Source organism: uncultured Martelella sp. (assembly GCF_963677965.2).
GTDB lineage: Bacteria > Pseudomonadota > Alphaproteobacteria > Rhizobiales > Rhizobiaceae > Martelella > Martelella mangrovi.
Genome location: NZ_CAXXFM010000001.1, coordinates 1261300 through 1317660, shown reverse-complemented (window position 1 = coordinate 1317660; position 56361 = coordinate 1261300). Strand labels below are relative to the sequence as shown.

53 protein-coding genes and 3 tRNA genes (2 of these 56 cut by a window edge) are annotated in these 56361 nt (G+C 57.7%); 33 read left to right on the top strand and 23 right to left on the bottom strand.

The features are described 5' to 3' along the window. From ACHZCU_RS06315 to ACHZCU_RS06240, 16 genes are all read left to right on the top strand, one after another. Positions 1–430 carry the 3' end of an acyltransferase family protein gene (locus ACHZCU_RS06315; protein ID WP_319518095.1) on the top strand. The gene continues 539 nt to the left of window position 1, outside the view, so 430 of the gene's 969 nt are visible here — the last part of the coding sequence; its start codon lies beyond the left edge, outside the window; its stop codon occupies positions 428–430. 7 nt (positions 431–437) lie between these two features. Next, complete coding sequence (locus ACHZCU_RS06310) at positions 438–1373, top strand: GDP-L-fucose synthase (RefSeq protein ID WP_319518094.1); 936 nt, start codon at positions 438–440, stop codon at positions 1371–1373. A gap of 19 nt (positions 1374–1392) precedes the next feature. Continuing rightward, positions 1393–2697: a glycosyltransferase family 4 protein gene (locus tag ACHZCU_RS06305; RefSeq protein ID WP_319518093.1), complete on the top strand. Its 1305-nt coding sequence runs from the start codon at positions 1393–1395 to the stop codon at positions 2695–2697. A gap of 17 nt (positions 2698–2714) precedes the next feature. Beyond that, positions 2715–3425 (top strand): CatB-related O-acetyltransferase, encoded by a 711-nt coding sequence (locus tag ACHZCU_RS06300; RefSeq protein ID WP_319518092.1) that lies wholly within the window; start codon positions 2715–2717, stop codon positions 3423–3425. A gap of 20 nt (positions 3426–3445) precedes the next feature. Next, complete coding sequence (locus ACHZCU_RS06295) at positions 3446–4303, top strand: sulfotransferase domain-containing protein (RefSeq protein ID WP_319518091.1); 858 nt, start codon at positions 3446–3448, stop codon at positions 4301–4303. Between the two features lie 45 nt (positions 4304–4348). Then, positions 4349–5227 (top strand): sulfotransferase, encoded by an 879-nt coding sequence (locus tag ACHZCU_RS06290; RefSeq protein WP_319518090.1) that lies wholly within the window; start codon positions 4349–4351, stop codon positions 5225–5227. A gap of 11 nt (positions 5228–5238) precedes the next feature. Then, the gene (locus ACHZCU_RS06285) at positions 5239–6615 is read left to right on the top strand and encodes a hypothetical protein (RefSeq protein WP_319518089.1); all 1377 of its coding nucleotides are present in this window, start codon (positions 5239–5241) and stop codon (positions 6613–6615) included. Continuing rightward, positions 6615–7919: a hypothetical protein gene (locus tag ACHZCU_RS06280; RefSeq protein WP_319518088.1), complete on the top strand. Its 1305-nt coding sequence runs from the start codon at positions 6615–6617 to the stop codon at positions 7917–7919. Before ACHZCU_RS06285 ends, ACHZCU_RS06280 begins: the two co-directional genes overlap by 1 nt. 10 nt (positions 7920–7929) lie before the next feature. Beyond that, positions 7930–10047 carry a glycosyltransferase family 2 protein gene (locus ACHZCU_RS06275; RefSeq protein ID WP_319518087.1) on the top strand — a complete coding sequence of 706 codons (2118 nt, stop codon included), beginning with the start codon at positions 7930–7932 and terminating at the stop codon, positions 10045–10047. Continuing rightward, positions 10047–11234: a glycosyltransferase family 4 protein gene (locus ACHZCU_RS06270; protein ID WP_319518086.1), complete on the top strand. Its 1188-nt coding sequence runs from the start codon at positions 10047–10049 to the stop codon at positions 11232–11234. The genes ACHZCU_RS06275 and ACHZCU_RS06270 overlap by 1 nt, the downstream gene beginning before the upstream one ends. Next, a complete protein-coding gene (locus ACHZCU_RS06265) occupies positions 11221–11880 on the top strand; it encodes a hypothetical protein (protein WP_319518085.1) in 660 nt (219 codons plus the stop codon). Before ACHZCU_RS06270 ends, ACHZCU_RS06265 begins: the two co-directional genes overlap by 14 nt. Then, positions 11877–13076, top strand: a complete 1200-nt coding sequence (locus ACHZCU_RS06260; RefSeq protein WP_319518084.1) for a glycosyltransferase — start codon at positions 11877–11879, stop codon at positions 13074–13076. Before ACHZCU_RS06265 ends, ACHZCU_RS06260 begins: the two co-directional genes overlap by 4 nt. A gap of 12 nt (positions 13077–13088) precedes the next feature. Then, entirely contained in the window at positions 13089–13949 is an 861-nt protein-coding gene (locus ACHZCU_RS06255; protein WP_319518083.1) for a sulfotransferase, read from the top strand. A 10-nt stretch (positions 13950–13959) separates the two neighbouring features. After that, on the top strand, positions 13960–14538 hold the full coding sequence (locus ACHZCU_RS06250) for a putative colanic acid biosynthesis acetyltransferase (RefSeq protein WP_319518082.1): 579 nt from the start codon (positions 13960–13962) through the stop codon (positions 14536–14538). A 61-nt stretch (positions 14539–14599) separates the two neighbouring features. Next, positions 14600–15514, top strand: coding sequence for a glycosyltransferase family 2 protein (locus tag ACHZCU_RS06245; protein ID WP_319518081.1), 915 nt, complete (start codon positions 14600–14602; stop codon positions 15512–15514). Between the two features lie 139 nt (positions 15515–15653). Continuing rightward, on the top strand, positions 15654–17798 hold the full coding sequence (locus ACHZCU_RS06240) for a polysaccharide biosynthesis tyrosine autokinase (protein ID WP_319518080.1): 2145 nt from the start codon (positions 15654–15656) through the stop codon (positions 17796–17798). 394 nt (positions 17799–18192) lie between these two features. Here the strand turns inward: ACHZCU_RS06240 and ACHZCU_RS06235 are convergent, their stop codons facing one another. The 3 genes from ACHZCU_RS06235 to cpdR all read right to left on the bottom strand — a co-directional run bounded on the left by ACHZCU_RS06235 (position 18193) and on the right by cpdR (position 20395). Further along, positions 18193–19359 (bottom strand): nucleotide sugar dehydrogenase, encoded by a 1167-nt coding sequence (locus tag ACHZCU_RS06235; protein WP_319518079.1) that lies wholly within the window; start codon positions 19357–19359, stop codon positions 18193–18195. A 503-nt stretch (positions 19360–19862) separates the two neighbouring features. Further along, positions 19863–19937: transfer RNA gene (locus tag ACHZCU_RS06230), tRNA-Val, on the bottom strand. A gap of 95 nt (positions 19938–20032) precedes the next feature. Then, the gene (gene cpdR / locus ACHZCU_RS06225; protein ID WP_106307987.1) at positions 20033–20395 is read right to left on the bottom strand and encodes a cell cycle two-component system response regulator CpdR; all 363 of its coding nucleotides are present in this window, start codon (positions 20393–20395) and stop codon (positions 20033–20035) included. Between the two features lie 163 nt (positions 20396–20558). Between cpdR and ACHZCU_RS06220 the strand changes: the two genes are divergently transcribed. Both ACHZCU_RS06220 and hisN read left to right on the top strand, forming a co-directional pair. Next, positions 20559–21464, top strand: a complete 906-nt coding sequence (locus ACHZCU_RS06220; RefSeq protein ID WP_319518078.1) for an N-formylglutamate amidohydrolase — start codon at positions 20559–20561, stop codon at positions 21462–21464. Positions 21465–21777: 313 nt separating this feature from the next. After that, positions 21778–22554 (top strand): histidinol-phosphatase, encoded by a 777-nt coding sequence (gene hisN, locus ACHZCU_RS06215; protein ID WP_106307700.1) that lies wholly within the window; start codon positions 21778–21780, stop codon positions 22552–22554. 348 nt (positions 22555–22902) lie between these two features. On the opposite strand, the gene ACHZCU_RS06210 is transcribed toward hisN, so the two are convergent. Then, positions 22903–23802 carry an alpha/beta hydrolase gene (locus ACHZCU_RS06210; protein ID WP_319518077.1) on the bottom strand — a complete coding sequence of 300 codons (900 nt, stop codon included), beginning with the start codon at positions 23800–23802 and terminating at the stop codon, positions 22903–22905. A 539-nt stretch (positions 23803–24341) separates the two neighbouring features. Between ACHZCU_RS06210 and ACHZCU_RS06205 the strand changes: the two genes are divergently transcribed. Beyond that, positions 24342–24824 carry an Hsp20 family protein gene (locus tag ACHZCU_RS06205; RefSeq protein WP_106307694.1) on the top strand — a complete coding sequence of 161 codons (483 nt, stop codon included), beginning with the start codon at positions 24342–24344 and terminating at the stop codon, positions 24822–24824. Positions 24825–24883: 59 nt separating this feature from the next. Here the strand turns inward: ACHZCU_RS06205 and ACHZCU_RS06200 are convergent, their stop codons facing one another. The 5 genes from ACHZCU_RS06200 to ACHZCU_RS06180 all read right to left on the bottom strand — a co-directional run bounded on the left by ACHZCU_RS06200 (position 24884) and on the right by ACHZCU_RS06180 (position 28731). Beyond that, positions 24884–25456 carry a DoxX family membrane protein gene (locus tag ACHZCU_RS06200; RefSeq protein ID WP_319518076.1) on the bottom strand — a complete coding sequence of 191 codons (573 nt, stop codon included), beginning with the start codon at positions 25454–25456 and terminating at the stop codon, positions 24884–24886. 6 nt (positions 25457–25462) lie between these two features. Beyond that, positions 25463–26248 carry a DNA-binding domain-containing protein gene (locus tag ACHZCU_RS06195; protein WP_319518075.1) on the bottom strand — a complete coding sequence of 262 codons (786 nt, stop codon included), beginning with the start codon at positions 26246–26248 and terminating at the stop codon, positions 25463–25465. Next, positions 26241–27134, bottom strand: a complete 894-nt coding sequence (locus tag ACHZCU_RS06190) for a DUF692 domain-containing protein (RefSeq protein WP_319518074.1) — start codon at positions 27132–27134, stop codon at positions 26241–26243. The genes ACHZCU_RS06195 and ACHZCU_RS06190 overlap by 8 nt, the downstream gene beginning before the upstream one ends. A gap of 79 nt (positions 27135–27213) precedes the next feature. Beyond that, positions 27214–27513: a DUF2282 domain-containing protein gene (locus ACHZCU_RS06185; RefSeq protein ID WP_106307685.1), complete on the bottom strand. Its 300-nt coding sequence runs from the start codon at positions 27511–27513 to the stop codon at positions 27214–27216. Positions 27514–27660: 147 nt separating this feature from the next. Beyond that, a complete protein-coding gene (locus ACHZCU_RS06180) occupies positions 27661–28731 on the bottom strand; it encodes a low specificity L-threonine aldolase (RefSeq protein ID WP_319518073.1) in 1071 nt (356 codons plus the stop codon). A 636-nt stretch (positions 28732–29367) separates the two neighbouring features. Here ACHZCU_RS06180 and gltB point away from each other — a divergent pair. The 5 genes from gltB to ACHZCU_RS06155 all read left to right on the top strand — a co-directional run bounded on the left by gltB (position 29368) and on the right by ACHZCU_RS06155 (position 38774). Beyond that, positions 29368–34044, top strand: coding sequence for a glutamate synthase large subunit (gene gltB / locus ACHZCU_RS06175; protein WP_319519754.1), 4677 nt, complete (start codon positions 29368–29370; stop codon positions 34042–34044). Between the two features lie 104 nt (positions 34045–34148). Next, positions 34149–35603 (top strand): glutamate synthase subunit beta, encoded by a 1455-nt coding sequence (locus ACHZCU_RS06170; protein ID WP_106307676.1) that lies wholly within the window; start codon positions 34149–34151, stop codon positions 35601–35603. A 272-nt stretch (positions 35604–35875) separates the two neighbouring features. Then, a complete protein-coding gene (gene galU / locus ACHZCU_RS06165) occupies positions 35876–36763 on the top strand; it encodes a UTP--glucose-1-phosphate uridylyltransferase GalU (RefSeq protein ID WP_106307981.1) in 888 nt (295 codons plus the stop codon). A gap of 98 nt (positions 36764–36861) precedes the next feature. Further along, entirely contained in the window at positions 36862–37707 is an 846-nt protein-coding gene (locus ACHZCU_RS06160; RefSeq protein WP_319518072.1) for an alpha/beta hydrolase, read from the top strand. A 71-nt stretch (positions 37708–37778) separates the two neighbouring features. Next, positions 37779–38774, top strand: coding sequence for a KpsF/GutQ family sugar-phosphate isomerase (locus ACHZCU_RS06155; RefSeq protein WP_319518071.1), 996 nt, complete (start codon positions 37779–37781; stop codon positions 38772–38774). A gap of 11 nt (positions 38775–38785) precedes the next feature. On the opposite strand, the gene ACHZCU_RS06150 is transcribed toward ACHZCU_RS06155, so the two are convergent. The 6 genes from ACHZCU_RS06150 to ACHZCU_RS06125 form a co-directional block, all read right to left on the bottom strand. Next, positions 38786–39259, bottom strand: coding sequence for an NfeD family protein (locus ACHZCU_RS06150; protein WP_319518070.1), 474 nt, complete (start codon positions 39257–39259; stop codon positions 38786–38788). 6 nt (positions 39260–39265) lie between these two features. After that, entirely contained in the window at positions 39266–40258 is a 993-nt protein-coding gene (locus tag ACHZCU_RS06145; protein WP_319518069.1) for an SPFH domain-containing protein, read from the bottom strand. 107 nt (positions 40259–40365) lie between these two features. Next, complete coding sequence (gene hemH, locus ACHZCU_RS06140) at positions 40366–41403, bottom strand: ferrochelatase (RefSeq protein WP_319518068.1); 1038 nt, start codon at positions 41401–41403, stop codon at positions 40366–40368. Positions 41404–41577: 174 nt separating this feature from the next. Continuing rightward, entirely contained in the window at positions 41578–43197 is a 1620-nt protein-coding gene (locus ACHZCU_RS06135) for a bifunctional UDP-sugar hydrolase/5'-nucleotidase (RefSeq protein WP_106307664.1), read from the bottom strand. A 186-nt stretch (positions 43198–43383) separates the two neighbouring features. After that, on the bottom strand, positions 43384–43998 hold the full coding sequence (locus ACHZCU_RS06130; protein WP_319518067.1) for a hypothetical protein: 615 nt from the start codon (positions 43996–43998) through the stop codon (positions 43384–43386). 88 nt (positions 43999–44086) lie between these two features. Continuing rightward, positions 44087–44587 (bottom strand): GFA family protein, encoded by a 501-nt coding sequence (locus ACHZCU_RS06125; RefSeq protein ID WP_319518066.1) that lies wholly within the window; start codon positions 44585–44587, stop codon positions 44087–44089. A gap of 141 nt (positions 44588–44728) precedes the next feature. On the opposite strand from ACHZCU_RS06125, the gene ACHZCU_RS06120 reads away from it, so the two are divergent. The 3 genes from ACHZCU_RS06120 (at position 44729) to ACHZCU_RS06110 (ending at position 46562) form a co-directional block, all read left to right on the top strand. Then, entirely contained in the window at positions 44729–45031 is a 303-nt protein-coding gene (locus ACHZCU_RS06120; RefSeq protein ID WP_319518065.1) for a SelT/SelW/SelH family protein, read from the top strand. A 105-nt stretch (positions 45032–45136) separates the two neighbouring features. Next, positions 45137–45223 (top strand) — tRNA-Leu (locus ACHZCU_RS06115). Positions 45224–45419: 196 nt separating this feature from the next. Next, entirely contained in the window at positions 45420–46562 is a 1143-nt protein-coding gene (locus ACHZCU_RS06110; RefSeq protein WP_319518064.1) for a lytic murein transglycosylase, read from the top strand. A gap of 79 nt (positions 46563–46641) precedes the next feature. Here ACHZCU_RS06110 and ACHZCU_RS06105 read toward each other — a convergent pair whose 3' ends face one another. The 3 genes from ACHZCU_RS06105 to ACHZCU_RS06095 are packed head-to-tail and all read right to left on the bottom strand — an operon-like array spanning position 46642 to position 49191. Further along, positions 46642–47817 (bottom strand): acetyl-CoA C-acetyltransferase, encoded by a 1176-nt coding sequence (locus ACHZCU_RS06105; protein ID WP_319518063.1) that lies wholly within the window; start codon positions 47815–47817, stop codon positions 46642–46644. Then, entirely contained in the window at positions 47814–48476 is a 663-nt protein-coding gene (locus ACHZCU_RS06100) for a 3-oxoacid CoA-transferase subunit B (RefSeq protein WP_319518062.1), read from the bottom strand. The genes ACHZCU_RS06105 and ACHZCU_RS06100 overlap by 4 nt, the downstream gene beginning before the upstream one ends. Before the next feature lies 1 nt (position 48477). Next, positions 48478–49191, bottom strand: a complete 714-nt coding sequence (locus ACHZCU_RS06095; protein WP_319518061.1) for a CoA transferase subunit A — start codon at positions 49189–49191, stop codon at positions 48478–48480. An 81-nt stretch (positions 49192–49272) separates the two neighbouring features. Between ACHZCU_RS06095 and ACHZCU_RS06090 the strand changes: the two genes are divergently transcribed. Further along, positions 49273–49869 (top strand): PAS and helix-turn-helix domain-containing protein, encoded by a 597-nt coding sequence (locus tag ACHZCU_RS06090; protein ID WP_319518060.1) that lies wholly within the window; start codon positions 49273–49275, stop codon positions 49867–49869. Between the two features lie 101 nt (positions 49870–49970). After that, positions 49971–50126 carry a hypothetical protein gene (locus ACHZCU_RS06085; RefSeq protein ID WP_181190776.1) on the top strand — a complete coding sequence of 52 codons (156 nt, stop codon included), beginning with the start codon at positions 49971–49973 and terminating at the stop codon, positions 50124–50126. A gap of 45 nt (positions 50127–50171) precedes the next feature. Here ACHZCU_RS06085 and ACHZCU_RS06080 read toward each other — a convergent pair whose 3' ends face one another. From ACHZCU_RS06080 to ACHZCU_RS06065, 4 genes are all read right to left on the bottom strand, one after another. Beyond that, positions 50172–50549: a DUF2255 family protein gene (locus ACHZCU_RS06080; RefSeq protein WP_319518059.1), complete on the bottom strand. Its 378-nt coding sequence runs from the start codon at positions 50547–50549 to the stop codon at positions 50172–50174. A 210-nt stretch (positions 50550–50759) separates the two neighbouring features. Then, the gene (locus ACHZCU_RS06075; RefSeq protein WP_106307611.1) at positions 50760–51464 is read right to left on the bottom strand and encodes an RlmE family RNA methyltransferase; all 705 of its coding nucleotides are present in this window, start codon (positions 51462–51464) and stop codon (positions 50760–50762) included. Positions 51465–51471: 7 nt separating this feature from the next. Then, positions 51472–52929, bottom strand: a complete 1458-nt coding sequence (locus ACHZCU_RS06070; RefSeq protein ID WP_394706102.1) for a Ppx/GppA phosphatase family protein — start codon at positions 52927–52929, stop codon at positions 51472–51474. A gap of 38 nt (positions 52930–52967) precedes the next feature. Next, on the bottom strand, positions 52968–53339 hold the full coding sequence (locus ACHZCU_RS06065; RefSeq protein ID WP_319519819.1) for a hypothetical protein: 372 nt from the start codon (positions 53337–53339) through the stop codon (positions 52968–52970). A 24-nt stretch (positions 53340–53363) separates the two neighbouring features. Here ACHZCU_RS06065 and ACHZCU_RS06060 point away from each other — a divergent pair. Further along, positions 53364–53437 (top strand) — tRNA-Gln (locus ACHZCU_RS06060). A gap of 40 nt (positions 53438–53477) precedes the next feature. On the opposite strand, the gene ACHZCU_RS06055 is transcribed toward ACHZCU_RS06060, so the two are convergent. Continuing rightward, positions 53478–54140 carry a TlpA disulfide reductase family protein gene (locus ACHZCU_RS06055; protein WP_319518058.1) on the bottom strand — a complete coding sequence of 221 codons (663 nt, stop codon included), beginning with the start codon at positions 54138–54140 and terminating at the stop codon, positions 53478–53480. Positions 54141–54163: 23 nt separating this feature from the next. On the opposite strand from ACHZCU_RS06055, the gene argH reads away from it, so the two are divergent. The 3 genes from argH to lysA form a co-directional block, all read left to right on the top strand. Beyond that, positions 54164–55561 carry an argininosuccinate lyase gene (gene argH, locus ACHZCU_RS06050; RefSeq protein WP_106307602.1) on the top strand — a complete coding sequence of 466 codons (1398 nt, stop codon included), beginning with the start codon at positions 54164–54166 and terminating at the stop codon, positions 55559–55561. A 90-nt stretch (positions 55562–55651) separates the two neighbouring features. Then, a complete protein-coding gene (locus ACHZCU_RS06045; RefSeq protein WP_319518057.1) occupies positions 55652–55945 on the top strand; it encodes a lipoprotein in 294 nt (97 codons plus the stop codon). A 15-nt stretch (positions 55946–55960) separates the two neighbouring features. Then, positions 55961–56361: the beginning of a diaminopimelate decarboxylase gene (lysA, locus tag ACHZCU_RS06040; RefSeq protein ID WP_319518056.1), read on the top strand. Its footprint extends 862 nt past the window's final position; 401 of the gene's 1263 nt are visible here — the first part of the coding sequence; the start codon lies at positions 55961–55963; its stop codon lies off the right edge, out of view.

Here is a 56361-nt window from a genome sequence, read left to right as displayed (position 1 = left end):
TCTTCTGCCGACCGCTTCTTCGACAGGTGCTAATCCTAAGCTGTTTCCTTATTATGGGGTTGCGTACCTTTTGGGTATGGCGATAGCCAGATACCCGAAGGCTGCAGGTTTAATTTTCTTTATTCTATTTCTAGTTGTCGGGTTTTTATACGATCCTAGGTTTCTCGATGCTGCTCTAATGGTTTTTTTGTTTGCTGTATTTTTGAATGCATTCAAATTCCTAAAACTAAGAATACCAGGGAGTGGTGCCGTATATATTTTGCACACGCCATTTTTAAATTTTTCTGTATCTTTTCTTCTTATGTATTTTGGAATAAATAATTGGTATAATTTGATTTTTACCATAATTTCCACATATGTATTATGCATTTTTTTATTTTTAGTTTTTGTCTATGCTTTTCCGAAACAGCGTAAATTAATTCTTGAGTGAGTTCAAAATGGCCTACAATCTGGAAAAAAAACGTATTTGGGTAGCCGGTCATCGCGGGATGGTGGGCGGCGCCTTGGTTCGACGCCTGCAGAGCGAGGACTGTGAAATTATTACAGCAAGACGTGATGTTGTCGATCTTGTCGACCAGAAGGCTGTCCGTGCATTCATGCTGGAGACCAGACCCGATGCCCTGATCGTAGCCGCGGCCAAGGTTGGCGGCATTCTCGCCAATGATACACGTCCGGTAGATTTCCTGTACGACAACCTGATGATCGAGGCGAACCTTATTCATGCCGCCCATGAAGCCGATGTAGAGAGGATTCTCTTCCTAGGTTCGTCGTGTATCTATCCGAAGATGGCTCCGCAGCCTATGAACGAAGATTCGTTGCTGACCGGTCCGCTTGAACCCACCAATGAGTGGTATGCCATCGCCAAGATCGCAGGTATTAAGCTATGTCAGGCTTATCGAAAGCAATATGATCGTGATTGGATCTCGGCTATGCCGACAAATCTCTATGGCCCTGGTGACAATTACGACCTGCAGTCCTCCCATGTACTTCCGGCGCTACTGCGCAAATTCCACGAAGCGAAAGTTTCTGGCCAAAAGGAAGTGGTTGTATGGGGGTCTGGAACACCCCTGCGTGAGTTTCTTCATTGTGACGATCTGGCAGACGCGCTCGTATTTTTGCTGAAGGAATATTCCGGCTACGAACACATCAACGTCGGTTCCGGCGTTGAGGTGACGATCCGGGAACTGGCGGAGACGATTGCAGACGTCGTGGGCTATGAGGCGACACTGACATTTGATAGCACCAAGCCTGATGGCACGCCGCGTAAATTGATGGACAGCGGAAGGCTAAACGCCATGGGGTGGAATAATGTCCGTTCACTGAAAGACGGTCTCAGGCAAACCTACGATCTCTTTCTGAGGGAAAGGGCCTAAATTCGTGGAGCGTTCGGCCATGGCAACGGATACTAGATCAGAACTCGATCGCGGCGGTGGCGTAGTCCGGGATGTGGTTATCTCATCCGGAAACAGGAACTTCCATCTGCTGTTTTCCGCGGCGGAAATGGCACGGCGCAATCGGCTCGCACTTCTGATCTGTGGGGGATATCCGACGCCGCTTGAACAGAAGCTTCTGAAAAGTCCCAAAATTCCCGGCGCGGCAAAGCTTTCGAGACTGCTCGGAAGAAAAGAAGAAATTCCGGATGATCTGATAAAGCAGAATCGGCTCAGCGAAGCGATAAGCGTAGCAGGCATTTCGCTTCGGGGTGTACCGAGAGCCAAATTCGCCGACATTGCTCTTCAGAAGAAGGCGTTTGAGATCTATGGACGTCATGCGGCCCGGCATCTACCTAAAGCAGAGAGAGTCGGCGCGCGCATCTACCATTATCGAGCCGGCTTCGGGCAATCATCGGTGAAGGTCGCTGCCGATGCCGGCATGATGACGATCTGCGATCATTCGATTGTGCACCCGGCGCTGCTGGATGTGCTGGTGGCCAATGGTGGACGCTTTCCCGAAGTCCGCCCGCCTCGCCCGGACGGTATTTGGGGCGTTATCCAGGACGATCTGGAGAGGGCTGACCTTGTGCTCGTGAATTCTGATTTCGTGGCCGAGACGTTTGCGTTCATGGGCTTTGACCAATCCCGGATTGCCGTCATCTATCAGGGCGTGGAAGACAAGTTTCTGACGCGCCTGCCCGCACAGCGGGAATATTATACGCAAGCGAGCACCCGACCAGTGCGGTTTCTGTTTGCAGGTGGAATCGGGTCCCGCAAAGGCGTGGACGAGATCGCAGCCGTGCTTTCTGCCGTACCAGATGCAAAGATTGAACTGCATGTTGCAGGGTCATTATCGGCAAGCGCACGCCAGAAATATGCCGGCTTGCTTTCGGATCCAAGGGTTATCTATCATGGGATACTGCCGCAGGGCGAACTCGCCAAGCTGATGTCCTGCTCGGATGTTTTCATATTTCCGTCTCGTGCAGAAGGCTCCGCCCGGGTGGTTTTCGAAGCGATGGCGGCGGGGTGCGCCGTGATAACGACTAAGAATGCCGGTTCAGCCCTGCGGGATGAGGAGGGCGGACGTATCATAGCGGTCAGCGACGTGGAGGCGTTGAGCATGGCAATTGATAACGTCTTGCTCGATCCATGTGGTTTTGCCGAGTTGGGCCAAGCAAATGCAACTCTCATCAGAGAACATTTCACGCAGAGACGTTATGGCGACCAGCTTGAGATTGTTTATCAACGTGCACGAAGCGGTTGAATAATAATGATAGGCAGATGGATATGCTCGCTACACTAAGGCGGAAATGGGACGGCCGGTTGGGGTGGTTTCTTGCTCGTCGTATTTTGACTGAGTGGCGGGTACCGGGCTTCAGAGCAACGCTGTCGTCGGATGTCGATATCAAGACGGTATTTGAAGACCACGTAAAACTCACGAAGAAAACGTTCGTGAGAAATTCTCGGTTTGGCCGTGGTTCTTACCTTGGCGAAGGAAGTCGTATCGTTAATACAGATATTGGAAGGTTCTGCAGTATTGGCCCTGATGTGTTGATTGGCGGCATGGGTCGGCATCCGACCGACTTCTTATCTACTAGTCCTTCCTTTTATTCAACAAAGGGTCAAACCGGTCTGACCTATCTGGGAGAAAGTTCGCCCTTCAAGGAAAGCCTTAGAACGACAATCGGCAACGACGTTTGGGTCGGAGCTCGTGTTGTGGTTCTTGATGGGGTCACGGTCCATGATGGCGCTATTCTAGCTGCCGGTGCAATCGTAGTGAGAGACGTACCCCCTTACGCGATTGTGGGAGGCGTACCTGCCAAGCCGATAAAACGTCGATTTGACGAGTCGACAGTGGAAAAACTGACTTCTATTTGTTGGTGGGATCAAGACGATAGAACCTTGAAAGAGATAGGTTCTCAGTTTGGTAATTCGCCACTACAAGAAGGTCATTTGGATAAAATCTTAGAATTGATTAACAGCAATCTTTAAACTTTTTGGTGTGATTATTCATGAGTAAGGTAGACTTTTTTATTATTGGGGCGCCAAAATGCGGAACTACTGCGCTGGCGAAAAACCTCGATAACAATCCCTCAATTGTAATATCAAACCCTAAAGAGCCACACTATTTTACAACTGATTTTATAGATTACAAAAAGGCGAAAGACCTGGAGGAATATCACTCGAGCTGCTTTCCCGCGGAAAAACACTCGGACGTCATTTGGGGGGATGCTTCAATCTGGACTATGTATTCCGAAGAAGGTCTTAATAATATAAAAAAATATAACCCTGACGCACGTATTGTGATAATGTTGCGAAATCCGGCAAAAGCTGCTTTCTCTCTCCACCAGCAGATGATTTTTCAAAAAAAGGAACCTGTGAGATCCTTTAGAGATGCTTGGCTTAGGAGTGATGAAAGGTTTAAAAGAAATATTGATACAAATAATAATATTGATTCGAAGTTAATTTCTTATAAACACGCTTTTAGTTTTCGAAGTCAACTGAAGAGGGTTTATGAAATATTCCCAAGTGAACAAATTTTTATTGGAACCCAAGAAGATTATATACGGGATGGCGTCCTTTATATAAATCGTGTTGAGGCTTTTTTAGGCGCTAGAATATTCAAGCATGCCATGAACGCGAAAACAAATGAAACTTTCTATATGAATAATAAGTTTGTCATGGACTTGCTCCGTCATCCCGTCACGGTCAAAGTGGCCGTAGGTGCAAAGCGCGTGTTAGGGATAAAGTCTTGGGGCCTGGGAAGGCCGGCTGCGCGCATTACGGCAGACGATATAAAGCTCGTTTACACTGATCTAGCAGACGACATCGCTGCCGTTGAAGCGGATTTCGGAATAAAGCTCACTTAAATGATCGGTCAAATAAATATAACTTATAATAATGAGTGTTGAATTATGAAGACTGTTGATTATTTCATTTTTGGGGCTCCAAAGTGCGGCACCACGGCGATCGCGTCCACTATCAGTCTGAATCCCTCCGTTGTTCTGTCGTCCCGCAAAGAGCCGCACCATTTTTCCACGGACTTTCTTTATCTTCGTCCTTCCTTGCCTTCAAATGAAGACTATCTGTCTACGTATTTCCCGCAAGAAAAAGCGCTTGGGGATGTCTGGGGGGATGCTTCAGTTTGGCACCTTTTCTCGACGGTGGCAGCCGCAAAGGTGCGAGCCTTTAATCCTAATGCGAGGATTATCGTAATCCTCCGGGATCCGGCGAAGGCCGCTTATTCACTTCACCAAATGCGCCGCGCGCAGCAACATGAACCTGTGCGCAATTTTGTCGAGGCGTGGAAGATGTCCCAAGTACGGTTTGACCGGGAAGGTTTTGATGGTTTTACCGATCAGGTGGGGCTTGATCCTAGGCTTATGGCATATCGTCACGCCTATACACTTCATCCGCAACTAACCAGGCTCTATGAGACGTTCCCTGCAGACCAGATTCTTGTCTTGCGCCATAAAGACCTTTTGCAGGACGGACCGGCCACACTTAAAATGGTGAATGAATTCATAGGTGGAGAGAAATTCGACTTCCCATCGCCGCAGAAAATTAATTCAAATCTTTATATGCGTGACAGTTTTCTTGTTGACTTGTTACAAACGAAATTTGTTCGAAACACCGTGCGTGATTTCAAAGCTCTTTTCAAGATCAAAAGCTTGGGAATCGGGAAGCCCACAGTGAAAATGACTGCCGCTGATATGGAGATCGTGCGTCGTGATCTGGCAAGCGATGTGCAGGCGGTAAAACGCGACTTTGGTATCTCGCTGCTGGATAGTTAGGATTTGACGAAGTGTCAGTATTCCGTCGTATCATCAAGGGTAGCGGAGCCAATGCCGTGACGCTAACGGCAAAAACCTCCGAGCAGCTGTTTCTCGTCCCCATCCTTCTTTCGGCGTGGTCCGTTGATCTATATGGAGAATGGTTGCTGATAAGCGCTATTCCTGTCTATTTTGCCATGTCGGATTTAGGCTTTCTTCAGGCTGGATCGAACGAGCTTGCACGTCGTGCCTCCCAGGAAAGCGAAGAGAATGTTGTAAGGTTTTTCCGAGAATTTACAGCAGCCTTCACTTCCTGGTCGCTTCTCCTCTTTCTCGTTTTTTGTTTGGCGGCTATATTGTTGCCACTCAGCCGCTGGCTTCACCTTTCTATTCTTTCGCCTCGTGAAGCGACCCTGACCTTTCTCGCCCTGGCCTTGGCTGCCCTGGTCTCGATGAACAACGCTGCCCTTGTTGCGGGACTGCGGGTGCGCAAGCTGTTTCATATAGGGCTGTTGATCAGGGCGGCCGGTGCATATGGTCGAATTATTGCAACTTTTTTTCTGGTATTTTTTTATTCGGCGACGCCTGTCGAGGTTGCTATGCTCAATTTGGCGGTACGCTGCATCGAATATGCAACATGCGTTGTGGTCCTTCAGACGCTTTCGCTCCCCCCGTCTTTTGCAATCCTGAAGCGAAGGCAAGAGAAGTTGTTCCCTTATATGCTGATCGGCTTGGAGTTTATGCTGATGCCGCTTGCTTATGCGCTTTCGCTCCAAGGCCTTACAGTTGTCGTCGGCACGATCGTTGGGGCTGCGGCTGTTGCCGTGTTCAGCACGCATCGAACTCTTGCACGAATGGTAACAACCGTTCTGCAGATGTTTGTCAGACCGTTGAGGGCTGAAGCGGGACTTCTGCAACGGGACGAAGATATTCCTGCTCTTGGAAGGTTATTGATGCGACTGTCCCGGATAACGTTCTGGATGTCCGTCACCATGGGCATTCCGCTCATGTTATTCGGAGGCATATTTTTTAGGTATTGGACGCATGGGCGGGTAGATTATGTCATGCCGCTTTTCCTGCTATTGCTATCCGCGTCATTTCTTGAAGGGTTATGGAGTATAGCAAGTTCGATTCGCTTGGGATCCAACAAACATAGGCCGATTGTCTGGGGCTTTTTTGTAATCTCGATTGTAGGTATAGCCTTGGCTGTGCTGCTTGGTAAAATCATTGGCAATCTTGGCGTAGCAAGTTCGGTTGTTCTATCCAATCTGGCGATGTGCGTTCTAACAATTCGGGCAACCACATCGCTCCTTAAACTTTCCACCAGGCAGTATCTGGGCAATCTCGTCACGCCGCCTGTTGATGAAATCAGAAAAATGGGCCGGTTTCTAAAAAGAAAGATAGCCTAATGGCAATCAGATATCGGCAAGTTGTGATGCCTTTCCATGAATTTCGTGTAAAAAAAAGTTACATTACATTTGAGATGTTATGTTGCTTTTTTTTGCCGTTATTGACTTTTATACGATTGCCTCTGATTGGTACGTTACTTGGTTCCGATGTCCTTCTTTTGATGTTGATACCAATTTTGATTTTTAATCCACATCGATTTAATTTGCAGAAACAGGCATATTTAGGAAAAATATTACTATTCGTGGGGATGTGGATTATTGCCGCAATCGTCTCCGATGTCCGTGCACACAGTAGCTTTATCGACATCATTCGCACTCAGGCGGCATTATGGACGCTGGCGGGTTATTTCTTCGTTTTCTTCGTTCTGGTCGACGGTAGGCTCGATAGAGCCACCGCAGCGCTTGTTGGGTCGTCTTTTGCTCTGATTATCAAAAATATTTTGAATATAGATGGTCTTGGCGGTAGTTTTTTTGGAATACAGTGGAAATTCGGCACTGGGATGTCGGTAATGATACTGACTCTGATTGTCCTAAAGAGGTGGTTACGGACGAGGAAAAGTCAGGGTATTTTTACCATGCTATTCAGCCTCGTGCACCTTGCTCTGAATGCGCGTTCCCTTTTTCTCATATGCTTTCTTTCTGGAGGCGCTTCTGTATTCAGTTTTGGTGGTTTAGGAAGATATGCCCGTATCGGAATCGCGTGCTTGATAGTGATAATGTCAATCCTGATCTATCCGATAGCTGAAAAAGTCTATGGATCGGCGGTGATTTCAGGCATGTTCGGGCAGGAAACAAAAGATAAATACATCATGCAAACTCAAGGCGACCTAGGCGTATTACTTGGCGGACGAAGCGAAATGTTGATTTCGCTCAAAGCCATTGCGGAGAAGCCGCTCTTGGGGTTCGGCTCTTATGCCAAGGATATGGATTTGCGTATGCAGTACTTCCAGCTTCGGGAGCTGGAAGGCGAAAATATTCGGTGGAACGCGAATTTTGTTAATAGAAGTGAACTCATTCCAACGCACTCATTTTTGTTCGGAGCTTGGGTCAATAACGGAATTTTAGGGGCATGGTTTTGGATTTATATTTTCTTTGTTGTCTTTCAGGGGATTATGGCAGGCGCGTTCGGCTATAAAACAGTTTCGCCGATATTTTTGGTGCCGATGATAGCGATTCTGTGGAATATATTGTTCTCGCCATTTGGTTTGACTCAACGTATCTTTGTTCCGATTTATGTTGTTATCGCCTGCACTATAATTGCGCAAAATATTCGGTCACCCTCTCGATTTAGAGAGAACCTATAAAAGAGTTTTCATGAAGATTTCTATTGTTACAAATGCATTGAATCAGGGTCGTTTTCTACGCCGTTGCATGGAAAGTGTACTCGAACAGTCCTATCGAAATATCGAATATATCGTGATCGATCCCGGCTCGACTGATGAGACGGCCGAGATTTTGGCCGAATACGAAGCCAAGGGCGATCCGCGGCTTATTGTTCTGAGGGAAAAGGACAACGGTCCCGCTGACGGGCTTAACAAGGGGTTCGAGCGGGCCACGGGGGATTGGTTCGCCTATATGAACGCGGACGACTTTTTCCTGGAAGGTGCCCTGGAGCAGGCAGCGGCGGCCATAGGACGCATGCCGGATGCGGATTGCATCTATGGCGATGGCTATATGACCGATGCACATGGAAAGGCCACCCGGCGTGTCATTTCAACGCCGTTCACGGCGAGGTCGTTTGTCAATGGTCGGGCGCTCGTCCTGCAGCAATCCACTTTCTGGAAGGCGGACAGTTTCCGGCGGATTGGCGGCTTCAACGTCGACAACCGCACCAGTTGGGACGCCGAGCTTCTGCTTGACATGTCGCTCTCAGGTATGTCGCTGCGGCATGTGCCGGGCGACTGGTCAGCCTTTGTGATACATCCCGAAAGCATCACCGGAAGTCAACGCCATGCTGCGCTCAGCAGGCAGAACCACGAGCGGATGTTTCGCAAGGTCATGGGGCGCGATCGCACGGATGCAGACATGAAGGCCCGCCGGCTTCGCCAGCGCCTGGATATGATCATCCATCCCGATGCGACCCTGAGCAGGATTAGAGACAAGATCAATCCGGGACACCTTCCGCAATTGCCGGATTGGGCGGGCGAGTCTTCTGGCAAAAAAAGGGGGGGCGGAGTTCGGGTGCTGGCCAAGGCGCCTGATGACGCTTCCTATTTTTTCGGATTCCATGATGTGTCGCCATGGAGCCCTGATGACACGCGGTTGCTCCTGCACAGAATAGATCCGGATATTCGCCGTATGCCGCGACCTGAAGATCGCGCCGAAATCCTTCTTTGGGATTACGCCAGCGGGTCTATCGATGTTGTCGGTGAAACAACCTGCTGGAACTTTCAGCAGGGAGCGCGCGCAATGTGGGTGCCCGGTCGGCAGATGACGCTTCTCTACAACAAGCGCGTGGGCGACAAGCCTGGCTGCGAGATCGTCGACCTGGTGACCGGTGAGCGCCGCCAACTCCCGCATGCGGTCGGATCAATAGCGCCGTGCGGCACCTATGCAATGGCGCCGAATTTCGGCCGGCTGGGTGCTCTTTGGAAAGCATATGGCTATTCGGGCTTTGAAAGCGCGGCTGACGATATCGCCCAGCCTGAGGACGACGGCCTCTGGCGGATCGACCTGGAGTCCGGGGAACGGCAGCTGCTCTTTTCGATCAGGGCGTTGGTTTCCGCCTCCGAAAATTCCGTATCTGCGGACACGAAGGTCTTCGTGACCCACGTTTCGTTCAATCGTGAAGGAACGCGCATTGTCTTCATGCTGCGTTTCTTCTCCAAGGATCACGCGCTTTACTCGCTGATCTATTCGGCCACCGCGGATGGCCGTGATCTGAAACTACTGGCTCAGGAGAAGATTAGCCACTTCGACTGGATCGACGAGGACAATATCGTCATTTGGATGCGCAAGGGCTCCAAGGGCCTCGCTGCGGCGCGCAAGTCCGGTCTTCTGGCGTCGCCATTCGTACGGCCACTCGTCAACATAGCCCGGAAATTCCGGGGAAGGCTCAAGGGCATGGTCCTGAACGAGAGCTATTTCCTGATGTCAACCAAAACCGGCGAGCGGACGCCGTTCATGGCCGGAACTCTGCCGCAGGATGGTCATCCTATGATCTCACCCGATCGGAAATGGATGATCGTGGACGAGTATCCGCATCCAGAGACAGGCGACACGCCCTTGATGCTCGTCGAGGTGGCGCGCCAAAGGCGTATTGACCTGCTAAACTTCAAACACGACGTTGGGTCCGGTGACAGCGATCTGAAATGCGACCTCCATCCGCGCTGGAATCGTGCCGGCACACTGGTGGGAGTCGATGCCTCCGAGCGCGGCAGACGCCGTTTTACGGTCGTTGATGTCGCGTCAGCCATGAACGAGGGGGGCTGATGGCCAAAACCAGAACCCTTGCGCTTTTGTGGGACAATTTCGGCCCTCTGCATCAGGACCGGCTTCGCGCGTTGACCGAGGTATTCGGTGCCAGCCGGCCGGTCGTGGGTATAGAGCTTTGCGGCAGAAGCGATACTTATGACTGGCGTGGTTTTGACGATCAGGGATTTGAAAAGCTCACGCTTTTTCAGAACAAGGACTTGAGTGCTCTCGGGACCGGGGAGCTGTTGTGGAAGCTGATCACAGCGGCGAGAAAACTCGGGCGTGGAGATTATATCCTTTGTCACTGGAATGTGACGGCGATCTTCCTGTTTGCGATCTGGCTTCGGCTGACAGGTTCGAAAGTCTACACGATGGGCTGCTCGAAGTTCGACGACAAGCCCCGTTCCGCACGCAAGGAGGCATTGAAAAGCTTGATGTTCCTTCCGTATCAGGGCGGTATCGCATCAGGTCGCCGGTCCATCGATTATTTCCGCTTTCTAGGGGTTCCTTCAGAAAAGCTGTCGGGTGAATACAATACTGTTTCGATAGAGCGGATCCGCACGCTCTCGGGACAGGATCCGGCGCCCGGCGGGACACCCTTTGACGAGCGCTGTTTCCTGTGTGTCGCACGCCTCGTGCCCAAGAAAAATCATGCAATGTTGCTGGAGGCTTACGCGCACTACAGAGCCTCGACCACCGAACCCGCGCGCGATCTCGTTCTGTGCGGTTCGGGTCCGGAGGAGCAGAGCCTGCGGGGGCTGGCCGAACGTCTCGGTATCGCTGATTATGTCCGCTTCACGGGTTTCGTTCAGACCGAAGAGGTCTCGCGTCATCTATCGCGCGCGCTCGCACTTCTTCTTCCCAGTCTGGAGGAGCAGTTCGGAAATGTCGTGCCCGAGGCCCAGGCTGCGGGCCTTCCGGTGATACTTTCCGATAATGCCGGGGCTCGCGACCTGCTCGTCAGATCCGCCGTGAATGGTTTTGTCGTCGAGCCCGATAATCCCGTGGGAATGAGTTTCTTCATGCGGGGGCTTTCGGAAAATCGTGCGCTTTGGGAGGGCATGGCGCGGGCGGCTTCGCAAGCGGCGATGGGAGGAGATGTTACCGAGCTCTGCCGCGCCGTGGCAAATATTACCGGAATGCCAGCGGACTTGCCGCAGCGCCCCTCTCTTCCCGGATCGGAGTATGTTCATGGCGCCGGATAAGCAGAGGCTCTTTTCCATGCCGGTCATCGTGACCGGCACGCATTATTCGATGAATACCCTCATGGGGCAGATTCTCAGCGAGGCTCCAGAGTGTCACGTGGTGCATGAGCCGCTCAATGCGCAGCCGGCGGTCGGTGCAGAGCAAGAGCATTGGTGCGTGTGTTATGATGACTGTTGCTATCGGGAAGTGCGTGATCGGCTGATCGGTTTCATGTTTGGTCGAAGATTGTTGACGGCGACGTTTAGCCGGATAGGCCGGTTTCAGTCACGGTCGGACAGCCTGCGGGCGGGCAAGTATGGACTGACCAACCTCACTCTGGCGTTGCAGCCATGGCGGGCGGTGTTCAAGTATCCGTTTCGCGCATTTTCCGGGTATTTCCTGCAAAAGCATCACGGGCTGGCAATCGTGCTTTGCCTGCGTCACCCATGTGCGTTTGCGCAAAGCCTGAAACGTCGTGATGGTGGGGGCGACGTCAAAGCAAAAAAACTGACTGACTTCTTACGAAAAGGCGGCTCCTCCGTTCACAAGAATGCGAAAGAGACAGTTGAAAAATGGCGCTTTCGGTTGTCTTTCGAGAAAAACTCCACGGCCCTGCAATTGTCGGGTGAGACAACCGATATTTTCGGGTACGGAGGGGCTTCATGAGGATAATGCACCTCATAGCGTCTGTGGACCCGGACGGGGGGGGGCCTGTCGAATATGCGCGCGTGATGGCAGCGGAACATGCCAAGCTTGGGCATGAGAGTGTGTTCGTGACGCTCGATCGGGAGAACGCGGCCTTTATTCGGCAATTCGGCTTTCCTGTTTTCGGCACAGGGCCTGGAAGCAGGATACCTGCCAGAGCCCTCGGCTTTTCCGAGAAAATCGCTGAGCTTGCGTCCAATTTTGATGTCGCGGTTGTCCACGGTCTCTGGAACCAGGCGACCATCTCAGGCCATGCCGCCCTCGTCTCCGCTGGTTTACCCTGGGTTATTTTTTCCCACGGCATGCTGGATCCATGGTTTCGGAAAGCCAAGCCGGTTAAGCATTGGATCAAGCAGGCATATTGGACGCTCTGGCAAGGCCGGATGCTCAGCGAAGCCAGCACAGTGTTGTTTACCTGCGAAGAAGAGTGTCGTTTGGCAAGGGGCGCTTTTGTCGGGCATTCCAAATATCGGGAACGCGTTGTGGCTTTCTGTGCCTCCGATCAAGGTCTCGGACCTGAAGAACTTGATGCGGGTCGCGCATCTTTCAAAAAGCAACTCCCGGCGCTCAGCGGGCGCGCGTATCTCCTGTTTTTGAGCCGTGTTCATCCCAAAAAAGCCTGCGATCAGCTGATTGAGGCCTTTTCGAGGATTGCGTGCGACTATCCTGCTGTCGATCTCGTCATTGCCGGACCTGACCAAACGGGCTGGCAGGTGGAGTTGGAGGCGATGTCTGCGCGGCTTGGCGTTGCCGGACGGGTTCACTGGCCGGGCCCGCTTAAGGGAGCGGCAAAGGCGGCGGCATTTGCCGATGCTCACGCCTTTGTCCTGCCCTCGCATCAGGAGAACTTCGGACTGGTCGTCGCCGAAGCGCTCTCGACCGGCACGCCGGTGCTGATCTCTACGAAAGTCAATATCTGGCGCGAAATCGTGAAGGCTGGCGCCGGACTGGCGGTGGACGACACCGTCGATGCAACGGAAGGCATGTTGCGCAGCTTTATGAAACTCGATCTCTCTACGGTCCAGGCCATGCGCGCGGCCACCAGACCCTGTTATGATGCGCATTTTTCCGTGCAACAGGCAGCAGAGGATTTGTTGGCGTGTCTTGAAATTGCGGTGCTGCAAAATAGTCATGCCGACCCAGCATCGGGTAGTTAGGAAGGGGTTCTCGTGAGCAAGCTGATACACCCACTTTTCGACCGTTACCTTTCTCATCCCGGCGAAATCTTGAAGAATTTCCGTCGGTGGAAGAATCCGGAAGTTTCAAATATTCCGGTTGCATTTGTTCTCGGTCCTCCCCGCAGTGGAACGACGCTGCTGAATCGGCTTTTGCTAAATCACCCGGCGACGAGGGGCTTTCCGATCCAGACCAACATTTTTTCGCCGCGGTCAATTTACGAGGTCGAAAGGTTCAAGCATTATGCAGAGCCGGCGCTCGTAAATCGCGCGCTTGCGGAAAGTCGCTCGCTGGCGGGGTTCTTTGCCAGACTGCATGAAATCTCCTTTCCTGATATGCCTGAAGAAGGATGGTATGTCGAAAAGACCCCTCAACATGCGCGATACTTAAGCTACATATTGAAGCATCTTCCAAATTCCAAGATCATACTGGCCGTTCGCGATGGACGGGACACGTTTTGCTCGGGACGCTCCGCGCAGAACATTCCCCAGGCTTCCAGCGTGAAAGCACATGCTCGCTACTTTAATTCCTGTATAGATCCCGTTCGCAAGCTGCTTGGTGAAAACGATCGTATTCTCGTTGTAAAATATGAGGAATTTACCAGCGATGCTGAAGCAGGGTTAACACGCATTATGAATTTCCTGGATTTACCCGTTGATCTGAAAAAACAACTGGTGCCCTCCAGCGCAGAAAAGGATTGGCGGGTCTCAGAAAAGGCATTTCAACGCCTTGCTCAGCCAATCACTCCAGCGACCGTTGGGCGTTGGAGAAAAGAGATGACCGGTTCAGAAATCGCCGAATACAACAGCATTGCTGGAAAAAATCTCCTTGTCTTTGATTACCCTCTAAGTTGACGGAGAAACCATGAAAGACATCAAGAATGCCGAAGTCGATGACCCTTTCAAAGGGGGCGCGACCTTCAGTCTCCAACATCGCCTAACCAGAATGGCCTGGGGGCTTGCCTGGTGTTTGCTGGCGTCGTGGACGCCTCCTCAGGCGAATGGAGTACGGGTGTGGCTTCTTCGGTTGTTCGGGGCGAAAATACATCCGACCGCCCGGGTCTATGGCTCGGCGAAAATATGGTATCCTGCCAACCTCGAAATGGATGCCTACGCGTCTTTAGGTCCGGGGGTGATCTGCTATTCGATGGACAAGGTCGTGATTGGCCACCACGTTGTCGTTTCGCAACGCGCGCATCTTTGCACGGGCACCCATGACATCAAGCATCCTTCGTTTCAGCTCTTCACCAAGCCGATTGTCATAGAGGACAATGCCTGGGTCTGTGCCGAAGCTTTTGTCGCACCGGGCGTCAAGCTGGGAGAGGGCGCTGTGCTTGCCGCCCGCGCGGCCGCTTTTCAGGAACTCGCACCCTGGACTGTTTATCGAGGCAATCCGGCCGAGCCGATCAAGGCGCGCCCTAGGTTCGAGCGCGAGGTTGCTTGATGCGTGGCTTTGCGAGGTATCCAGTTACTTTATCCGTTTTCTCAGAACCTGATCAGAGCCCATGACCTCATCTCTTGCCGTTCTTTTTCTCACGTACAATGAAGAAATGCACATTGGCCGGGCCATCGACAGCGTCGCCTCGTTTGCGAGCGAGGTGTTTGTTATCGATTCTTTTTCCAACGACAAAACAGTTGCGATCGCGAAGGAAAAAGGGGCGGTCGTACTATCGAATCCCTGGACGAATTATTCAGTTCAATTCCAATGGGGGCTGGATCATGCGCCGATCACCGCAGACTGGATCATGCGTATGGATGCAGATGAGGTCTTCGATCCCGAACTTGTCGATGAAATCAATATGAAGCTTCCTGAACTCGGCCCTGAAACGGTCGCAGTCAATCTGAAGCGCCGGCATATCTTCCTAGACCGTTTTATACGTCACGGAGGGCGATACCCACTCATCCTTACGCGGATCTGGCGACGTGGGCATGGCCGCATCGAAAACCGCTGGATGGACGAGCATATCATTGTCTGGGGCGGTCAGACAGTTACTTTTGACAATGCTTTTTCAGACCACAACCTCAACGATCTGACGTTCTTCACCGATAAGCACAACAAGTATGCCACCCGTGAGGCGGTAGATATTCTGAACCAACGCTATGAACTTTTTGCGCGTGAGGAACTGAGCCGTGATGATGGTTCCCGACAGGCCGGGATCAAGCGTTTTATCAAAGAAGACATTTATAACCGGATGCCGTTCTGGTGTGGCCCTCTTGGCTATTTCCTTTATCGCTATTTCATTCAGCTTGGATTTCTTGACGGAAAAGAGGGCTTAATCTATCACTTTTTGCAGGGCTTCTGGTATCGGTTCCTCGTTGGGGCCAAAGCGCTGGAATTTGACAGGGCGCTTGGAGAGATCCCGGATAAGCAGGGAAAGCTAAAAAAGCTTGAAGAGATGACAGGCCTCAAACTCACTTGATTTTGTTGATCATTAACATAAAGCGTCATTGATTTTTCTAGAAATTTCGCGTTCAAGATAAAATTCTGAATTTTACATTTCGCCCTTTGTGAATGTCTATCTTTTCAGGCGAACGATAACAAAAGGTCCCGTTCAACCTATGTCTATGGAACATTATTCGCACGCCGGAAGTGCTTCTCATTCCCGAGATAGTGAAGAAGCTGTTATCGATCTTCGCTTTCTGCGTGCTCTGTGGCGGGACAAGTTCATCATTCTAGCCTTCGGCTTGGTCGTCATGCTGGCAGGCGCCTATTACGCCTACAATGTGGCAACGCCGATATACAGTGCGACCGCGCAGGTGATGCGCAATAATCAGACCGGACAGATTGTCGATCTCCCGTCGGTTGTCGGCGAACTGAGTAATGACTCCAACGCCATTGGATCGGAAATCCAGGTCATCCAGTCCCGTGTCTTGCTGGGTGATGTCGTTGACGAGCTTGACCTGATAGAAGATCCTGAATTCAACGGACGTTTGAGAACGCCTTCTTTGAAAGCACGCATCAGGTCCACTATCTCATCATGGTTTTTTTCAAACGAGCAGAGTGACACTTCTGCCTCTGATAGAGAAGCCATGGATCGGGCTATTCGTGATTCCGTGATCAGTTCTCTTCGCGCGCACCTCAATGTGCGCAACCTGCCGACGACCTCTGTGTTCAACATCACGGTCACATCGGAAAGCCCGCAGAAGGCTGCTCTTATTGCCGATACCATCGCCCAGCAATATGTGCAGGATCAGATTGACGTTAAGCGCGAGAGCATGAAGGAGGCGATTGTCTGGTTGACCGACCAGGTGGGCCAACTTCAGCAGGATCTTGAGCAATCAGAAGTCAGGGTCAGTGAGTTCCAGTCGGCAAATCCGATGATCACGCCAGAGGTTCTTGCAGGCCTGCAACGCCAGTTGAGCTCTGTTCGTGACAGGCTGGAATCCACGCGCTCGAATGCGCGTGAGGCTGCCGCTCGGCTGGCGATGCTGCAAAATGCCGAGAGCTTCAGCGAGAAAGCCGCCGTCTCGGGCAACACCAGGCTGGAGCAGCTGGCGGCAACGGCGCCTTCCAACGCTGCCGATGCTGCTGAATTTGATCGGACTTACAGTGCGATCATTTCCGACGCGCAGGCAAACCAAACGCGTCAGAGCTCCAATCTCACGGCGTTGCAGAACTCGGAGGAGCGGCTGAGCGGACAGATCGAGCGTCAGGGTCAGGAGCTCATTCAACTTCAGCAGCTCACTCGCGAAGCGGAAGCGAACCGCTTGCTGTATCAGTATTTTCTGGGGCGGCTGAAGGAAACATCGGCGCAGCAGGGCATTCAGAAGCCCGATAGCCGCATTATCGCCGAGGCTGTTGTTCCGGGTGGCCCCATCGAGCCGCGGAAGCCTCTCATTCTTGTTGTGTCATTGGCCCTAGGGCTGGCACTGGGAACTGGGATAACCCTGCTGAGAGAGGTCCGCAACCGCGTCTTTCATACAGCGCCGGAACTGGAGCAGGCGACAGGAGAACAAGTCCTGGGGCAGATACCACTCGTTTCTGTCAATCGTCGCCAGAAACTCCTGTCTTATTTTCATGAGCACGGGACATCGGCGGCAGCTGAATCAATCCGCAATCTCAGGACGTCGATACTGCTTTCCGATGCCGATTCCGATCCGCAAATTATCATGGTAACCTCGTCGCTTCCAGGAGAGGGCAAGACCTCTATTTCTCTTGCTCTTGCCCTGAACATGACTGGTCTTGGCAAGAGGGTGCTTGTGATGGAGGGCGACATCAGGCGCCGTGCACTCGGAGAGTATTTCGATATCGACCAGGAAAAGGGGTTGATGTCGGTCCTGAACGGAACCGCGACAATTGATGAAGTGGTTCAACACAATGCCGAATTTGGATTCGACGTGTTGGGCAGCGGCAAGTCAACGGCCAATGCCGCAGATATCGTTTCTTCTCCGAACTTCAGCGCTTTGCTGACGGAGCTTCGCTCACGCTATGACCACATCATTATCGATACGCCGCCTGTCCTGATCGTGCCTGACAGCCGAATTGTCGCCAAACAAGTCGACAGGGTCGTTGTCGTCGTGAAGTGGAACCAAACCAGCAGGTCCCAGCTTTCCGAAGCGCTGAATATGATCGATTCTGTTCACGCGGAGATCGATGGACTGGTGCTTAACCAGATAAGCGCGTCGGGAATGAGGCGCTATGGATACGGGAATAGCTACGGTTCCTATTACGCCTACAGTTCGAGTGACTACTACGATAGGTAGCTCTGGCGGGAAGAGCGGAGCAGTGGCTTCGTTCAGGTTTTTACCGATGCTTGCATTTTGGCGGTAGGAACGACTTCATGCGGCGCGAGCGATTTCACGTTGTATCGCGTTGTGGAGAGGGTGCGGTGCGTTACTCGTAATCCACGATGGGGATGTCTGGCCGTTTCGACAACGTGACCTGCGCCACGCATGAATACAGGTCGTGGACATATCGCAAGCAGTTAATGGCGCGTTTGTCTGCTCGCAGACTTTATGTTTCCTAAAGTTTATGGCCACTCAGATATGTTCTGGAAATATGTAGCCCAGCAATTGATTTTAGTTTCCTTGTTCCCGGCGGATCTAAACTTCATGTGAAAGACGCCACTGCGGAGGCGGCAATTATTGCTATTGAATATCAATCATTCCCGAAAAGGTCGCGCGTGAAAACCTTGTCCGTGACGTCCCGTATCTCGTCGGTGATGCGATTGGCGACGATGACGTCCGCTGCCTGCTTGAACTCCTGAAGATCGTTGACGACAGGCGAGCGGAAGAATTCCGGTTCGCTCAGGACCGGTTCAAACACAATGACGCGGATGCCCTTGGCCTTGATCCGTTTCATGATGCCCTGAACGGAGGAGTCGCGGAAATTGTCCGAACCGGCCTTCATCACTAGGCGGTAGATGCCGACGGTCTCCGGTTTTAACGCGATGATACGCTCGGCGATGAAGTCCTTGCGCGTGGTATTCGCATCGACGATGGCGCGGATGAGATTCTGAGGCACTTCCGAATAGTTTGCCAGAAGCTGCCTGGTATCCTTCGGCAGGCAATAGCCACCATAACCGAATGAGGGGTTGTTGTAGTGGCTTCCAATTCTTGGATCGAGCCCGATTCCCTGAACAATCTGGCGGGTGTCCATTCCATGGGTCATGGCATAGCTATCGAGTTCGTTGAAGTAAGCGACACGCATGGCGAGAAAGGTATTGGCGAACAGTTTGATCGCTTCCGCCTCGGACGGGTTGGTGAACAGTACCGGCGCGTCCTTTTTTATCGCGCCTTCGACCAGTAGGTCTGCAAACGTCTTCGCCCGCTCGGATTGTTCTCCGACAATGATGCGGGAAGGATGCAGATTGTCATAGAGCGCACGACCTTCACGCAGAAATTCCGGTGAAAAGATGATCCGATCCGTCTCGAGTTCACGCCGTATGCGTTCGACAAAGCCTACGGGGATCGTCGACTTGATGACGATGGTTGCCTTGGTGTTGATGGCCTTGACGGCGCTGATGACGGATTCGACCGAAGATGTGTCGAAATAGTTCGTTTCCGTGTTGTAGTTGGTCGGCGTTGCGATGATGACAAAATCCGCGTCGCTGAAAGCGGCGGCTGCGTCCGTGGTCGCCGTCAGGTTGAGCGAACGGTTTGCCAGATAATCCTCAATCTCGGCATCGATTATGGGGCTTTTTTTATCATTGACCTGAAGGACACGGTCCTCGTTCACATCGACAGCGATGACGTTGTGTTTCTGGGAAAGCAGGATGGCATTGGAAAGTCCGACATAGCCGAGACCGGCAACAGCGATTTTCATGTTGTGCTCTCAAATTTATAGGTCAGTAAGATACGAAAATCCTATGCAGTATTCTCATACTTTTACATCAGGGTTTTCCATTCGGCCGAATTTAACCTGTGTGTTGAAGCAGATGGCGTTTAAATCAATAAGTAGATGAACAAGCTGGGTGAGCATAATCAGCAACGAAATATGGTCGTTAAGCTACTCGGTTTTGGTCTTCAAATTCAAGGCATTTCCCTGAGCGTCTGGCAAAATTTACTGCCACATCCCTTCGCGTGACCGTGATTACGGCCGTACCGAACGCTTCGAAGCCAGGACCTGCAGTTGGAGGGCGCAACCTGGCAGCGGATTCAAATTTGCGGGATGACGTCACACCAAGGGCGTAGGGGCGGATATTGCGCCATGCGTACTTTTTGCTTGCCAGAAGATGAGTGACGGCAAGCGCGTTCGGCAAACCCGCAGGCCGCCAAGCAAAAGGGCCTCCGCGGTTAGCGAAAGCCCTCACAAGTCATGAAATTGGATGGTGGGCGTGACAAGGATCGAACTTGTGACCCCTACGATGTCAACGTAGTGCTCTCCCGCTGAGCTACACGCCCATCCGTGGCGCGGTGTATTCCAAACTTTGGCGGCGGCGTCAACTGGTTTTTGAAGCTTTTTTGTCGCTTTGTGCTTTCCCTCAACGCCGCCGGCCTCAAGGGGTGAGAACCTTTTCCACTTCGTCGACAAGATCGCGCAGGTGAAACGGCTTGGACAGCACCTTGGCATCCTTCGGCGCGGCCGAATCGGCGTTGAGCGCGACGGCGGCGAAGCCGGTGATGAAGATCACCTTGAGGTCGGGGTCGAGCTCGGTTGCCCGGCGGGCAAGCTCGATGCCGTCCATCTCGGGCATCACGATATCGGTCAGAAGCAGCGAAAACGGCTCCTCGCGCAGCCGGTCATAGGCGCTTGCGCCATTGTCGAAAGCGGCGACCTGATAGCCGGCCTTTTCCAGGGCTTTCACCAGGAAACGGCGCATGTCATCATCGTCTTCCGCCAGAAGAATTTTCAGTACCATCGGCTCAACCATATCGGCGCAACAGGCTTGTTTCTTAACCGGTCTGATAGACCCTATGTCGTAAACAAGCAATAAAGACAGGCCCAAAGTTTCCGCTCGGGCGGGCAACGGTCTTGGCAGGACCGGCGCGAGCGCGTAAATCTCCGGTATCAAAGGAGTTGCAGTGACAGAAAACGGCAGACATGATCCGCATTTTGACAAAGATGCGCTGTTTTTCGAGGTGATCCGCCCGGGAGAGCAGACCCTGCCGCTCGTCTTCAATTCGCCCCATTCCGGCAGGGGGTACAGCGCGGCCTTTCTGGCGGCAAGCAGGCTCGATGCCCATGAGATCAGGCGGTCGGAAGATCTTTATGTCGACGAGCTGTTCTCGATGGCGCCGGCCTTCGGTGCGCCACTGCAGCGTGCATTTTTTCCGCGCGCCTTTCTCGACGTCAACCGTGAACCCTTCGAACTTGACCCGCGGATGTTTTCCGGTGCCTTGCCCGCGCATATCAATGTAACATCGATGCGGGTGGCCGGCGGGCTTGGAACCATCCCGCGGATCGTTGCGGAAAACATGCCGATCTATGCGGCGCCGATTGATGCCGAAGAAGGGCTGGCCCGCATCGAGAATATCTACCGGCCCTACCACCGCAGCCTCAAGCAGCTGATGCAGGATACCAAGCGCCTGTTCGGCCGGGCCGTGCTGATCGACTGCCACTCAATGCCGGGCAGTGTTTCCGTCGGCGGCCACCGGCGCAAACCCGACATCATCATCGGTGACCGGTTTTCCACCAGTGCGTCCAGCGAAATCGCCTATGCGGCGATGTCGATCCTGGAGCGTATGGGGTTTGCCACGGCCTATAACAAACCCTATGCGGGTGGTTTCATCACCGAGCATTACGGCCGCCCCGCCGCCGATTGCCATGCCTTGCAGATCGAAGTCTCGCGCAGGCTTTACGCGGATGAGCAGAATTATACCAAGAAACCGGAATTCATCGCGCTCAAACAGGCGCTGACACTGTTTATGCGTGAGTTCGCCGCATTTCTCGCCGGTGAGGCTGATTCCGTCGGCCTTGCTGCGGAATGATGGCCCGCGCCGCGCGGCATCTCCGGCAATGAACGCAAAAAAAACCGCGCTTTAGGCGCGGTTAAGTCTAGGGAGGAAACACCCAAGGAGGGTATTCACAGTCGAAAGACTGTATGTATGACAGTAGATGACAGTGAAATGACTGTCAAGCTTTATTGCCTGAAATTTACGCAATGTGGCCTGTTGTATATTTTTTGCGCGTATTGCCTCCTTTAAATGTTTTTTTGCCTTTTATGTGAGCGGCCCGCCGCATGTCGGGCTTTGGAAAAGCCGCTCAGGTCACCCGCCTTCTCGTTTTGTCACAGGATATGCCATGTTGCCCGATCGCACCTTTTTCAACAGTCTCGCCGATGCCGCCGCCGCACAAACCCTGCCGCGGTTCAGGTCCGGTCTGAATGTCGACAACAAGCTGGCTGGCGGTTTTGATCCGGTGACGGAGGGGGACAGGGCGGCCGAAAGCGCCATCCGGCAGCTGATCGGCGAACATTATCCCGAACACGGGATACTCGGCGAGGAACACGGGTCGAGCGGGCTGGACCGTGAATATGTCTGGGTCATCGATCCGATTGACGGCACGCGGGCCTTTATTTCGGGTGTTCCCGTCTGGGGCACGCTGATCGGGCTTTATCACAATGGACGGGCGGTCATGGGGCTGATGGATCAGCCGTTTACCGGCGAGCGTTTTTTTGCCGATGCCGAAACCGTAGGGTTTGCCGGGCCGGGCGGGCCACGCAGCCTGAAAACCCGGGACTGCCGGCGCCTTGAAGATGCGGTTCTCTTTACCACCTCGCCGAGGATCATGGAGGCCGAAGCGATGGCGCGCTACGACCGGCTGGAGGAGCGTGTGCGCCTCGCCCGCTACGGCATCGATTGCTACGCCTATTGCCTGCTTGCCGCCGGTTTTGCCGATCTCGTGGTTGAAAGCGATCTGAAACCCTATGACATCGGGGCGCTGATCCCCATCATCGAAAGAGCCGGCGGCGTGGTGACGACATGGACCGGAGAGCGGCCTGAAAGCGGCGGCGACATCGTGGCGGCGGCCACGCCGGCGCTGCATGCAGCGGCACTTGAAACACTGGGTGGCAATTAGAGCGTTTCAGACTGAAATGGAATCGTTCTGCGACAAGGAATTTGCGCCAGGACCAAGGGCTTTGGCGCAGGGCATAGCCGAAGCTATGTCCAAGCCGAAGACCGCCGGTAATGGCGCAAATTCATGCCGCCCAGTTCAGCGCGCTTGACGCGCTGAACCGACTAAATCGCGGGCGTGTTCATTCCATGATCTGGAGATCATGGAATGCCGCCCTTGTGGGTTTGCCGAAACCGGCCATCCACGTTGTCGAAACCCTTCGACATAGCTATGGCTATGCCGCGCGGGCTTCTTCGCGTGGAATGACCGGTTTGGGCAAACAGAACTGTTTCCATTTCAGTCTGAAACGCTCTAACCGTTATCAGTCGCTGCCGAGTGCGCGTCGAGGAATTCGATAGTCGCTTCAAGGGCGATATCCCTTGTGGCATCGGCTTCCTGAAAGATTTCATGTCCCGATTCCGGCAAGACCACGTGTTGCGCGCCAAGCCGTTCGGCAAGCCTGGCCTGTGCATCTGCCGGGATCACGCTGTCACGACCGCCCGAAAGCACGAGGACCGGACAGCTGATGGATGCGAGCATTTCCGGTTTCGTCATGCGTTTGATTTCGCCAATGCAGGCCGACAGCCAGCCGTAGGAGACCGGCCCGAGCAGATAGGGCGGGTCATGTCGGGCGGCTTGAAGATTGCGCTCGTAACGGGTGCGGTCCGAGGTGTGGTGCTGGTCTTCGAAACGCGGCGGCGTGGTGCGGGCAGTACCGGTTTGCCGGCCGCCGCGGCCCGTATGGCAGGCAAGCCAGGCGGCGGACCGGATCAGCCATGTCGGGTAGCGGTCATGGCGAAGGCCGACAAATGGGGCCGCAAGCACAAGGCCGGCGAAACGTTCACGCCCGCTTTCGGCGGCGGAAAGCGCGATCAGCCCTCCAAGGGAATGGCCGAGCAGGAAGCAGGGCGCCGGCATCGTGTCGCTGACATGCTGTTCAAGAAAATCGAGAATGTCGCGTGGATAGTCTGAAAACCGCTCGATATGCCCGATATTGCGGTCTTCCGGGCGGCGGTCCGAGCCGCCCTGGCCGCGCAGGTCGAGAACGGCGACGGCATATCCTGCACGACGCAGGTCCGAGACGGTTTCTGCATATTTTTCGATGAATTCGGAACGTCCTGCCACGATCATCACGGTGGCACGGGCTTTCTCGCGCCCGTAAAGAGCATAGCGCAGGCCGACGCCGTCAAAGGCGCGCATCCTGCCTGTCACGGGTTCTGTTTCCGCCGGTCTCTCGTGCATCTGGGGTTGCCGTCTGATGTGTTCGGTGGAGCCTGTGATGACGCGCGATTGCCGACTTGGCAATGCCGGAGCGCGATTTGCGCAAAAAAAGGACCGGAACCGGGCGCTTGAACAGGGGTAAAAGCGACGCGGATCCGGCCAAGTAACCACCGTCACTGGGTCAAGAGTGGCGGTGGTGCCGGGACGGGTGCGCCGTAGTTCCCGGCAAGGACTGAATGGCGCATTTTGCATGAACATGAGTTCAATGCGACATTCATATTGCGTTCATTCCGTGTGTTTTGTGTCGACAATCGCACGGCATATTTGCAAAAGAGCGCTGAAAAAGGGGCATTTCTTCGACAGAACAGACCTTTGGGCGTTGCCTTTGTCCTCTTGAAATGTCGGGAATCATTTCCCAAATCAACGTGCGAGGACGCCAGGCTCTGGGTTCTCAACCGTTTTCCACAATCGCCGGTTTCGGGATTCACGGAAAACGTATCGCAAACAATCGTCGCTCAAAGGAGGACACTATGCGTAACGTTGATTTTTCGCCTCTCTATCGCTCTACCGTCGGCTTCGACCGACTTTTCAATCTCCTCGACTCGATGGGGCAGCCTGAACAGGCGCCTGCCTACCCCCCTTATAATATCGAACGAACCGGAGAGAACAACTACCGTATTTCAATGGCCGTCGCCGGCTTTAGTGAGAGCGAGCTTTCCATTGAAGCACATGCTAATGTACTGACCGTGAAAGGCGAGAAGGCCGACGAAGACGAAGATGGCAGCAGCGAATATCTCTATCGCGGCATTGCCAAACGCGCTTTTGAACGCCGCTTCCAGCTTGCCGACCACATGGAAGTGCGTGGCGCGACGTTGAGAAACGGCCTGCTGCATGTCGAATTGCTGCGCAATATTCCCGAGGCCATGAAACCGCGCCGGATCGCGATCGAGACCCGCGGCAGTGAGCCGAAGACGATTGCCGCGCAAAAGGATGTGGAGATGGATGCTGCCTGACGGCAGCCTCAACAAACGCGAAATGTCACGGCGGCGCCCCCAGGGGCGCCGCTTTTGTGTCAGGCCGGCTTTTTCATGATGCGGGCTGCGAGATGGTCGATGGAGATTTTCCCCGGCCCGTAAACGATCAGCAGCACCAGCGGCATGGTCCAGAAAAGACGCTGGTCGAGAATGGCGCTGTCGGGAAACCGGTCGAACAGGGCGCCGATCGTCTCGGGGCCAACCTGATGCACGGTAATGTCCACAAGCGTCTGCACCGCGATGAAGCCCAGCATGCCAATGGCGCTGAGGCGGGTGAGGATGCCCGCAATAATCATCAGCGGCAGCAGGAACTCGGCATAGGTGCCGAGATGGACAACAAGCCCCCACGGCAGGAACGGAACGGCCGAGACATCGCCGCCGGCCGCCTCCACCGCAGGCAGTGCGATCTGGTAATAGGCGGAATTGCTGACCGTGAAAAAACCGGCAATGCCTGATCCGACCTTGGTCAGCGCCGAGTTCAGGAAATAAAGCCAGAGCGTTGCCGCGAAAACAAGGCGAGCGAAAAGGCCGGGAAACCATGGCGCCAGAAACGCCTGCAGGTCCGAGAACACACGATTGTAAAGATGTGCGGCGGCACAGATGAATTTCATGTTGATCTACTCCTCTGTGCTGGCTGCGGCGGCGAAAGCGCCCGTGCCGATCATTGCTGAAAATGCGTCGGCCGGGTCGAATTGCGGGTCGGTCTCCGTTCCTGCCCCGACGGCTTCGCCGATGGTGCCGCCGCTCATGAGGGCTTCGAAGAAGGCGGCTTTGCCGGGGGCAAGCGTCATCACCGTGACGTCGAAATAGGGCCTGCTTATCAGCGCGACTTCCGCCGGCGTCGGGTCGAAGCCCTCGAGGCCCGAGCCGTCGCGCACGCGGGTGAAAATGCTGGCCGCCGCGCTGTCGAAGCGCAGCAGACGTGCTGCCGGATGCGGCTTCAGTGTGAGAGCCATCAGCGCCTCCGGCGAACAGCGCTGTAGCGCTTCGGGCGACAGCGGCGTCACATCGAGGGCGTGGTAGGCATCGAGCCATGCCCGTTCCAGCCGGGCGACATCGGCAAGAAAGAAGAGCTCCTGTGCCGGCGCAAAACCGGCGATGAAGCCGGCGAACCCATGTCCGTATTCGGCAAGGACGGGCGAGCGTGGCGGTTCCCGTGAGATATATTCGGCAGCCATTGCGGCAAAGAAGTTCGCGCCTACCAGGTCCCGGGTTACCGGAAAGATGTCTGCAAGCGCTGCTTTCAGGCCGACGGCTATATTGTTGCGGTAAACCCCGAACCGCTTGACGGCCGGGCCGCCATGCGGATTGGCGACCCCGGCCGGTGCGGTCTCGACCGGGGGAGAACGCAGGGCGGTTGCAAAACCGTCCAGCGTGACCTGTGCCGTTTGCGGTTCAGCCATGGCGGGCGCCGAGCAGGAAGCGCTCGCCTTCGTTCTTCATGACGTCCTCGGCCAGTTGCGCCTCGCGTTTGAGGACTGGCCATTCCGGCACGTCATTGTCCCACTCGATCAGTGTCGGCAGGGGGCCGGTCTGGCGGATGACGAAGGCATAAAGCGCCCAGACGGCATCGTCGACCGGCCGGTCATGGGCATCGATCAGCAGCGGCGCGCCGGTATCGTCGACATCCTCGGCATGGCCGGCCAGATGGATCTCGCCAACCCGCTCCAGCGGAAAGGATTTGAGGTAGGATGTGGCGTCGAAACCATTGTTGACGGTGGAGACATGGACATTGTTGACGTCCAGCAGCAGGCCGCAACCGCTTTTGCGGGCAATCTCGTCCAGAAACAGGGTTTCGGGGATCGTGCTCTGAGAAAACGCCACATAGGTGGACGGGTTTTCCAGCAGGATCGGTCGTTTGAGCCGGTTCTGCACCTGGTCGATATGATCGACGATATGCGCCAGCGTTTCGTCCGTATAGGGCAGCGGCAAAAGGTCGTTGTAATAGGCATCGTCGTGGGTCGACCATGCCAGGTGTTCGGAAACGAGGCCCGGCTGATAGCGATCGACGACGGTTTTCAGCCGTTCAAGATGCTCGGGATCGATCCCGCGCGGCGAGCCGATCGACATGCCGACGCCATGGACGGACAACGGAAAATCTTCGCGCATGCGGGTCAGAATGCGGTGTGGATGGCCGCCCGCGCCCATGTAGTTTTCGGCGTGGACTTCCAGAAAGCCCGTGCGATAGCTGTCATTCAGGATCGCGTCGGCATGGGCCGTCTTGAAGCCCGTGCCCGCGCGGTGGGGTATCGATTGCGAGCCGAAACGGCCCGGTTGTGCTTCGGCCATGCCGGTCGCTCCCGTTATGATGAATGGCGGAAAGGAAATGCCGCCGATGCTGGTCGCGCCGGCGGCATGCAAGCCGTGATCACATTTCGGGAAGGTCGCGGTCGAGCGGCGTCAGCGAACCCATGCGGTCGCCCGGCAGCTTCATGGTCGTGCAGGAGCCTTCAGCAACGGACTTCCAGGAATTGCCCTGATAGTCGACCTTGGAGGTTCCCGCGCAGGTGGTGCCGGGGCCTGCGGCGCAGTCGTTCTGGCCAGCCAGAGCAACGCCGTAGCATTTGACGTCGGCGGCCTGCGCGGGGGCGGAAGCGGCAAGACCGGTTACGGCGATTGCAAGTGCGCCGGCCAGCGTGGCGGCGTTGATTTTGTTGGTGCTCGACATGAATCTCTCCTGTTTGATCGATGTGTGTATTCGATTGTTGCGCAAGATTGATCTTGCAAGCAGGAGTATTTCAAAATCGGCCTTCAACTGGAAATCAATGGCACGTCATTCTGCCGTCACGCCGTGTCACCTGTCTGTGAGGGGGCGTTATTGCTGCGTGAGTGTTTCGGCTTCGAGGAAAGAGACGAAACGGTCGACTTCCGCTTCGGTGGTGGCGAAGCTGGTCACGCAGCGCGCCAGCACCTCGCCGTCATTGATAAGTCCGGGCTGGTCGGCCGGCGTCAGCCAGTCGTAAAACTGCGCCCCGGCCTTGCGTGCGGCTTCGGCGGCGCCCTTCGGCAGTACGATGAAGACCTCGTTGGACTGCGTTTCCCAGGCAAGACGCGCTGTAGCGGACTGGCGAAAGGCCGCGCGCATGCGTTCGGCCATGGCATTGGAGTGGCGGGCGAGATCGAGCCAGAGCCCGTCGGTGAGGTAGGCATCGAGCTGGGCGGAGATGAAGCGGGTCTTGGAGAAGAGATGCGCCGCGCGCTTGCGGATGAACGGCATTTCCCGCGCCTGTTCGGGGTTCATGAACACGATGGCCTCCGCGCACCAGCAGCCGTTCTTGGTGCCGCCGAAGGAGACGATGTCGATGCCGCGCTTCCATGTCATTTCGGCTGGCGTCGTGTCGAGGGCGACCAGCGCATTGGCAAAGCGGGCGCCGTCCATGTGGACTGGAAGGCTGCTTTTCTTTGCGACGGCGGTGAGCGCTGCGATTTCGTCAAGCCCATAGACGGTGCCGACTTCCGTTGACTGGGTGAGGGAGACGGCCATCGGCTGGCCGTGATGGATAAAGTCTGCCGGGTAGCGTGCGACGATGCGTTCCAGTTCGTCCGGCGTCATCTTGCCCTGCGGCCCCGAAACGGTGGCCAGCCTGCCGCCGCCGGTGAAATATTCCGGCGCGCCGCCTTCGTCATTGGCGATGTGGGCGTCCTTGTGGCAGAAGACCACGCCGCCGGGCCGCCCGACGGATGACAGTGCCAGCGAATTGGCCGCCGTGCCGGTGCCGACGAAGAAGACGGCAACTTCGCGTTCGAAGATGTCGTTGAACCGGGCCTCGATCTTGCGGTCGAGCGGGCTGGCGCCATAGGCATTTGCATAGCCCGACTGTTCGCGCATCAGCGCCTCGCCGATGGCTGGATGGGCGCCGGACCAGTTGTCGGATGCAAAAAACATGGATAAGGACCTCAAAAACGTTCGGGAATGCGGTTTCCGGGATATCACGGAAAAGGCCGCTGTGTGTAAAGGGGCTTTCCGGTAAACGGGGTTGTGCCGGCCAATTTTCGCAGGAGATTGCGTGTATGCCTCGCAGCGACGTGGAATCTGCCTATAAAATGCCTTTTTCTTTCAGGTGTTTCGAAAGTGGATGAAGAAAAGTAACTTTGTTGCGCGGTCTGAGCCGGATTGGTAATAATCTCTCCCAGCCGGGTGCGCATTTTCATTATTTGCTTGCGACTTTCCGATGTTTCTGGCATGAGATGAAGATAGGACAGTTATGCTGTCCTATTTTTGTGTCCGGCTGTGCCGTGTGCCGCTAGCAAGGGGCTGACGTCCTGCCGCTTTATGGTCTATAATGATCGTGTAAGCGGAGACCTCGTTCCGGCACGCCTTGGCAGGACTATCGACCGGAGCGCCGTTGATATGGTCAATCCGGTCCTAAACGAAAGATGATTGCGGCAAGCAGGGTGGATTTGCGCCTTTTCTATCCGCCTGCTCCACGATCCGGCTTCACCTGCATTTCTGCAGGTTTTAAGGAGATCTTGTATGACGAAGATGACGCCCTTAGCGCTTAGTGCTGCCCCGCTCACGCAGATGAACGTGACGCCTGCCGCCAAAACAGCTGCTGACGGCCGTCGTAACAAACGTCAGGGGCTCTACGATCCGAGAAACGAACACGATGCCTGCGGCGTCGGCTTCATCGCCCACATGAAAGGTGAGAAGTCGCACCAGATCGTCAAGGACGGGCTGTTCATTCTCGAAAACCTCACCCATCGCGGCGCTGTCGGCGCCGATCCGCTGATGGGCGACGGCGCCGGCATGCTGATGCAGATCCCGGACAAGTTCTTCCGTGAGGAAATGGCCGCCGAAGGTGTCGTGCTGCCGAAGGTCGGCGAATATGCCGTTGGCTACTTCTTCATGCCGCGCGATCCCGAACGCATTGCCCACTACCGGGACATCATCCAGAAGGTGATCGCCGACGAGGGCCAGAATTTCCTCGGCTTCCGCGAAGTGCCGGTCGACAATTCCTCGCTGTCGAAGGCGGAGGATATCGCTGCAACCGAGCCCTATCACCTGCAGGTCTTTATCGGTGCCGGCGAACGGGCCGATACGCAGGCCGATTTCGAACGCCGCCTGTTCATCCTGCGCAAGGTGATCTCGAACACGATCTTTGCCGAATCGGACGGTGCGACCGAGGACTTCTACATCGTCTCGATGTCGTCCTCGACGATCGTCTACAAGGGCATGTTCCTCGCCTATCAGGTTGGCGCCTATTACAAGGACCTCGCCGATCCGCGCTTCGAATCGGCGGTGGCGCTGGTGCATCAGCGGTTTTCGACCAACACCTTCCCGTCGTGGAAGCTGTCGCATCCCTACCGCATGGTTGCCCATAACGGCGAGATCAACACGCTGCGCGGCAACGTCAACTGGATGGCTGCGCGTCAGGCTTCGGTGTCCTCACCGCTTTTCGGCGATGACATTTCCAAGCTGTGGCCGATCTCCTATGAGGGCCAGTCCGATACCGCCTGTTTCGACAATGCGCTCGAATTCCTGGTGCAGGGCGGCTATTCCATGGCGCATGCCGTGATGATGCTGATCCCGGAAGCCTGGGCCGGCAACATGTCGATGGACCCGCAGACGCGGGCATTCTACGAGTATCACGCAGCGCTTATGGAGCCGTGGGACGGCCCGGCCGCCGTTGCCTTTACCGATGGCCGCCAGATCGGCGCCACGCTCGACCGTAACGGTCTGCGCCCGGCGCGTTACCTGATCACCAAGGATGACCGCATCATCATGGCGTCCGAGGCCGGCGTGCTGCCGGTTGAGGAAGAAAACATCGTTGCCAAATGGCGTCTGCAGCCCGGCCGCATGCTTCTGATCGATATGGAAAAGGGCCGGATTGTCTCCGATGACGAGATCAAGTCCGAGCTTGCCGGCATGCATCCCTATCAGCAGTGGCTCGACCGCACGCAGCTGATCCTCGAGGAACTGAACCCGGTGGAACCGCGCGCGCTGCGCCGCGACGTGTCGCTGCTCGACCGTCAGCAGGCCTTCGGCTACACGCTGGAAGACACCAAGATCCTGATGTCGCCGATGGCGACGACAGGGCAGGAAGCCATCGGCTCGATGGGCACCGATACGCCGATTTCGGCAATGTCGGACAAGTCGAAGCTGCTTTATACCTATTTCAAGCAGAATTTCGCCCAGGTCACCAACCCGCCGATCGACCCGATCCGCGAGGAACTGGTGATGAGCCTCGTGTCCTTCATCGGCCCGCGTCCGAACCTTCTCGACCATGAAGGTGCCGCGCGCGAGAAGCGTCTGGAAGTGCGCCAGCCGATCCTGACCAATGGCGATCTGGAGAAGATCCGCTCCATTGGGCATACCGAGGACCGGTTCGACACCAAGACGCTCGATATCACCTATGATGTCGATGAGGGCGAAGCCGGCATGCCGGCGATGATCGACCGCCTGTGCGAACGTGCCGAAGCGGCCGTGCGCGGCGGCTACAACATCATCGTGCTGTCCGACCGTCAGATCGGCCCCGACCGGATCGCCATGCCCGCGCTGCTGGCAACGGCGGCCGTGCACCATCACCTGATCCGCAAGGGGCTCAGAACATCGGTCGGTCTCGTGGTCGAATCGGGTGAGCCGCGCGAAGTGCATCACTTCTGCTGTCTCGCCGGTTACGGCGCGGAAGCCATCAACCCCTATCTCGCCTTCGATACGCTGGCAGACATGCACGCCAAGGGGCTGTTCCCCGAGGAAGTGGACGCCGGCGAGGTGATCTACCGCTATATCAAGGCAATCGGCAAAGGCATGCTGAAGGTCATGTCCAAGATGGGCATTTCGACCTACCAGTCCTATTGCGGCGCGCAGATCTTCGACGCCATCGGCCTGTCGTCGGAATTCGTCGAACGCTTTTTCTTCGGCACGGCCTCGATGATCGAGGGTGTTGGCCTGAAGGAAGTCGCGGAAGAAACCGTGGCGCGGCATCGCTCCGCTTTCGGCAAGGACCCGGTTCTTGCCTCCACGCTGGATATCGGCGGCGAATATGCATTCCGCATGCGCGGCGAGGCCCATGCCTGGACGCCGGATGCGGTCGCTGAACTGCAGCATGCCGTGCGCGGCAATGCCCGTGACCGCTATGATGCGTTTGCCAAGATCGAGAACGCTTCGTCCTTGAGGATGAACACCATCCGCGGCCTGTTCCGCATCAGGAATGCCGAGGAAATCGGCCGCAAGCCGGTTTCGGTCGACGAGGTCGAGCCGGCCTCTGAAATCGTCAAGCGGTTTTCGACCGGTGCGATGTCGTTCGGTTCGATTTCGCGCGAGGCGCATACCACGCTGGCAATTGCCATGAACGAGATCGGCGGCAAGTCGAACACCGGCGAAGGCGGCGAGGAATCGGATCGTTATCTGCCGCTGCCCAGCGGGGCGACGCCGAAGGAGCGTTCGGCGATCAAGCAGATTGCTTCGGGTCGCTTTGGCGTGACCACCGAATATCTGGTCAATGCCGATCTGTTGCAGATCAAGGTGGCGCAGGGCGCAAAGCCCGGCGAGGGTGGTCAGCTGCCGGGTCACAAGGTCGATGCGACGATTGCCAAGACCCGTCATTCGACGCCGGGCGTCGGCCTGATTTCGCCGCCGCCGCATCATGACATCTACTCGATCGAGGATCTGGCGCAGCTGATCTACGACCTGAAGAACGTCAACCCGGCGGCCGATGTCTCGGTCAAGCTGGTGTCGGAAGTCGGCGTCGGCACGGTTGCCGCCGGCGTTGCCAAGGCGCGCGCCGACCACATCACCGTTTCCGGCTTCGACGGCGGAACCGGCGCTTCGCCGCTGACCTCGCTGAAACATGCCGGCAGCCCGTGGGAAATCGGTCTTGCCGAAACCCAGCAGACGCTGGTGCTGAACGGGCTTCGCTCTCGTATCGCATTGCAGGTCGACGGTGGTCTGAAGACCGGTCGCGACGTGCTGATCGGCGCCATGCTGGGTGCCGACGAGTTCGGCTTCTCCACCGCGCCGCTGATTGCCGCAGGCTGCATCATGATGCGCAAGTGCCATCTGAACACCTGCCCGGTCGGCGTTGCCACCCAGGACCCGGTCCTGCGCAAGCGCTTCAAGGGCCTGCCGGAGCATGTCGTCAACTACTTCTTCTTCGTGGCCGAAGAACTGCGCGAGATGCTGGCCGAACTCGGCTTCACCAGCCTCAACGAGGTGATCGGTGCGGTCGAGCTGCTCGACAAGGACGAGGCGATTGCCCACTGGAAATCGCAGGGTCTCGACTTCTCGAAGATTTTCCACAAGGTGGCAGCACCCAAGGAAGCCACCTACTGGACCGAGCGGCAGAAGCACCCGATTGACGATATTCTCGACCGCAAGCTGATCGAAAAGGCAATGCCCGCGCTTGAACGCAAGGAAAAGGTGGCCTTCGACGTCGACATCAAGAATGTCGACCGTTCGGCCGGCGCCATGCTGTCCGGTGAAGTGGCCAAGCGCTGGAATCAGAAGGGCCTGAAGGAAGACACGATCTCCGTCACCCTCCACGGCACGGCCGGTCAGTCCTTCGGTGCGTTTCTGGCCAGCGGCGTCACCTTTGATCTTATTGGTGACGGCAACGACTATGTCGGCAAGGGGCTTTCGGGCGGCAAGATCATCATCCGTCCGCCGGAAAACTCGCCCGTCGTGCCGGAAGAATCGATCATCGTCGGCAATACCGTGCTTTACGGCGCCACGGCCGGTGAATGCTATTTCCATGGCATTGCCGGTGAGCGTTTTGCGGTCAGAAATTCCGGCGCGATTGCCGTGGTCGAAGGCGTTGGCGACCATGGCTGCGAATACATGACCGGCGGTCTTGTCGTCGTGCTCGGCTCCACGGGGCGCAACTTCGCGGCCGGCATGTCGGGCGGCGTGGCCTACGTTCTCGATGAGGATGGCGGCTTTGCCGATCGCTGCAACATGGCCATGGTCATGCTGGAGCCGGTGCCGGAAGAAGACGACATGCTTGAGAAGCTGCATCACCACGGTGGCGACCTCATGCACAAGGGCCGCGTCGACGTTTCCGGCGACATGACCCGTCATGACGAGGAGCGTCTGGTGCGCCTCATCAACAATCATCTGCTCTACACCGGTTCGGCCCGCGCCAGGGCCATTCTGGACGACTGGGCGCATTACCGCCCGATGTTCCGCAAGGTGATGCCGGTCGAATACCGGCGCGCGCTTGAGGATATGGAGCGCATGCGCATGGGTGTCGCAGCGGAATAACAGGCAAAGGATAACTGTCGGCGTCCCGTCCGCGTGTGTGCGGGGCGCTTTCTTGCGCGCGCCAGGGGCGCGAAATATCAGCTTGAAGCAGTCAGGATTACGAAATGGGCAAGGTTACTGGGTTTTTGGAAATCGACCGGCAGGTGGCGAAGTATCAGCCGGCCTCCGACCGCATTCGCCACTTCCGTGAATTCACCATCCCGATGTCGGAACCGGAAGTGCAGAAACAGGCCGCCCGTTGCATGGACTGTGGCATTCCCTATTGCCACGGCCCGACCGGCTGTCCGATTCACAACCAGATTCCGGACTGGAACGACCTCATCTACAATGGCAACTGGAAGGAGGCGATTGCAAACCTGCATTCGACCAACAACTTCCCGGAATTTACCGGCCGTGTCTGCCCGGCGCCGTGCGAGGAGTCGTGCACGCTGAACCTGGAAGACATCCCGGTTGCCATCAAGACCATCGAACAGGCGATTGCCGACAAGGCTTATGAGCTTGGCTACATCGTGCCCAAGCCGGCAACGATGAAGACCGGCAAGCGGGTTGCCATCATCGGCTCCGGTCCGACCGGCATGGCGGCTGCCCAGCAGCTCGGCCGCGCCGGCCACGAGGTTGACGTTTATGAGCGCGAATCCCGGCCCGGCGGGCTGCTGCGCTACGGCATTCCCGATTTCAAGATGGAGAAGAACTTCATCGACCGCCGTGTCGAGCAGATGCGCGGCGAGGGTGTGACCTTCCATTGCGGCGTCAATATCGGCGTCGATGTGAAAGTCGAGCAGCTGCTTTCCGATTATGATGCCGTGCTTTACAGCGGCGGTTCGGAGGCCCCGCGTCCGTCCGGGATCGAAGGCAGCGATATTCACGGCGTCTATGATGCCATGCCGTTCCTGGTTCAGCAGAACCGGCGGGTTGGTCGCGAGAATATCGAGAGCACCGGCTGGCCGTCGGAACCGATTCTGGCGGGCGGCAAGCATGTGGTTGTCGTGGGCGGCGGCGATACGGCGTCGGACTGTGTCGGAACCGCATTCCGTCAGGGCGCGGTCAAGGTGACCCAGCTCGACATTCGCCCGCAGCCGCCGGAAAAGGAAGACAAGCTCGCGGTCTGGCCGTTCTGGCCGACCAAGATGCGGACGTCTTCCTCGCAGGCGGAAGGCGCGATCCGTGAATTCCAGGTGGGGACGCTCGAATTTGTCGGTGAGGACGGTGTTCTCACCGGCGTGAAGTGCTGCCATGTTGACGAAAAGCGGCGGCCGATTGCCGGTACGGAATTCGTCATCAAGGCCGATCTTGCCTTTATCGCGCTCGGCTTCCTGGGGCCGCACAAGGAAGGCCTCGTTGCCGAACTGGATGGCAGGCTGGAGCTGAACACCAACCAGCGCGGCGCGGTCAATGTCGTTGCCAATGATCAGGATTACAAAACCTCGGTCGACAAGCTCTGGGCGGCCGGTGATATCCGTCGCGGCCAGTCGCTGGTCGTCTGGGCGATCCGCGAAGGCCGTCAGGCAGCGCGCGCGATCGATGAAACGCTGATGGGTGAGACCCTGCTGCCGCGCTGATGTTTTTTTCCGCCCTTGCAGCCGGAATACCGTTTCCGGTTGCAAGGGCGGTCTTTCTTCTTCGTAAGCCCCCTTTTACCGACGATCCGCGCGGCGTTGTTCCGGCGCCGGGCTGATGGACTTTTTCCGAAAAAAAGAGACAAACGGACCGAAAAACCGGCCAAGCGCCGCGTCGTCGAATTGCACCCCCTCTTGCATCTTGCTAAGCCTGACCAATATTGGAAAAAAATTGGTTTTAGGCTTTTTCAGTCATTGCAATGAAGGAGAGTATTTTGGCTCACAACAAGAAGGTTCGTAAGGCGGTTTTGCCGGTTGCCGGTCTTGGAACGCGGTTTCTTCCCGCAACCAAGGTTGTTCCCAAGGAAATGCTTCCGGTCGTGGATAAACCGATCATCCAGTATGTTGTCGATGAGGCGATTGAAGCCGGTATCGAACACTTTGTTTTTGTCACGGGCCGCAACAAACACGTTATCGAAGACTATTTCGATATCCAGTACGAGCTGGAAGCAACGCTGAAGGCGCGCAACAAGAATGCCGAACTGAGCCTGCTCTCTTCGATGTTGCCGGAAGCCGGCACTTCCACCTTTACCCGCCAGCAGGAGCCGCACGGGCTTGGCCACGCCGTGTGGTGCTCGCGCGAAATCGTCGGCCCGGAACCCTTCGCGCTGATCCTGCCCGACATGGTCATGGATGCCGAAACGCCGTGCCTGAAGGGCATGATGGATGTTTACGAGGTTTCCGGCGGCAATGTCGTTTCCGTTGAGGAATGCGACCCGGAACTGGCGCATAAATACGGTATCGTCGGTGTTGGCGACGCCGTCGGCAACGGTTTCAAGATCACCCAGATGGTCGAAAAGCCTGAACCGGGCACAGCACCGTCCAATTATTTCATCAACGGCCGCTATATCCTGCAGCCGGAGATTTTCCCGATCCTGGAAACGCTCGAGCGCGGCGCCGGTAACGAAATCCAGCTGACCGACGGCATGCTGAAGCTTGCCGGCGAGCAGGAATTCTTCGGCTACAAGTTCGATGGCCAGACATTTGACTGCGGCTCGAAGGAAGGCTTCATCATCGCCAATATCGCATTGGCGCTGAAGCGTGACGACATTCGTCCGAAGGTCGAAGACGATCTCAAAGCCCTGATTGCAGCGCTGAAATAACAGACCGGAAATACAATGAGGCCCGGCAAGACCGGGCCTCGTCATGAAAACCGGGCGGCGCACATGCGTCGCCTTTTTTGTTGCCGAAAGAACTGATCATGCCCTTAAACGCCGACATGCCGTTAGAACCGAATATCGTTCCGCTCGCTGAGGGGGCGGAGAACCGGTTGCAGGGGTGTTGGCCCGACCGGCAGTTCGATGCCGTCAACTGCCCGGAAGTCCACAGCTGGCGGACGCGTGATCCCTGGGCGCGGGCGCTGCTCTTTGTCGGCGGCGGATATACGAAACTGGTCTATGACAAGGAAGGGGCAGAGGTTGCGTCATGGCTGAACGCGCAGGGCATCGACGCTCATCTGGTCGTACACCGGCTTCCCGGCGCCCCCGATGGCAAGGGCGGGGTTCACCCGAAAGACATAGCGCTTGTTGACGGGCTGCGTGCGCTTGATGTCGTGGCGGCAGAGCAGAGCGATTTGCCGCTGTTTCATGTCGGGCTGTCGTCCGGCGGCCATCTTGCCGGGGTCATGGCCTGCCAAAGCCACGACCTGAAGCCTGCCGGCGCCGTGATTGCCTATGCTCCGATCAATGCCAATCACCGCAAACACAAGTTCCCCGAAGGCAAGCCGGACTATCCGCCGGTGGAAAAACAGGATTTTTATGACGACTGGCCGATCGGCCTTGCCGATTACCCCCACGGGCTGCCGCCGATCCCGGTGTTTCTTGCCTATGCGCTGCATGACCGGTCGGTGCCATTACAGCATGCGTTGCGCTATGTCGAAACGGCAGCAGCCGGGGCGCTGGATGTCGACCTGCATGTGTTTGCCGATGCGCCGCATGGTTTCGCCTTGCGCGCGCTTGATGGCACCCAGACGGCATGGCCGGGACTTGCTGTCGACTGGATGAAGCGCAAAGCCGCAAAGACGGCAACAGCGCAGCAGGTTGGTTGAGAGCAGCAGCCGGTGCCCCCTGCGACCGAATGGTTATTGATTGCAAAACCCAAAGGCGCTAACAGCTGAGCATGGCAGATGTGACAGACAAGACCCCCGGCAACGACGCAACCCGTTCCGCTCTCAGAACGATCGCATTCGAGCGCAAGGGGCTGGATGCGCTTGCTGCAGCACTTGAAAACGGGCTGGCGGAACCTTTTGACAAGGCCGTAGCGCTGCTTCGGGAAACGCAGGGGCATGTGATTATCTCCGGCGTCGGCAAGAGCGGTCATATCGGCACCAAGATTGCGGCGACCTTCGCCTCCACCGGCACGCCGGCCTTTTTCGTGCATCCCGCCGAGGCCAATCACGGCGATATGGGAATGATTTCCCAGAAAGATGCCGTGGTCGCGCTTTCGTGGAGCGGGGAAAGCAGCGAACTGACGGCGCTGGTCGCCTATACGCGCCGTTTTGCCATTCCGCTGATTGCGATTACCGCCGGGGTGAAATCGTCGCTGGCGCTGGCGGCCGATATCGTGCTCGCCCTGCCGAAGGCGGAAGAAGCCTGTCCGCACGGGCTTGCGCCGACGACGTCGACAACCATGCAGCTTGCGCTTGGCGATGCGCTGGCGATTGCGCTGCTTGAGGTGCGGGGCTTTTCCGCGGGCGATTTCAAGGTCTATCACCCGGGCGGCAAGCTCGGCGCGCTGCTTTCGCATGTGGCCGACATCATGCATGTGGGCGAGGAAATTCCGCTGGTGCGTTCGGGCACGCCGCTGCCGCAGGCGATCATGGAATTGTCGAAGCGGCGCTTCGGCTGCGTCGGCGTGCTGTCCGGTGACGGCCGGCTGGCGGGCATCGTCACCGATGGCGACCTTGCGCGCAACCTGTCGCGTGACATGGGCGCGCTTGCCGTCGACGATGTGATGACGGCTGGGCCGAAGACGGTGAAGCAATCGATGATGGTGTCGGGTGCGCTGGCACTGATCCACAAGCACAATATTTCCGCGCTGATGGTGGTCGATGACGATAACCGTCCGGTCGGCATCGTGCATTTCCACGATTTCCTGCGGATCGGCGCGGCCTGATCCTTTCCGCTTCAGGCCTTTTCGAGCGGCGCGACCGTGAGTTTGCGACCATCGCCGGCGACGATGTGCACATGCGCGCCCGCCGGCAGGTCCGGCCCTTCCACGACCCAGAGCGTATCGTCGAGCCTGATGCGCCCGCGCCCGTCGGTGATCGCGTCGACGACGATGGCGGTGCGCCCCACAAGACTGGCTGCGCGCTGGTTGAGCAGCGGTTCGTCGGATGTGGTTTCCCGGTTTTTGAGGATCCGCCGCCCGACAACAATGGCGACAACGGAAAGGACGGCAAACAGCAGGATCTGCAATTGCCAGCCCCAGAAGCCGAAGGGCCAGAAGACCAGCGACAGCGCGCCGAGTATGATGGCGGCAATGCCGACCCACATCAGGAACACTCCGGGCAGGAGAAGTTCCGCAACGAGCAGCAGCAGTCCGGCGATAAACCAGCCCCAGGGGCCGGCAGCGGTGAAGAAGTCGAACAGCGCCTCCATCGCCGGTCAGCTTTCCGGATTGCCGGGGCGGACTGACGGTGTCGAGCGGCGCGCAGCGGGCTCATTCGTACCGCCATCCTTGCCGAACACTTCCTTCGCGATTTCCCCGATCCCGCCGAGCGAACCGATCAGTGACGAGGCCTCCATCGGCATCAGCACCACCTTGGAGTTCTTTGCCGTGCCGATCGAGGCCATGGCCTCGGTGTATTTCTGGGCGACGAAGTAGTTGATCGCGGCGACATCGCCGTCGGCAATGGCCAGTGACACGGAGCGTGTCGCATTGGCTTCGGCTTCGGCAAGGCGTTCGCGGGCTTCGGCCTCGCGGAAGGCTGCCTCGCGCTCGCCTTCGGCTTCAAGAATTGCAGACTGTTTGGAGCCTTCCGAACGCAGGATCTGCGCGGTCTTGCTGCCCTCCGCCTCGAGGATCTGGGCGCGCTTTTCGCGTTCCGCCTTCATCTGCCGGCCCATGGCTTCCACGAGATCGTTCGGCGGACGGATGTCCTTGATCTCGATGCGGGTGACCTTCACGCCCCAGGGTTCGACCGCAAGGTCGACCACGCGCAGCAGCCGCTCATTGATGGAATCACGGTTGGAAAGCAGTTCGTCGAGATCCATGGAGCCCATGACGGAGCGGATATTGGTCATGGTCAGGTTCAGGATCGCCATTTCCAGATTGGCGACCTGATAGGCGGCACTTGCCGGATTGAGGATCTGGTAGAAGGCGACCGCGTCGGCCTCCACGCTGGCATTGTCGCGGGTGATCACCTCCTGTTCGGGCACATCCAGCACCTGTTCCATGATGTTGATGCGCTTGCCGATACGGTCGATGAAGGGAATGATCAGGTTGAGGCCCGGCGTCAGCGTGCGGGTATAGCGGCCGAACCGCTCGACTGTGTAGCCATAGCCCTGCGGCACGGTCTTGATCCCCGCCAGAAGCGTCAGAAGGATCAGGACCGCCAGTATGATGATCGTGACGGAAAATCCGGTCAGTGCTGCCATGTCGTTTCCTCCTGTTGCATCGGCCTTGCGAGGCCGATGTCTGTTTTATCATTATAGACGCAACGGCGTGCGTGAGGCCATGGCCTTAATTTTCAGGCGTTGAGGCCTTATTCAAGCCAGCCGCGCAACTCGCGCGCCACCACATGTTCGATCACCCGCATGCCGGCCGGTGTGTCGTTGAGACAGGGGATGTGGGTGAACTTTTCACCGCCATGCTCCATGAAGCTCTCGCGCGCCTGTTCGCCGATTTCCTCAAGGGTCTCGAGACAGTCGGAGACAAAGCCGGGATTGAGGATCGCGACCCGCTTCACGCCCTTTTTCGGCAAGCCTTCCACGGTCTTGTCGGTATAGGGCTGCAGCCATTCTTCCGGCCCGAAGCGGGACTGGAAGGTGATCATCATTCTTTCCTCGGAAAGTCCGAGCTTTTCGCGCAGAAGCCGCGCCGTCTTCTGACACTGGCAGTGATAGGGATCGCCCTTCTTGAAATAGGACTGCGGGATGCCGTGGAACGATGTGATGATCAGCTCCGGTTCCCAGTCGAGCGTTGCCAGGTGGTCGGTGATCGACTGCGCCAGCGCATCGATATAGACCGGGTCGTCGTGATAGGGCGGCACGGTGCGCAGCGCCGGCTGCCAGCGCATGTCGAGCAACGTCTCGAACGCCTTGTCGTTGACGGTCGCCGTCGTTGAAGCCGCATATTGCGGATAGAGCGGAAACAGCAGAATGCGTTCGCAGCCCGCCGCCTTCAGCGCTTCGATGCGGGCGGGAATGGAGGGCTGGCCGTATCGCATCGCCCAGTCGATGACGAGATTGTCGGTGTCGGCGTAGTGTTCAGCCAGTTTTTCCGCCTGGCTCCTGGTGTAGGTGCGCAGGAAGCTTTCGTTCCGTTCCTTGTTCCAGATCAGCTCGTAGGCCTGGCCCACCTTGGCGGGCCGGCGGTTCAGGACGATGCCGTAAAGGATCGGATACCACAGCGCCCGCGGCCATTCGATCACGCGTTTGTCGGTCAGAAATTCTTCCAGATAACGGCGCATGGATTTCTTGTCCGTGCCGTCGGGCGTTCCGAGATTAACCAGAAGAACACCGGTCTTTCCGAAGGCGACACTGGGATGGTTATCCGGCCAGGCGGCATGCATTTCAGACATTGATTTATCCCGGTTCCGTTTCGTGTGGTTCGAGCTTTTGGGGCGCGGTTTTCTGGCGCCATATATAAATACGAAGCGCAGGCCCCGCCAGACTGGCGAATTGTCGCGATTTGCCGCTCAAAAGCAAACGGCCCGGCGGGGCCGGGCCGAAGAAGAGGGCTTCAGAACTAAGCCTTATTCGGCGACATTGGTGATGCGGCCATCGACATAGGGCGTGTAGGGGCTGTTCATGCCGAGATATTCAGCCACAGCTTCTTCGAGGTTCGGGCCGAAATCATAGGCGTTCATGGCATTTTCAGCGAAGACCGCATAGCCATCGCCGCCGCCGCGCACGTAATTGTTGGTGACGAGGCCATAGACGGTTTCGGGCTCGAGCGGGGCGAATTCGTCTTCGCCGGTTTCGACCTCGACGGAGACGACGCGGCTGCCGGGCTCCTTGCTCGAATCATAGGTGTATTTCATGCCGGAGACCTGCGGATAACGACCGCCACCGTCTTCGATCTGGGACAGGCCGTTTTCCAGCGCCGCAACAATGTCGGAGCCCTTGAGCTGGAAGGTGGCGATGGTGTTCTGGAAGGGAAGCACAGTCAGAACTTCGCCCATGGTGACCACGCCGTCATCGATCGAGGCGCGCACGCCGCCGCCATTCTGGATGGCGATGGTGATGCCCTGATCGGCAACGCGGTCAAGCATGGCATCGGCAACGAGATTGCCCATCGGGCATTCCTCGGCGCGGCAGACTTCGCGGTCGCCGACGATGAGCGCGGTGGATTCTCCGACCTCTTCCATCTTGAGTTCTTCGATGGGCCCGGCCTTTTCGGCAATCCAGCTGGCCACATCCGCGTCCGGCGTGAAGGAGGCATCAAGCAGGATCGGGTCACCCTTGGCGGATGTCACCACACCGTCATCGTTGAAGACGACGTCGAGGTCGCCGAGATACTTGCCGTACTGGTTGGCCTGAACCACGGGGACCTGATAGCCGTCGGGGTTGTCGACCATGGTCGGGTAGGGGCCGGCGGCATCTTCATCGGTGTTGGAAAGCAGCGTGTGCGAATGGCCGCCGACGACGACATCCACGCCCGGGATCACGGCGATGGCCGCGAGATCCCGCGGATAGCCGACATGGGTGAGCGCGATGATCTTGTTGACGCCTTCGCCCTGCAGTTTTTCGACCTCGGTGGTGATCGCATCGACATCGACGGTGATGTCGATGTTCTCGCCGGGGGAGGCGATGTCCGGCGTGTCGTTGGTGACCGCGCCGATAATGCCGACCTTCTCGCCGTCGATGTCGAGCACGATCGAAGGCTCGATCATGTCCTTGACGGTGGAGCTGGCATTGGTCTTCACATTGGCGGTGACCACCGGGAAGGTGACGATGTCGAGGAAGGTCTTCAGCCCGTCTTCGCTGTCATCGAATTCATGGTTGCCGACGGTCATGGCGTCATAACCGAGCATGTTCATGAATTCGCCTTCCATCGCACCCTTGTAGAAGGTGTAGAACAGCGATCCCTGAAAATTGTCGCCGGCGTTCAGCAGGATGACATTCTTGCCGTCGGCTTCCAGCGCGTCCCGGGTTTCGTTGATGGCCGTCAGAAGCCGTGCCGCGCCGCCGAAGCATTCGCCTGCCGCATCATCTTCTGCCGAGCAACTGGAATCATACTTGTTGATCGGGTCGAAGCGCGAATGGAAATCGTTGTTGTGCAGAATGTTCAGCTCGAAATCGGCAAGCGCGCTGCCGGCGGAAAGCGACAGCACGGAGGCCGCGAGCAGGGCGGCTTTGGAAAAGGAATGCATGGCAGGCTCCTGGTTCGAAGATGAGGCGCGGCACGTGTCGCCCGATGCCGAGTATAGGCTTCGAATGTGACGATGATTTTGGGTGCGCCGTCAAGCCTGCTTTTGACGGATAATACCAAGAGTCAATGATTAGAACGCATATGATGCGCGCCGGCTATCGTCTTCAGGGAGGATTATCGCCGGTTGTCAGTAACCGGCGCCACTCTGCATGCCGGAAAAGTTGACATTGGTGCCGGGTGCCGGTGTGCTCGCCGGGGTATAGGTCGTCGGCGTGTTCGGGTAACCGGTCTGCGGCATGGTCGAGCCCATTGGCGGCTGCTGCCCGGTGACGGCGCTGCCGGGGGCCATCGGCTGCTGGGGCGCATTGGCGGCCGTCACGGCGGCGGCATCGTCAAGCGTAAAGCCGACCGGTGCCGATGCCGGCTTGTAGAGCGAGAACTGGTCGCCCTGGCTCGGCGTGCAGTTCATCAGGTAGGGGGCCGCGATCGCGCAATTGACCCGCGAGCGGGTCTGCCGCAGCACGGAGGTCAGATCAATTTCGACCATATTGCCGGTGACCGTGTACTGGCCGACGGCAAGAACCTGATTGGAATCCGTCGTGCGGGTTTCGAACTGTCCGGCAGAGAAGCTCGAAATGATGCCGTCCCGATCCAGCCACTGACCGTCCACCGCAGTTCGCGGGACCTGCGGCTGCGTGGGCGTCGGCAGACTGCGCGGCTGCTCATACGTGGTGCAGCCGGCCAGAAGCAGGGCACAGGCGGCGAAGGTCGTGGCGAGGAGCGGTTTCACTGTGATACTCATTGACGGTCCTGTCTTTGCGCTAAAAAGGCCTATTTCTGCTGAAAAAGCAACTGTTAAGCGGGCTTTTGGTTCCAGGTATCTCGTATTTTCAGCCGTTGCCCTGTCTGCCGGCTGCTGCGCGAGACCTTGCCGCGCGGCGTCTTTCGGTGCTTTCCGCCGGCCATTCGGCGTTCATGTCATAATAGTGGCTGAAGCTGCGGGCGCCCGCCGGCAGTGGCAGCCATGGCAGTTTCGTCGCCGTATAGATGTGCACATCCGGCACGAAGCTTTCCGGTGCATCGAGCGTGGCCATGCGCACAAACAGCATCCAACCGCGCCGTCCGTAGTCGCTCCACAGCGCCGTGCCGCAATCCGCGCAGAAAGACAGATCATGCGGGTGGCCGCTGTCTGTTGCAAGCGTGCGGCAGGCGGGCGCGCCCTTCAGGACCGTGATGCGGTCCGTTTCGATCAGTCCGTTGATGACGAACGGGCCGCCGGATTGCCGCCTGCAGTCGCGACAGTGGCAGGCGTGGATGAACATCGGGCGAGAGCGCATGGAAAAGCGCACCGCACCGCAAAAACAGCCACCTGCAAATTGTTCCTCTGCCATGCCGCGCTCCCGTCGCCGCGTCCATCCAAAGCAAATCACGATGAAACAGCCGGAGCAAGCAGAATTGAGGCGCGCCGGTGTTGCCTTGCGCCGAAGCTTGCGCTTATGGATCGCAAGACCAATAGAGCTCAGGAGTGCGGGATGACCGAGAAACCGGCAGTGACCATTCACTATTGCAGCATGTGCAACTGGCTGATGCGTTCGGCCTGGATGGCGCAGGAGCTGCTTTCGACGTTTTCGCATGAACTGGGCGCGGTCACGCTCAAGCCGGGCACCGGCGGCATCTTCGAAATTCACGTCGACGACACCCTGATCTGGGAGCGCAAGCGCGATGGCGGCTTTCCCGGCCCGAAGGAGCTGAAACAGCGTGTGCGCGATGTCATCGATCCCGAACGCGATCTCGGCCATGTCGACCGGACAGAGGCGCAACAGGCCGAGGACTGACCGGGCGCGCGCACCCTGCATTTTGCAGGGCTTTGAATTTTTTGTCGCGAAAACGTCAAATACCCGTTGACGAAACCCGCCGGGTCTCTTAAACGGGCCTTCGTTGCCCAGATGGCGGAATTGGTAGACGCGCCAGCTTCAGGTGCTGGTACTCGCAAGGGTGTGGAGGTTCGAGTCCTCTTCTGGGCACCAATCATTTTTCCAAGACATTGATATCTTAAGACGGTTGACGTTAGTCCCTCATCGCAAGCCCGTTTGAGGCGACAATGCTCCGGGATGTCTTGGATGCCGCGGCAGCGTAGTTTGCGCTTTCTGCCCACTCTTTGCCGCTTTCATGTTATCCGATAGAATCGTTCTCTTCAGAAATGCTCCGAATCGGATCGACGCCATGTATTTGACACGACGCGCATTTTCTTCCGGGGCCCTTGCCGTTCTTCTGTCTGCCTGCTCCAGCAATCTGACGGGCGGCTTTACGCCAGTTGCCGATCCGGGCATGCGACAAATGCCCAATCGCGGCTGGGATGCCTGGGTGTCCGGGTTCAGGGGCCGGGCTGAAGGGCGCGGCATTTCCACGGCGACGCTGGACGCAGCCTTTGCCCGCGCAGGCTATACGCCGGGCGTGATCGAGGCCGACCGCAACCAGACGGAATTCGCCCGCACGCTGGAGGAATATCTGGCGATTGCCGCATCCGATGAGCGGGTTGCCAAGGGGCGCGCCAATTATGCGCGCTATCGCGATGTGCTGGACCGGATCGAGGCGACCTACGGCGTCGATGCCAACGTTATTGTTGCGATCTGGGGGCTTGAAACCATGTATGGCGAACGGCGCGGCAATGTGCCGGTCGTGTCGTCCCTGTCCACGCTGGCGTATGACGGCCGGCGCGGCGCGTTTTTCGAACAACAGCTGACGGCGGCTCTCAGGATCCTGCAAAACGGCGACATCAGTCCGGAGGGCATGGTGGGAAGCTGGGCCGGGGCCATGGGCCATACCCAGTTCATCCCGACGTCCTATCTGGCCTATGCGGTCGATTTCAACGGCGACGGGCGGCGTGATATCTGGGGCGACGACCCGACCGATGCACTGGCCAGCACGGCGTCTTATCTTTCGCGTTCGGGATGGCGGAAAGGCCAACCCTGGGGCGGGGAGGAGGGCTCGCCCGGGGCTGCCGCCGGCACCAGACGGATACAGCCGCAGGCTGGCGGCCCGGTCTTTGCCGTGGGGCCGAATTTCGATGTTATCAAGCGCTACAACAATTCGACAAATTATGCGCTCGGCGTCGGCTATCTTGCCGACCGGATTGCGGGCGCCGGTCCGATTCGCGGCAGTTTTCCGCCGGATCGATACGGTTTTTCCGCCGATCAGCGCAAGGCGGTGCAAATGCGGCTGAAGGCGGCGGGTTATGATCCCGGCAGTATTGACGGCGTATTCGGCGATGAAACCCGTGCTGCGATATCCGCCTATCAGAGAGGGCACGGGCTTGAGGTCACTGGCGAGCCGTCAATGGCCCTGCTGCAAAGGCTTGAGCGGTAAATGGCATGATGGTCGCACCGGGGCGCTTCTCAGTGTCTCCCGGTATCTGGAACCTGTCGGGTGTCCTCTCGGCTGCGCCTTATCCCCGCTCCACGCAGAGCGCGACGCCCATGCCGCCGCCGATACAGAGCGTGGCGAGGCCCTTGCGGGCGTCGCGGCGTTTCAGTTCGTGAAGCAGCGTCACCAGAATACGGGCGCCGGAGGCGCCGATCGGATGGCCGATGGCAATCGCGCCGCCATTGACGTTGACCTTTTCCGGATCCCAGCCGAGCCCGTCATTAACCGCGCAGGCCTGTGCCGCGAACGCCTCGTTGGCTTCGACAAGGTCGAGGTCTTCCGCCGACCAGCCGGCCTTTTCGAGCGCCTTGCGGGAGGCGGGAATCGGGCCCGTGCCCATGATGGTCGGGTCGACGCCGGCTGTCGCCCAGGAGGCGATGCGGGCAAGCGGAACAAGGCCGCGCCGGGCGGCCTCGTCGGCGTGCATCAGCACCAAAGCCGCAGCACCGTCATTCAGCCCCGAGGCATTGCCTGCCGTCACCGTGCCGTCCTTTTCAAAGGCAGGACGCAGTGCGGCAAGCGTTTCCGGGCTTGCGTCGAGGCGGATATGCTCGTCGCTGTCGACGACCGTTTCGTTTTTGCGCACACGCACCGTGACCGGCGTGATTTCCTCGGCAAACCGGCCAGCCGCCCGGGCGGCGGCCGCCTTGCGGTGACTTTCAATCGCAAAGGCATCCTGCCGCGCCCGGTCGATACCGAATTTCCGGGCGACATTTTCGGCGGTGATGCCCATATGGGTGGCATCGAATGCATCGATCAGCCCGTCGCAAAGCATGGTGTCGGCAAAGCTGACCGAACCCATCTTATGGCCGCTGCGCAGATTGGCGCAATGGGGCGCAAGCGACATCGATTCCTGCCCGCCGGCAACCACGATCCCGGCATCGCCGCAGGCAATCTGCTGCATGCCCAGTGCTATGGTACGCAGCCCGGAGCCGCAGACCTGGTTGATGCCGAAAGCGGTTGCGGTATCGGGAATTCCGGCGGCGATGGCTGCCTGCCGGGCCGGGTTCTGGCCGGCGCCTGCCGCCAGCACCTGCCCAAGGATTACCTCGTCCACCGCATCCGGCGCCACGTTGGCGCGCTTCAGCGCCTCGCCGATGACGGCCGCGCCGAGCACATGGGCGGGAACGGTGGCGAAGGATTTCATGAAGCTTCCGACAGCGGTGCGCGTGGCCGCGACAATGACGACATCACTCATTTCAAGCCCTCCGGGTGGTCCAGCCCCACCTCGAAACGGGCTTCGGTTCGGGCGGTGATTTCCTCAAGGCTGACGCCGTCGGCAAGTTCGGTGAGAACCATCTTCACCGGGCCGTGGCGCGCGATGGTGAAAACGCCGAGATCGGTAATCACCATATCGGCCACGCGGGTGCCGGTGAGCGGCAGATTGCATTCGCGCAGAAGCTTCGGGCTGCCCTTGGCCTCGTGCTCCATCACCACGACCACGCGTTTGACACCGGCAACCAGGTCCATGGCGCCGCCCATGCCCTTGACCATCTTGCCCGGGATCATCCAGTTGGCGAGGTCGCCGTTTTCGGCAACCTGCATGGCGCCGAGGATCGACAGGTCGATATGGCCGCCGCGGATCATCGCGAAACTGTCGGCGCTCGAGAAAAAGCTGGTTTCGGGCAGTGCAGTCACCGTCTGCTTGCCGGCATTGATCAGGTCGGCATCTTCCTCGCCCTCATAGGGAAACGGCCCCATGCCCATCATGCCGTTTTCGCTTTGCAGGCGGACATCCATGCTGTCGGGAATATAATTGGCAACAAGCGTGGGAATGCCGATGCCGAGGTTGACGTAGAATCCGTCCTCAAGCTCGCGGGCGGCGCGTGCCGCCATCTCGTCACGTGTCCAGGCCATATTACGCGCCCTCCGTCTTGCGTTCGCGCACGGTGCGCTTTTCGATATGCTTTACGGGGTCGGGCACATGCACGATGCGGGAGACGAAGATGCCGGGCGTATGCACATGGTCGGGATCGATCTCGCCGGGGGCGACCAGATGCTCGACCTCCGCGACCGTCAGCCGGGCCGCCGTCGCCATATCCGGATTGAAATTGCGGGCCGTCTTTCGGTAGACGAGGTTGCCTTCATGATCGCCCTTGTAGGCGTGAACCAGGGCGACATCGGCAACAAGGCCGGTTTCCATGATATAGTCGTCGCCGTCAAAGCGCCGGACTTCCTTGCCCTCGGCAATCAGCGTGCCGGCGCCGGTTTTGGTGAAGAAAGCCGGAATGCCGGCCCCGCCGGCGCGGATGCGCTCGGCAAGCGTGCCCTGCGGATTGAACTCCAGCTCGAGTTCGCCGGCCAGGTACTGTTCGGCGAAAAGCTTGTTCTCGCCGACATAAGACGAGATCATTTTCTTGATCTGCCGGGTTTCCAGAAGCCGGCCGAGGCCGATCCCGTCAACGCCGGCATTGTTTGAAATCACCGTCAGGTCGCGGGCGCCGGATTGCTCTACCGCTTCGATCAGCGCCTCGGGAATGCCGCAAAGGCCGAAGCCGCCCGACATGATCACCATGCCGTTACGCAACTGACCGGCCAGCGCTTCGGCTGCCGTCCCATAGACTTTCCGCATTGTCTCCTCCCAGAGAAATTGCCATTTGTCAGAAACAGAATAAGCTTGCGGCAGCCCCGGCCCGAGTCGTATTTATACGACATGAACACTGCTCAACCCTCGCCCGCCTTTACCCTGCTCGAACTGCCGGTGCCGCTGGTGTTTGCCACCCACCGCGTGATCCGTGACTGCAATGAAGAGTTTGCGGCCCTGTTCGGCTATGATCGCGAGGCGCTGATCAACAAGAGCTTTGCGCGACTTTATCCGGCCATTGACGACTTCGTGCGCACCGGAGAGATGTGGAGGGATAACCTGCCGGGCGGGGCGGTCTATTACGACGAGCGGATCATGGCGGCGACCGACGGCCGCCGGTTCTGGTGCCGCGTTCGGGGGCGCTCGCACAACACCGATGACCCGTTTGCTGCGGCAGTTTACTGTTTCGAACCGATCACACGGCCGGTGTCTGCCGCCAACACGGTGCTGACCGGCCGCCAGCGTCAGATCCTCACACTGGTTGCCCAGGGCAAGACCAATGCCGCAATCGCCGGAGAACTGGGACTTTCGCGCAGAACCATCGAAACCCACCGGTTGCGCATGACCCGGGCGCTTGGGCTGCGCAACAGTGCGGAGTTGCTCGCCTGGTTTCTCAACAGTGCCGACAACCCGTCCAAACCCGATTTCGGGGAGGGCGGCCCTTGAGGCAAGACTTCAGTGCATGGCTGCGATGACAGCTTGTCCATGTTCGTGCGGCCGCGACGGTATTATATATTGGTCACACGCGAAAATAAGGAGTTCAAGACATGTCTTTCGGACATCGCAACCGTGACGGCCAGACCTCAAACACCCGCTCGCACAATCCCTTTGTTCGCCTTGCCCACGGCTTCAACGACTTCATCGAAAACTATCAGGAAGTCCGCCGCGAAGCCTATCGCCGGTACCCCAACAGTTTCCGGTAATCGTTTCTCCGGGACAGACCGCATCAGCGGTCCATCCCGTGGCCTTCAGGCCTTGCGCGGGGTAACCCGCATCGTTGCAGCGCGCGTCCGCGGCGCGATCATCGGGGACAGGTAGCTGCTGCTGGCATATTTTGCACGGTATGCATCATCAATGCGGTCATTCACGGCATCGTCGGTCACCGGCTCGAAGCTGACCTCATGGGTTTTTCCGGCAACACTGATGCGCCCTGCCTTTTGTTCAAGTGCTGACCGATACCAGCGCGAACGCGTGCCGTTATAGGCGCGCACATAGAGTTCGCCATCCGCCACAACCGACCAGATGAAGGTTGGCGTACCGTAGGTTTTCCCGTCCTCGCGAAACGGGGCGATGCGGAAATCGTCGGCAATCGCGATATCCTCGAGTTGTTCCGGTGTCCAGTTCATGGCGCTGTCCTTTCACTTCGATCACGTCCGTCATGGCCGGGAAGGCACAGCGTGCCGCCTGACCACATCGACCCTCAATGTGGCCATGCGCCGCTGGCTCAAAAAGATGCCCGCATTGCTGACAAAGATGAACGCAGCTCATCAATAGGCATCACTGTTGCCTGACTGGACCGGGCAGTCGGTTTCAGCCGCGATCGCGTGACGGCGCTCTCAATCGTCCGTCTGGCGGCCCTTGAAGGATTTGGCGAGCACGAACATCTCCACCGATTCGGAACGCGATGCCGCCGGCTTGACGTGGACCACCTGTTTGAAATTCTGCTTGAGCATGGTCAGCAGATCGTTTTCGGCCCCGCCCTGAAAGGTCTTGGCCAGAAAATGTCCGCCTTCGGCCAGGGTCTCGATTGCAAAATAGGCGGCCACCTCGCACAGATACATGGTGCGCAGATGGTCGGTGCGCTTGTGGCCCGTGGTCGGCGCGGCCATGTCCGAGATGACCAGATCGGGCGGACCGTCGAGCGCGTCGCGCAGAAGTTCCGGCGCGTCATCGTCCAGAAAATCCATCTGGAAGAATTTGACACCGGGAACAGGCGCCATTTCGAGAAAATCGATCGCGGCCACCCGCACATCCGTATCCGTGGACCCGGTTACCTTGGCGGCGATCTGCGACCAGCTGCCGGGGGCCGCGCCCAGATCGATGATCCGCCGTGCGCCCTTGAGGATCTCGTGTTTTTCATCGATTTCCAGCAGCTTGTAGGCGGCGCGTGCGCGAAAACCCTCGGTCCTTGCGCGCTGAACGTAAGGGTCGTTGATATGCCGCTCGATCCAGCGCCGTGACGAGGCCTTGAGTTTGCTTTTCTTGACCTTCTGGCCGATCTTGCGGCCGGTGCGGGCCGGTTTTGAGGGTGGCTTGGCCATTTTTTTGTCAGTCCCTGGTGTCGTGGCGTGGCTGGTGGGCGCGGTTGAAACCGCCCCGGCGGCGCTTGGAGCGCCACACGCCGTCGCGCATCATCATGTCCGTCAGAATGCCCTCGCGCAGGCCCCGGTCGGCAACCCGCATGCGCGGCGCCGGCCAGCGGCGGCGGATCGCCTCCAGAATGGCGCAACCCGCCAGCACAAGATCGGCCCTGTCGGGGCCGATGCAGGGATTGGCCGCCCGCCCCGCGAAATCCCAGGACAAGAGCTTGTCCTGCATGGCGGAGACCTCGTCATTGGAAAGCCATATGCCATCGACTTTGCGCCGGTCATAGCGCGGCAGATCGAGATGGACGCCGGCCAGCGTCGTCACTGTCCCCGACGTGCCGATCAGGTGAAAGCCGTTGTCATGGGCGTTGCCCTCGATTTCCGGGCAGTGGAAATCGCCAAGCAGAGCGGTCACTTCGGCAACCATGTCTTCGAAGATCGCCGGCGTGACGTGATGGCCGCCATACCGCTCCGAAAGCGTGACGACCCCGACAGGCAGCGATGTCCAGTGCGAGATATGATTGGCGATGCGCAGCGACCGGTTCTCGCCGAACCGGATCACGGCGATTTCCGAGGAGCCGCCGCCGATATCGAAGAGCACGGCGGAACGGGTCTCCCGCCCGATCAGCGATGCGCAGCTTGAAACGGCAAGCCGTGCTTCGGTTTCGCGGTTGATGATTTCAAGTTCAAGCCCGGTTTCGTTACGCACCCGTTCGAGAAAGGCATCGCCATTATCGGCGGCGCGACAGGCTTCCGTCGCAATCAGCCGCATGCGCCGGACCGAGCGACCCTTAAGCTTGGCCGCGCACAGTGAAAGCGCCTCGACGGCCCGGTCCATCGCCTCGGGTGACAGGCTGCCTGTTGCGGCAAGGCCTTCACCGAGCCTGACGATGCGCGAAAAACCATCGACCACGCGAAACTGATTATGGCGCGTCGGCTGGGCAATCAGAAGCCGGCAATTATTGGTACCGAGATCGAGCGCCGCGTAGAGGGTATTGCCCGCATGTCGCGGACCGCCGTTTCCGGGACCGGTTGTATGCGGCGCCGGGTCGCGTTGTGGTTTCTGTGGTGCGTTTTGTGCCGTCCCGCCCGTGTGCGGACCCCGTTTTTGCGGGGGCGGCGGGGCATCTGCTGCGGCCGGCTTACCCGCGGCATCCGCCCGGTCTGGTTTTGCACCGGAAGCGCGCACATGTTTGCAGCCATCGGCGCCAAGCGGCCCCTTGGTATGGGCCTTGCGTCGTCGTCTGCGTTTCTTTTGTCGGGGTGCGGCGGTGTCGCCGTCCGGCTTTTCACGGGCGATATCGCCAACGCTCGCAAGCGGCTGGCCGCTGCCTGCATCGTGCACGAGGCCGCCACCGCCCTTGCGGCGTTTGCCGCGACGGCGCTTGCGTTTACCGGGAACGGCTGCGGCCTGCGGCATAGCCGGGTCGCTACCGGACGACGCACTGGCGCCGTCATTCAATGCGGGCACTCCGGGGGCAGCATTTCTGTTGCCTTTCCGGGATCGGCGACGACGGGTCCGCTTGCCCTCGCTGCCTTTTTCCAAGCGCGCCCCGCCATCCGACAGCCTGTCGCTGTTTTGGGGGTCTTCCACTTTTCCAGTTCCATCGCGCCGCGCAAGCCGCTGTCCCAAAGGGTCGCTCGCAACATGGCGCTCAATCGATTTTCAGTTGACGTCATCATAGCAGCCGCGGAAGGCAAGGCCAATGCCTTTTCTTTTGTCGATTTTTGCGTCTCGCCGCCTGTCCGGGCATGATCGTCAACGAACAGGAAAATTTTGAATTTTCCCCTTGGCAAGCCGGGGTAATTCTGTTTATAAGCGCCCCACATTGAAGGCGCATCCGCGCCGGACGGTGGGGAATAGGTTAACGGTAGACCCACGGACTCTGACTCCGTTAGTCCTGGTTCGAATCCAGGTTCCCCAGCCATTCCTTTCAAGAAAATCCCGAAAATGACCAATGTCGCGGTTTAAGGCTGGTATGCCGCGCCCACGAGCGCTTTCGCGTCGTCGCTTGCCCATTCGGCGGGGCCGTTCATGGAGCCGAGCAGGCAGCCGTTTTCGTCGATCAGGACGGTGGAGGGCAGGCCGAAGGCGAGGCCGTCCTTTTTCAGCGTGTTGAACACGCCCATGGTTTCGTCACGGTAATAGGCCAGCGACGAAATGCCGATTTCGTCGAGGAATCTCTTCGGCTTTTCATCGGAGCCGGTGTCGATATTGACGGCGACGACCTCGAAATTCTCGTTCCCCATTGTCGCCTCGAGTTCATCGAGCGCCGGCATTTCCTCGCGGCAGGGCACGCACCATGTCGCCCACAGGTTCATCAGCACGGTTCTGCCCTTGAAGGCGGCGAGTGATGTTTCACCGTCATCGCTGCGAAAGGCAAGGTTTGGCATTGGGCGTGGTTTGTCGGCGGGAATGAAGGCGGCGACCTCGCCTATTGCCAGCGGTTTCAGCGCGGCCGCGGTCTCGACCGCCATTTCGCATTCGCCGGCTGTGGCCAGTTCACCCGCGCCATTGCCAGAAAAGGTATTTTTCACGTATACCGCCACAGCGCCGGCGATAAGCCCGGCAACAAGCGCGATAAGAACAAGTCTGGCGGAGATGGGGCTCTTGCGGCTCTTCTTCGTCATGTCACTCTCCAGATAGGCACGTCATGGCTTCCGACAACAGCACCTCGAACACAATGTGGGGCGGGCGTTTCGCCTCCGGTCCCGATGCGATCATGGAGGAGATAAATGCCTCCATCGATTTCGACAAGGCTCTCTATAACGAGGATATCGACGGTTCGATCGCACATGCGACCATGCTTGCCGAAAAAGGCATCATTTCGGAAGAGGACAAGGCCTCAATTCTGGAAGGGCTGACAACAATTCGTCGTGAGATCGAAGAGGGCGGCTTCACCTTCTCGCGCCAGCTTGAAGATATTCACATGAATATTGAATCGCGCCTGCGCGAGCTGATCGGCGCTGCGGCCGGCCGCCTGCACACGGCGCGCTCGCGCAACGACCAGGTGGCGCTTGATTTCCGCCTGTGGGTGAAGAAGGAACTGACCAAGACGGAAGCGGCTCTGACGCGCCTGATCGGCGTGTTTCTGGAGCGCGCCGAAGAACATGCCGAAACGGTGATGCCGGGCTTTACCCATCTGCAGACCGCCCAGCCGGTCACCTTCGGCCATCATTGCCTCGCCTATGTCGAAATGTTCGGCCGCGACCGCAAGCGCGTGCGCCACGCCATCGAGCATCTGGACGAAAGCCCGCTGGGGGCTGCAGCACTGGCAGGCACTGGCTTTGCCATCGACCGCCACATGACGGCCGCCGCGCTCGGCTTTGCCGGCGGGCCGACGCGCAATTCCATCGATACGGTTTCCGACCGCGATTTTGCGCTGGAGTTTTTGTCGACAGCCTCGATCTGCGCCACGCATCTTTCGCGTCTGGCTGAGGAAATCGTCATATGGTCGACGCCGCAGTTCAATTTCGTCCGGCTTTCCGACAGCTTTTCGACCGGCTCCTCGATCATGCCGCAGAAGAAGAACCCGGATGCCGCCGAACTGGTGCGCGCCAAGACCGGCCGCGTCAATGGCGCGCTGATCGCGCTTCTGACGGTGATGAAGGGCCTGCCGCTTGCCTATTCCAAGGATATGCAGGAAGACAAGGAACAGGTTTTCGACGCGGCAAAGAGCCTCGAACTTGCAATCGCCGCCATGACCGGCATGGTCGGTGACCTGACCGTGAATGCCGCCTCCATGAAGGCGGCCGCCGGTTCCGGTTTTTCCACCGCAACGGATCTTGCCGACTGGCTGGTGCGCGAGGCGGGGCTTCCCTTCCGCGATGCCCATCACGCCACCGGCCATGCAGTTGCCCTTGCCGAGAAGAAGGGATGCGACCTTGCAGGCCTGACGCTTGAAGAGCTTCAGGCGATCAATCCGGCGATCACCGAGGGGATTTTCGACGTGCTGACGGTCGAGGCCTCAGTCGCCAGCCGCAAGAGCTTTGGCGGCACGGCGCCGGACGAAGTGCGCAGGCAAATTGCCTGGTGGCGCGATCACGTTTGATTTCCTGCGCGTTTGAGGGTGCACAAGTTCTCCCTGATCGGCTATCAGGGAGAAGATCGGGTTTTGAAAAGGCTTGCGGTGGAACACGCCATGAGAAAAGACAGGGTTGCCGTTGCGGCATTATTGGCAAGCGCGCTGGCGCTGACGGCCTGCGGCCGGCGTGGTCCGCTGGAAGTGCCCCCGGCAACGCCCCAGCAGGCCGAACGCGAGGCGCGTGATGCAAACACGCCGGCCATCCAGATCGCGCCGAACGACAAACCGGTTGTCTTCGACGGCTCCGGCAACAATGTCATCAATAACGGGCCGGACGCCGCCATCAGCGAACCGGCTTCCACTGCCACTGGCGAGCCCGATACCTTCTTTCTCGATTCCCTCATCAACTAGGCCAGGTCTTTTTTCGTGAACCATTTCGAGTATCGCGACGGCGTGCTTTATGCCGAGGGTGTTTCCATTCCGGCGATTGCCGAAGCCGTGGGGACGCCGTTCTATTGCTATTCCACGGCGACCTTTTCGCGCCACTACAAGGTCTTTGCAGAAGCCTTTGCCGGTTCGGATGCGCTGGTCTGCTATGCGGTCAAGGCCAATTCCAACCAGGCGATCCTGAAAATGCTGGCCGGTCTCGGCGCCGGCATGGATGTCGTTTCGGAAGGCGAACTGCGCCGCGCGCTGGCCGCCGGCGTGAACCCGAAAAAAATCGTGTTTTCCGGTGTCGGCAAGACCGTGCGCGAGATCGATTTTGCGCTGGAAACGGGCATCTACTGCTTCAATGTCGAATCCGAACCGGAGCTTGAGGTTCTCAA

Excerpts from the sequence above, each read along its gene's own strand:
- cpdR (WP_106307987.1), bottom strand. The coding sequence starts at position 20,395 with ATGGTACTGAAAATTCTTCTGGCGGAAGACGATGATGACATGCGCCGT.
- ACHZCU_RS06270 (WP_319518086.1), top strand. The coding sequence starts at position 10,047 with ATGGCCAAAACCAGAACCCTTGCGCTTTTGTGGGACAATTTCGGCCCT.
- ACHZCU_RS06235 (WP_319518079.1), bottom strand. The coding sequence starts at position 19,359 with ATGAAAATCGCTGTTGCCGGTCTCGGCTATGTCGGACTTTCCAATGCC.
- ACHZCU_RS06070 (WP_394706102.1), bottom strand. The coding sequence starts at position 52,929 with ATGCCGCAGGCCGCAGCCGTTCCCGGTAAACGCAAGCGCCGTCGCGGC.
- ACHZCU_RS06120 (WP_319518065.1), top strand. The coding sequence starts at position 44,729 with ATGACCGAGAAACCGGCAGTGACCATTCACTATTGCAGCATGTGCAAC.
- ACHZCU_RS06200 (WP_319518076.1), bottom strand. The coding sequence starts at position 25,456 with ATGAAATTCATCTGTGCCGCCGCACATCTTTACAATCGTGTGTTCTCG.
- ACHZCU_RS06275 (WP_319518087.1), top strand. The coding sequence starts at position 7,930 with ATGAAGATTTCTATTGTTACAAATGCATTGAATCAGGGTCGTTTTCTA.
- ACHZCU_RS06185 (WP_106307685.1), bottom strand. The coding sequence starts at position 27,513 with ATGTCGAGCACCAACAAAATCAACGCCGCCACGCTGGCCGGCGCACTT.
- ACHZCU_RS06310 (WP_319518094.1), top strand. The coding sequence starts at position 438 with ATGGCCTACAATCTGGAAAAAAAACGTATTTGGGTAGCCGGTCATCGC.
- ACHZCU_RS06145 (WP_319518069.1), bottom strand. The coding sequence starts at position 40,258 with ATGGCAGCACTGACCGGATTTTCCGTCACGATCATCATACTGGCGGTC.
- ACHZCU_RS06045 (WP_319518057.1), top strand. The coding sequence starts at position 55,652 with ATGAGAAAAGACAGGGTTGCCGTTGCGGCATTATTGGCAAGCGCGCTG.
- ACHZCU_RS06240 (WP_319518080.1), top strand. The coding sequence starts at position 15,654 with ATGTCTATGGAACATTATTCGCACGCCGGAAGTGCTTCTCATTCCCGA.
- ACHZCU_RS06110 (WP_319518064.1), top strand. The coding sequence starts at position 45,420 with ATGTATTTGACACGACGCGCATTTTCTTCCGGGGCCCTTGCCGTTCTT.
- ACHZCU_RS06105 (WP_319518063.1), bottom strand. The coding sequence starts at position 47,817 with ATGAGTGATGTCGTCATTGTCGCGGCCACGCGCACCGCTGTCGGAAGC.
- ACHZCU_RS06085 (WP_181190776.1), top strand. The coding sequence starts at position 49,971 with ATGTCTTTCGGACATCGCAACCGTGACGGCCAGACCTCAAACACCCGC.
- ACHZCU_RS06245 (WP_319518081.1), top strand. The coding sequence starts at position 14,600 with ATGACCTCATCTCTTGCCGTTCTTTTTCTCACGTACAATGAAGAAATG.
- ACHZCU_RS06265 (WP_319518085.1), top strand. The coding sequence starts at position 11,221 with ATGGCGCCGGATAAGCAGAGGCTCTTTTCCATGCCGGTCATCGTGACC.
- gltB (WP_319519754.1), top strand. The coding sequence starts at position 29,368 with ATGAACGTGACGCCTGCCGCCAAAACAGCTGCTGACGGCCGTCGTAAC.
- ACHZCU_RS06055 (WP_319518058.1), bottom strand. The coding sequence starts at position 54,140 with ATGACGAAGAAGAGCCGCAAGAGCCCCATCTCCGCCAGACTTGTTCTT.
- ACHZCU_RS06305 (WP_319518093.1), top strand. The coding sequence starts at position 1,393 with ATGGCAACGGATACTAGATCAGAACTCGATCGCGGCGGTGGCGTAGTC.
- ACHZCU_RS06065 (WP_319519819.1), bottom strand. The coding sequence starts at position 53,339 with ATGTGGGGCGCTTATAAACAGAATTACCCCGGCTTGCCAAGGGGAAAA.
- ACHZCU_RS06155 (WP_319518071.1), top strand. The coding sequence starts at position 37,779 with ATGGCAGATGTGACAGACAAGACCCCCGGCAACGACGCAACCCGTTCC.
- ACHZCU_RS06190 (WP_319518074.1), bottom strand. The coding sequence starts at position 27,134 with ATGGCCGAAGCACAACCGGGCCGTTTCGGCTCGCAATCGATACCCCAC.
- hisN (WP_106307700.1), top strand. The coding sequence starts at position 21,778 with ATGTTGCCCGATCGCACCTTTTTCAACAGTCTCGCCGATGCCGCCGCC.
- ACHZCU_RS06160 (WP_319518072.1), top strand. The coding sequence starts at position 36,862 with ATGCCCTTAAACGCCGACATGCCGTTAGAACCGAATATCGTTCCGCTC.
- ACHZCU_RS06170 (WP_106307676.1), top strand. The coding sequence starts at position 34,149 with ATGGGCAAGGTTACTGGGTTTTTGGAAATCGACCGGCAGGTGGCGAAG.
- ACHZCU_RS06095 (WP_319518061.1), bottom strand. The coding sequence starts at position 49,191 with ATGCGGAAAGTCTATGGGACGGCAGCCGAAGCGCTGGCCGGTCAGTTG.
- ACHZCU_RS06150 (WP_319518070.1), bottom strand. The coding sequence starts at position 39,259 with ATGGAGGCGCTGTTCGACTTCTTCACCGCTGCCGGCCCCTGGGGCTGG.
- ACHZCU_RS06290 (WP_319518090.1), top strand. The coding sequence starts at position 4,349 with ATGAAGACTGTTGATTATTTCATTTTTGGGGCTCCAAAGTGCGGCACC.
- hemH (WP_319518068.1), bottom strand. The coding sequence starts at position 41,403 with ATGTCTGAAATGCATGCCGCCTGGCCGGATAACCATCCCAGTGTCGCC.
- ACHZCU_RS06130 (WP_319518067.1), bottom strand. The coding sequence starts at position 43,998 with ATGAGTATCACAGTGAAACCGCTCCTCGCCACGACCTTCGCCGCCTGT.
- ACHZCU_RS06180 (WP_319518073.1), bottom strand. The coding sequence starts at position 28,731 with ATGTTTTTTGCATCCGACAACTGGTCCGGCGCCCATCCAGCCATCGGC.
- ACHZCU_RS06280 (WP_319518088.1), top strand. The coding sequence starts at position 6,615 with ATGGCAATCAGATATCGGCAAGTTGTGATGCCTTTCCATGAATTTCGT.
- ACHZCU_RS06125 (WP_319518066.1), bottom strand. The coding sequence starts at position 44,587 with ATGGCAGAGGAACAATTTGCAGGTGGCTGTTTTTGCGGTGCGGTGCGC.
- ACHZCU_RS06295 (WP_319518091.1), top strand. The coding sequence starts at position 3,446 with ATGAGTAAGGTAGACTTTTTTATTATTGGGGCGCCAAAATGCGGAACT.
- ACHZCU_RS06090 (WP_319518060.1), top strand. The coding sequence starts at position 49,273 with ATGAACACTGCTCAACCCTCGCCCGCCTTTACCCTGCTCGAACTGCCG.
- ACHZCU_RS06135 (WP_106307664.1), bottom strand. The coding sequence starts at position 43,197 with ATGCATTCCTTTTCCAAAGCCGCCCTGCTCGCGGCCTCCGTGCTGTCG.
- ACHZCU_RS06250 (WP_319518082.1), top strand. The coding sequence starts at position 13,960 with ATGAAAGACATCAAGAATGCCGAAGTCGATGACCCTTTCAAAGGGGGC.
- ACHZCU_RS06205 (WP_106307694.1), top strand. The coding sequence starts at position 24,342 with ATGCGTAACGTTGATTTTTCGCCTCTCTATCGCTCTACCGTCGGCTTC.
- ACHZCU_RS06260 (WP_319518084.1), top strand. The coding sequence starts at position 11,877 with ATGAGGATAATGCACCTCATAGCGTCTGTGGACCCGGACGGGGGGGGG.
- ACHZCU_RS06195 (WP_319518075.1), bottom strand. The coding sequence starts at position 26,248 with ATGGCTGAACCGCAAACGGCACAGGTCACGCTGGACGGTTTTGCAACC.
- ACHZCU_RS06100 (WP_319518062.1), bottom strand. The coding sequence starts at position 48,476 with ATGGCCTGGACACGTGACGAGATGGCGGCACGCGCCGCCCGCGAGCTT.
- ACHZCU_RS06075 (WP_106307611.1), bottom strand. The coding sequence starts at position 51,464 with ATGGCCAAGCCACCCTCAAAACCGGCCCGCACCGGCCGCAAGATCGGC.
- ACHZCU_RS06080 (WP_319518059.1), bottom strand. The coding sequence starts at position 50,549 with ATGAACTGGACACCGGAACAACTCGAGGATATCGCGATTGCCGACGAT.
- argH (WP_106307602.1), top strand. The coding sequence starts at position 54,164 with ATGGCTTCCGACAACAGCACCTCGAACACAATGTGGGGCGGGCGTTTC.
- ACHZCU_RS06300 (WP_319518092.1), top strand. The coding sequence starts at position 2,715 with ATGGATATGCTCGCTACACTAAGGCGGAAATGGGACGGCCGGTTGGGG.